The 56,079-nt window shown below is 62.4% G+C and carries 56 protein-coding genes (2 of these 56 only partly in view); 25 read left to right on the top strand and 31 right to left on the bottom strand.

Annotated elements, in window-relative coordinates; all coding sequences use genetic code 11:
• The 4 genes in view from NP503_RS22140 to NP503_RS22125 are tightly spaced (at most 20 nt apart) and all read right to left on the bottom strand, a layout consistent with a single transcriptional unit that may run on beyond the window.
• Positions 1-1,164, bottom strand: the 5' portion of a protein-coding gene (locus tag NP503_RS22140; RefSeq protein ID WP_027034771.1) for a pyridoxal phosphate-dependent aminotransferase. The gene continues 18 nt to the left of window position 1, outside the view; 1,164 of the gene's 1,182 nt are visible here — the first part of the coding sequence; its start codon is at positions 1,162-1,164; the stop codon falls past the left edge of the window.
• Positions 1,157-2,062 carry a homocysteine S-methyltransferase family protein gene (locus NP503_RS22135; protein ID WP_127269321.1) on the bottom strand — a complete coding sequence of 302 codons (906 nt, stop codon included), beginning with the start codon at positions 2,060-2,062 and terminating at the stop codon, positions 1,157-1,159. The genes NP503_RS22140 and NP503_RS22135 overlap by 8 nt, the downstream gene beginning before the upstream one ends.
• A complete protein-coding gene (locus NP503_RS22130) occupies positions 2,059-4,512 on the bottom strand; it encodes an FAD-dependent oxidoreductase (RefSeq protein WP_127269322.1) in 2,454 nt (817 codons plus the stop codon). The genes NP503_RS22135 and NP503_RS22130 overlap by 4 nt, the downstream gene beginning before the upstream one ends.
• Positions 4,513-4,532: 20 nt before the next feature.
• Positions 4,533-5,096: a helix-turn-helix domain-containing protein gene (locus tag NP503_RS22125; RefSeq protein WP_127269323.1), complete on the bottom strand. Its 564-nt coding sequence runs from the start codon at positions 5,094-5,096 to the stop codon at positions 4,533-4,535.
• A gap of 204 nt (positions 5,097-5,300) precedes the next feature.
• Here NP503_RS22125 and NP503_RS22120 point away from each other — a divergent pair, with 204 nt between their 5' ends.
• Positions 5,301-6,005 carry a nitroreductase gene (locus NP503_RS22120; protein WP_164748979.1) on the top strand — a complete coding sequence of 235 codons (705 nt, stop codon included), beginning with the start codon at positions 5,301-5,303 and terminating at the stop codon, positions 6,003-6,005.
• A gap of 11 nt (positions 6,006-6,016) precedes the next feature.
• On the opposite strand, the gene NP503_RS22115 is transcribed toward NP503_RS22120, so the two are convergent.
• From NP503_RS22115 to NP503_RS22095, 5 genes are all read right to left on the bottom strand, one after another.
• Entirely contained in the window at positions 6,017-7,459 is a 1,443-nt protein-coding gene (locus NP503_RS22115; protein WP_127270664.1) for an MFS transporter, read from the bottom strand.
• A 175-nt stretch (positions 7,460-7,634) separates the two neighbouring features.
• Positions 7,635-8,237 carry a sarcosine oxidase subunit gamma family protein gene (gene soxG, locus NP503_RS22110; RefSeq protein ID WP_127270665.1) on the bottom strand — a complete coding sequence of 201 codons (603 nt, stop codon included), beginning with the start codon at positions 8,235-8,237 and terminating at the stop codon, positions 7,635-7,637.
• Positions 8,230-11,223: a sarcosine oxidase subunit alpha gene (locus NP503_RS22105; RefSeq protein ID WP_127271770.1), complete on the bottom strand. Its 2,994-nt coding sequence runs from the start codon at positions 11,221-11,223 to the stop codon at positions 8,230-8,232. The genes soxG and NP503_RS22105 overlap by 8 nt, the downstream gene beginning before the upstream one ends.
• A complete protein-coding gene (locus NP503_RS22100; RefSeq protein WP_127269175.1) occupies positions 11,220-11,534 on the bottom strand; it encodes a sarcosine oxidase subunit delta in 315 nt (104 codons plus the stop codon). The genes NP503_RS22105 and NP503_RS22100 overlap by 4 nt, the downstream gene beginning before the upstream one ends.
• 16 nt (positions 11,535-11,550) lie before the next feature.
• The gene (locus NP503_RS22095; RefSeq protein ID WP_127269174.1) at positions 11,551-12,810 is read right to left on the bottom strand and encodes a sarcosine oxidase subunit beta; all 1,260 of its coding nucleotides are present in this window, start codon (positions 12,808-12,810) and stop codon (positions 11,551-11,553) included.
• Between the two features lie 240 nt (positions 12,811-13,050).
• On the opposite strand from NP503_RS22095, the gene NP503_RS22090 reads away from it, so the two are divergent.
• The 12 genes from NP503_RS22090 (at position 13,051) to NP503_RS22035 (ending at position 28,249) form a co-directional block, all read left to right on the top strand.
• A complete protein-coding gene (locus NP503_RS22090) occupies positions 13,051-15,537 on the top strand; it encodes a mechanosensitive ion channel family protein (protein ID WP_127271768.1) in 2,487 nt (828 codons plus the stop codon).
• Positions 15,538-15,693: 156 nt separating this feature from the next.
• The gene (locus tag NP503_RS22085) at positions 15,694-15,957 is read left to right on the top strand and encodes a hypothetical protein (RefSeq protein ID WP_164748978.1); all 264 of its coding nucleotides are present in this window, start codon (positions 15,694-15,696) and stop codon (positions 15,955-15,957) included.
• A gap of 207 nt (positions 15,958-16,164) precedes the next feature.
• Positions 16,165-17,598 (top strand): UbiA family prenyltransferase, encoded by a 1,434-nt coding sequence (locus NP503_RS22080; RefSeq protein WP_127271096.1) that lies wholly within the window; start codon positions 16,165-16,167, stop codon positions 17,596-17,598.
• A gap of 2 nt (positions 17,599-17,600) precedes the next feature.
• A complete protein-coding gene (locus NP503_RS22075; protein ID WP_127272434.1) occupies positions 17,601-18,953 on the top strand; it encodes an FAD-binding oxidoreductase in 1,353 nt (450 codons plus the stop codon).
• 124 nt (positions 18,954-19,077) lie between these two features.
• Positions 19,078-19,527, top strand: coding sequence for an EamA family transporter (locus NP503_RS22070; RefSeq protein ID WP_127269402.1), 450 nt, complete (start codon positions 19,078-19,080; stop codon positions 19,525-19,527).
• On the top strand, positions 19,524-20,531 hold the full coding sequence (locus NP503_RS22065) for an NAD(P)-dependent oxidoreductase (protein WP_127269403.1): 1,008 nt from the start codon (positions 19,524-19,526) through the stop codon (positions 20,529-20,531). Before NP503_RS22070 ends, NP503_RS22065 begins: the two co-directional genes overlap by 4 nt.
• A 105-nt stretch (positions 20,532-20,636) precedes the next feature.
• A complete protein-coding gene (locus NP503_RS22060; RefSeq protein ID WP_236383382.1) occupies positions 20,637-22,067 on the top strand; it encodes an aspartate aminotransferase family protein in 1,431 nt (476 codons plus the stop codon).
• 19 nt (positions 22,068-22,086) lie between these two features.
• A complete protein-coding gene (locus tag NP503_RS22055; RefSeq protein WP_127272435.1) occupies positions 22,087-23,319 on the top strand; it encodes a glycosyltransferase 87 family protein in 1,233 nt (410 codons plus the stop codon).
• On the top strand, positions 23,316-24,074 hold the full coding sequence (locus NP503_RS22050) for an FkbM family methyltransferase (RefSeq protein ID WP_127272436.1): 759 nt from the start codon (positions 23,316-23,318) through the stop codon (positions 24,072-24,074). Before NP503_RS22055 ends, NP503_RS22050 begins: the two co-directional genes overlap by 4 nt.
• Before the next feature lie 159 nt (positions 24,075-24,233).
• Positions 24,234-26,795: an FAD-dependent oxidoreductase gene (locus NP503_RS22045; protein WP_127270286.1), complete on the top strand. Its 2,562-nt coding sequence runs from the start codon at positions 24,234-24,236 to the stop codon at positions 26,793-26,795.
• A gap of 95 nt (positions 26,796-26,890) precedes the next feature.
• Complete coding sequence (locus NP503_RS22040; RefSeq protein WP_127272437.1) at positions 26,891-27,739, top strand: DUF1194 domain-containing protein; 849 nt, start codon at positions 26,891-26,893, stop codon at positions 27,737-27,739.
• Between the two features lie 168 nt (positions 27,740-27,907).
• Positions 27,908-28,249, top strand: a complete 342-nt coding sequence (locus NP503_RS22035) for a peptidase inhibitor family I36 protein (protein WP_023812325.1) — start codon at positions 27,908-27,910, stop codon at positions 28,247-28,249.
• Between the two features lie 38 nt (positions 28,250-28,287).
• On the opposite strand, the gene NP503_RS22030 is transcribed toward NP503_RS22035, so the two are convergent.
• From NP503_RS22030 to NP503_RS22020, 3 genes are all read right to left on the bottom strand, one after another.
• A complete protein-coding gene (locus NP503_RS22030; protein ID WP_348625597.1) occupies positions 28,288-29,226 on the bottom strand; it encodes a GlxA family transcriptional regulator in 939 nt (312 codons plus the stop codon).
• Between the two features lie 346 nt (positions 29,227-29,572).
• Positions 29,573-29,707, bottom strand: a complete 135-nt coding sequence (locus NP503_RS22025) for a hypothetical protein (RefSeq protein ID WP_013531161.1) — start codon at positions 29,705-29,707, stop codon at positions 29,573-29,575.
• A gap of 338 nt (positions 29,708-30,045) precedes the next feature.
• Entirely contained in the window at positions 30,046-30,231 is a 186-nt protein-coding gene (locus NP503_RS22020) for a hypothetical protein (RefSeq protein WP_032930657.1), read from the bottom strand.
• A gap of 218 nt (positions 30,232-30,449) precedes the next feature.
• On the opposite strand from NP503_RS22020, the gene NP503_RS22015 reads away from it, so the two are divergent.
• Positions 30,450-31,349 carry a LysR substrate-binding domain-containing protein gene (locus NP503_RS22015; protein ID WP_013531163.1) on the top strand — a complete coding sequence of 300 codons (900 nt, stop codon included), beginning with the start codon at positions 30,450-30,452 and terminating at the stop codon, positions 31,347-31,349.
• A gap of 27 nt (positions 31,350-31,376) precedes the next feature.
• On the opposite strand, the gene NP503_RS22010 is transcribed toward NP503_RS22015, so the two are convergent.
• The 10 genes from NP503_RS22010 to NP503_RS21965 form a co-directional block, all read right to left on the bottom strand.
• Positions 31,377-32,324 carry an alpha/beta hydrolase gene (locus tag NP503_RS22010; protein WP_127271302.1) on the bottom strand — a complete coding sequence of 316 codons (948 nt, stop codon included), beginning with the start codon at positions 32,322-32,324 and terminating at the stop codon, positions 31,377-31,379.
• Positions 32,325-32,556: 232 nt separating this feature from the next.
• Positions 32,557-32,742, bottom strand: coding sequence for a hypothetical protein (locus tag NP503_RS22005; RefSeq protein WP_127271300.1), 186 nt, complete (start codon positions 32,740-32,742; stop codon positions 32,557-32,559).
• A gap of 188 nt (positions 32,743-32,930) precedes the next feature.
• Complete coding sequence (locus tag NP503_RS22000; RefSeq protein ID WP_127271733.1) at positions 32,931-35,081, bottom strand: ASKHA domain-containing protein; 2,151 nt, start codon at positions 35,079-35,081, stop codon at positions 32,931-32,933.
• Complete coding sequence (locus tag NP503_RS21995) at positions 35,032-36,006, bottom strand: methyltetrahydrofolate cobalamin methyltransferase (RefSeq protein WP_127271735.1); 975 nt, start codon at positions 36,004-36,006, stop codon at positions 35,032-35,034. The genes NP503_RS22000 and NP503_RS21995 overlap by 50 nt, the downstream gene beginning before the upstream one ends.
• Positions 36,007-36,088: 82 nt before the next feature.
• Positions 36,089-37,180: a methylenetetrahydrofolate reductase gene (locus NP503_RS21990; RefSeq protein WP_127271737.1), complete on the bottom strand. Its 1,092-nt coding sequence runs from the start codon at positions 37,178-37,180 to the stop codon at positions 36,089-36,091.
• Positions 37,177-37,815 (bottom strand): methylenetetrahydrofolate reductase C-terminal domain-containing protein, encoded by a 639-nt coding sequence (locus tag NP503_RS21985; RefSeq protein ID WP_127271183.1) that lies wholly within the window; start codon positions 37,813-37,815, stop codon positions 37,177-37,179. Before NP503_RS21985 ends, NP503_RS21990 begins: the two co-directional genes overlap by 4 nt.
• Complete coding sequence (locus NP503_RS21980) at positions 37,808-38,110, bottom strand: virulence factor (RefSeq protein WP_023812316.1); 303 nt, start codon at positions 38,108-38,110, stop codon at positions 37,808-37,810. Before NP503_RS21980 ends, NP503_RS21985 begins: the two co-directional genes overlap by 8 nt.
• A 203-nt stretch (positions 38,111-38,313) precedes the next feature.
• Positions 38,314-39,093: a formyl transferase gene (locus NP503_RS21975; RefSeq protein ID WP_127271185.1), complete on the bottom strand. Its 780-nt coding sequence runs from the start codon at positions 39,091-39,093 to the stop codon at positions 38,314-38,316.
• Between the two features lie 93 nt (positions 39,094-39,186).
• Positions 39,187-39,762 carry a DUF4893 domain-containing protein gene (locus NP503_RS21970; RefSeq protein ID WP_127271739.1) on the bottom strand — a complete coding sequence of 192 codons (576 nt, stop codon included), beginning with the start codon at positions 39,760-39,762 and terminating at the stop codon, positions 39,187-39,189.
• A gap of 114 nt (positions 39,763-39,876) precedes the next feature.
• On the bottom strand, positions 39,877-40,506 hold the full coding sequence (locus NP503_RS21965) for a DUF1638 domain-containing protein (protein ID WP_127271741.1): 630 nt from the start codon (positions 40,504-40,506) through the stop codon (positions 39,877-39,879).
• Positions 40,507-40,570: 64 nt separating this feature from the next.
• Between NP503_RS21965 and NP503_RS21960 the strand changes: the two genes are divergently transcribed.
• Positions 40,571-40,711: an entericidin A/B family lipoprotein gene (locus NP503_RS21960; protein ID WP_023812312.1), complete on the top strand. Its 141-nt coding sequence runs from the start codon at positions 40,571-40,573 to the stop codon at positions 40,709-40,711.
• An 82-nt stretch (positions 40,712-40,793) separates the two neighbouring features.
• Here the strand turns inward: NP503_RS21960 and NP503_RS21955 are convergent, their stop codons facing one another.
• Entirely contained in the window at positions 40,794-41,492 is a 699-nt protein-coding gene (locus NP503_RS21955; RefSeq protein ID WP_027029468.1) for a B12-binding domain-containing protein, read from the bottom strand.
• Between the two features lie 272 nt (positions 41,493-41,764).
• On the opposite strand from NP503_RS21955, the gene NP503_RS21950 reads away from it, so the two are divergent.
• Together NP503_RS21950 and NP503_RS21945 are read left to right on the top strand one after the other, a co-directional pair.
• The gene (locus NP503_RS21950; protein ID WP_024501311.1) at positions 41,765-43,339 is read left to right on the top strand and encodes a trimethylamine methyltransferase family protein; all 1,575 of its coding nucleotides are present in this window, start codon (positions 41,765-41,767) and stop codon (positions 43,337-43,339) included.
• An 89-nt stretch (positions 43,340-43,428) separates the two neighbouring features.
• On the top strand, positions 43,429-44,124 hold the full coding sequence (locus tag NP503_RS21945) for a 4Fe-4S dicluster domain-containing protein (protein ID WP_127267733.1): 696 nt from the start codon (positions 43,429-43,431) through the stop codon (positions 44,122-44,124).
• A 54-nt stretch (positions 44,125-44,178) separates the two neighbouring features.
• On the opposite strand, the gene NP503_RS21940 is transcribed toward NP503_RS21945, so the two are convergent.
• Positions 44,179-44,451 (bottom strand): hypothetical protein, encoded by a 273-nt coding sequence (locus NP503_RS21940; RefSeq protein WP_127267734.1) that lies wholly within the window; start codon positions 44,449-44,451, stop codon positions 44,179-44,181.
• A 503-nt stretch (positions 44,452-44,954) separates the two neighbouring features.
• On the opposite strand from NP503_RS21940, the gene NP503_RS21935 reads away from it, so the two are divergent.
• The 3 genes from NP503_RS21935 (at position 44,955) to NP503_RS21925 (ending at position 47,765) form a co-directional block, all read left to right on the top strand.
• Positions 44,955-45,632, top strand: coding sequence for a FadR/GntR family transcriptional regulator (locus NP503_RS21935; protein ID WP_127267735.1), 678 nt, complete (start codon positions 44,955-44,957; stop codon positions 45,630-45,632).
• Positions 45,629-46,924 (top strand): MFS transporter, encoded by a 1,296-nt coding sequence (locus NP503_RS21930; RefSeq protein WP_127267736.1) that lies wholly within the window; start codon positions 45,629-45,631, stop codon positions 46,922-46,924. The genes NP503_RS21935 and NP503_RS21930 overlap by 4 nt, the downstream gene beginning before the upstream one ends.
• A 103-nt stretch (positions 46,925-47,027) precedes the next feature.
• Positions 47,028-47,765, top strand: a complete 738-nt coding sequence (locus NP503_RS21925) for a dienelactone hydrolase family protein (RefSeq protein WP_127267737.1) — start codon at positions 47,028-47,030, stop codon at positions 47,763-47,765.
• Positions 47,766-47,904: 139 nt separating this feature from the next.
• Here the strand turns inward: NP503_RS21925 and NP503_RS21920 are convergent, their stop codons facing one another.
• The gene (locus tag NP503_RS21920; protein WP_127267738.1) at positions 47,905-48,462 is read right to left on the bottom strand and encodes a DUF308 domain-containing protein; all 558 of its coding nucleotides are present in this window, start codon (positions 48,460-48,462) and stop codon (positions 47,905-47,907) included.
• Between the two features lie 138 nt (positions 48,463-48,600).
• Here NP503_RS21920 and NP503_RS21915 point away from each other — a divergent pair, with 138 nt between their 5' ends.
• Complete coding sequence (locus NP503_RS21915; protein WP_127267739.1) at positions 48,601-49,188, top strand: TetR/AcrR family transcriptional regulator; 588 nt, start codon at positions 48,601-48,603, stop codon at positions 49,186-49,188.
• 81 nt (positions 49,189-49,269) lie between these two features.
• Positions 49,270-50,448: an NAD(P)/FAD-dependent oxidoreductase gene (locus tag NP503_RS21910; RefSeq protein WP_127267740.1), complete on the top strand. Its 1,179-nt coding sequence runs from the start codon at positions 49,270-49,272 to the stop codon at positions 50,446-50,448.
• Here NP503_RS21910 and NP503_RS21905 read toward each other — a convergent pair.
• Genes NP503_RS21905 through NP503_RS21880 form a run of 6 tightly spaced genes read right to left on the bottom strand, consistent with a single transcriptional unit; the run spans position 50,445 to position 52,787 of the window.
• A complete protein-coding gene (locus tag NP503_RS21905; protein ID WP_127267741.1) occupies positions 50,445-50,852 on the bottom strand; it encodes a DUF1801 domain-containing protein in 408 nt (135 codons plus the stop codon). The two genes, NP503_RS21910 and NP503_RS21905, sit on opposite strands and share 4 nt — an antisense overlap.
• 40 nt (positions 50,853-50,892) lie before the next feature.
• A complete protein-coding gene (locus tag NP503_RS21900) occupies positions 50,893-51,285 on the bottom strand; it encodes a VOC family protein (protein ID WP_127267742.1) in 393 nt (130 codons plus the stop codon).
• A gap of 29 nt (positions 51,286-51,314) precedes the next feature.
• On the bottom strand, positions 51,315-51,752 hold the full coding sequence (locus tag NP503_RS21895) for a DUF1801 domain-containing protein (protein WP_127267743.1): 438 nt from the start codon (positions 51,750-51,752) through the stop codon (positions 51,315-51,317).
• A gap of 11 nt (positions 51,753-51,763) precedes the next feature.
• Entirely contained in the window at positions 51,764-51,985 is a 222-nt protein-coding gene (locus tag NP503_RS21890) for a hypothetical protein (protein ID WP_127267744.1), read from the bottom strand.
• Between the two features lie 56 nt (positions 51,986-52,041).
• On the bottom strand, positions 52,042-52,467 hold the full coding sequence (locus NP503_RS21885) for an SRPBCC domain-containing protein (RefSeq protein WP_127267745.1): 426 nt from the start codon (positions 52,465-52,467) through the stop codon (positions 52,042-52,044).
• Positions 52,464-52,787, bottom strand: a complete 324-nt coding sequence (locus NP503_RS21880) for a helix-turn-helix transcriptional regulator (RefSeq protein WP_127272723.1) — start codon at positions 52,785-52,787, stop codon at positions 52,464-52,466. Before NP503_RS21880 ends, NP503_RS21885 begins: the two co-directional genes overlap by 4 nt.
• A 153-nt stretch (positions 52,788-52,940) precedes the next feature.
• Between NP503_RS21880 and NP503_RS21875 the strand changes: the two genes are divergently transcribed.
• The 3 genes from NP503_RS21875 to NP503_RS21865 form a co-directional block, all read left to right on the top strand.
• Positions 52,941-53,501, top strand: coding sequence for an RNA polymerase sigma factor (locus NP503_RS21875; RefSeq protein ID WP_127271980.1), 561 nt, complete (start codon positions 52,941-52,943; stop codon positions 53,499-53,501).
• Between the two features lie 2 nt (positions 53,502-53,503).
• Positions 53,504-55,618 carry a VWA domain-containing protein gene (locus NP503_RS21870; RefSeq protein ID WP_127272722.1) on the top strand — a complete coding sequence of 705 codons (2,115 nt, stop codon included), beginning with the start codon at positions 53,504-53,506 and terminating at the stop codon, positions 55,616-55,618.
• 209 nt (positions 55,619-55,827) lie between these two features.
• Positions 55,828-56,079, top strand: partial view of a hypothetical protein gene (locus NP503_RS21865; protein ID WP_164748997.1) — the 5' portion only. Its footprint extends 12 nt past the window's final position; 252 of the gene's 264 nt are visible here — the first part of the coding sequence; its start codon is at positions 55,828-55,830; the stop codon falls past the right edge of the window.

Below are 56,079 nucleotides of genomic sequence, written 5' to 3'. Positions count from 1 at the left end.
GTAGCTGGAAGCAAAGCGGCGCAGACGAAGTGCAGCTTCCTGCAGCACCGGTTCGGGCTGGCAGAGACTGATGCGAATGTGGCCGGCGGCCGCCTCGCCGAAGCTGGAGCCGGGCATGACGCCGACCTTTTCCTTGTCGAGCAGGGCCCAGGCGAATTTCTCATCGTCCGGTTCGACGGCCGAGATGTCGAGCATGACATACATGCCGCCCTCCGAACCGCGCACGGTCACGTCGTTCATGCCCCGCACGGCGTCGAGCAAGACGGTGCGGCGTGCCGCGTAACGTTCGGCGATCTCCTTGACGCCGTAACGGTTCTCCAGCGCCTCGGAACAGGCGATCGAGATGAAGGCCGGCAGGCCGTAGGTCGTCACCAGATTGAGATTGATCATGAGCGTGATCATCTCCTCCGGTCCCGTCAGCCAGCCCATGCGCCAGCCGGTCATGCCGTGGCTCTTGGACATCGAATTGATGACCAGCGTGCGCTCGGCCATCCCTGGCAGCGAGCGCGGCGAGACGTGCTCGCCGCCGCCGAGCGTCCAGTAGACTTCGTCCGACAGCAGCCAGAGGTCGTGCTCCCGGCAGACTTCTGCCAGTTGCTCCAGCCGCTCGCGCGAATAGACCGCACCTGTCGGATTGTTCGGCGTGTTGATCAGGATAGCGCGCGTGTTCGGCCGGATTGCCGCGCGGATCATGTCGGCACGTGGCTGGAAGCCATCCTCGGCCGGTGTCTCGACGACGGTGAAGTCAGCGCCTGCGGCGCTGAACGTGTTGGGATAGGTGGCATAATAGGGCGCCACGACGATGGCGTGGTCGCCCTGGTCGAGCACGCCCTGCACGGCCGCATAGAGTGCGGCCTGGCCGCCCGGCGTGGCGATCACCTGATCCGGCGACGTCTCGACGCCGGTGCAGGCGCTCGAGGCCGCCGCCATCGCCTTGCGCAGGCGCGGCAGGCCGGGAAGCGGGGTGTAGTGATGATTGCTGCCGCGAACCGCGGTCACACAGGCTTCGATCGTCTGCGAAGGCGTGTCGAAATCATGGTCGCCGACCGACAGCATGATGATGTCTTCGCCGGCCTCCTTGCGCGTCCAGGCGGCGAAATGGACTTCCCAGCCGTCCTTGCCCGAAGGCACGATGCCGGAAATGCGCGATGATGGTCTAGGCATGCAAAACTCCCGAAATTTCGTAGCCGGCCTGTTCGAGCCGGTCGCGCAGAGCGGCGATGTGCGGTGGTCCGACTTCGCAGCAGCCGCCAACGATGCTTGCCCCAGCCTCGACCCAGCCGATCGCCTGGTCGGCATAGGCATCCGGGCCAAGGTCGTGACGAGCGTGCAGCACATCGACGGTGCCGCCGTGCTTGAGTGCTTCGGTTGACGTGAAGCCATTGGCGTAGGCGCCGACCGGGCCGCCGAGGCCGATCAGTTCAGGCAAAGCCGCGGCGATTGCTTCCGGCCGGCAGCAATTGACCAGCCGCGCGGCGACTGCCAGGCCGTCGAGCGCGCTTGCCGCGGTGGCTATCGCTTCGCCGCTGCGCAGCCGCGGCTTGCCGTGGTCGGCCAGCGTCCACGACACCCATACCGGCTTGCCGCTTTCCGATGCCGCGGTGACCGCCGCGCGGGCTTCGTCCGCCGACGCCATGGTTTCACACAGGAACAGGTCGACGCCATCGGCCTGCTCGGCAACGATGCGGCGGTAAATATCGAGCGTGTCCTCGAAGGAAATGGTCAGTGCCGGTGCATAGCTGCCGAAAAGCGGCGATAGGCAGCCGGCGATGGCTGCATCGCCGGCCTCGTCGCGGGCCTGTCTGGCCAATTCGATGCCGCGCTTCTGCAACGGCTTGAAGAGGTCTTCCGCGCCCTCGCGCGCCAGGCGTTCGGGTGTTGCCGAATAGGTGTTGATGGTGATGACACGGGCGCCGGCACGGATGAATTCCGCGTGCAGGTCGCGCACCAGATCCGGTTCGTCGATCAGCACCCGGGCTGACCATAGCGGCGTCGGCTCGGATTTGCTGCGGCGGACCAGTTCCTGGCCCATGCCGCCATCGGTGAGGATGATTTTCTTCATGCGCGCAGCCTTTCGTTCTTCGGATCCCACAACGGTTCATCCTTCTGCACGATCGCCTGAAAGCGGTCACCGAAGATTTCGACCTCGACTGATGTGCCTGGCTCGGCCAGATCGGCGCGCAGCATGCCGAGCGCGATCGACTTGTCGACCCGGTGGCCCCAACCGCCGGACGTCGTCTCGCCGACGATCTTGCCGTCATGCCAGAGCGTCGACACCGAAGGGGCGTCGCAGTCGCCCGGGTTCTCTATAACCAGCGTGACGAAGCGCTTCTTCACGCCTTGCTGCTTTTCGTTCTGGAGTGCAGCCTTGCCACGGAAATCGGGCTTGTCCCATTTGACGAAGCGCTCCAACCCGCCCTGCAGGATCGAATAGTCGGTCGACAGGTCGCCCTTCCAGGTGCGGTAGCCTTTTTCAAGCCTGAGTGAATCCAACGCATACATGCCGAACGGCTTCAGCCCATGTTGCTGGCCTGCCGCGCAGACGGCGTCGAAGATGGCTGATGTGTCGTCCACCCTGGTGTGGATTTCCCAGCCGAGTTCGCCGGCGAAGGAGACGCGCACGAGTTTGGCCCAGCGACCGGCGATCTTTGTCTCCTGATGCGTCAGCCATGGCAAAGTGAGGTCGGCTTCGCAGACATCGGCGAGGATTTTCCGCGAGTTGGGGCCGGCCAGGATCTGGGTCGAGAATTCCTCGGTCCGGTCGATCAGCCTGAACGGCGCATCCTTGGGCATGCGCGATTTCAGCCATTCGAAATCGTGCCACTGCGCGACCGCCGCGGTGATCAGCGTCATCAGGTTGTCGTCGTGGCGCACCACGGACATTTCGGTGACGATGCGGCCCTTGTCGTCGGCGAAATAGACGAGACCGATGCGGCCTGCCTTCGGCACCAGCCCGGTGACCTGCAGGCTCAGCCATTCGGCGGCACCGGGACCGTCGAGGTTGAAGCGCGAGAAGCCCGGCAGGTCCAAAATGCCGGCGGCATCGCGCACGGCCAGGCACTCCTCGCGCACGCGATGATGCCACGGTCCGTCGCGGCGGAAGGTCAGCGTGGCTTCCTCGGAAATGTCATCGCCGTCTTGTGCGTACCAGGTGGCACGCTCCCAGCCATTATAGGCGTCGAAGCGGCCGCCGAGCGCCTTGATGCGATCATGGATCGGCGACAGCTTGCGGTCGCGGCCTTCCGGCCAGGCATGGCGCGGGAACTGGATGGCATATTCGTTGCCGTAGATCTCCATGCCCTTGGCGACGCAGTAGTCCGGCGCCGAGGCAAAGGAAGTGAAGCGGCGCGGGTCGCACGACCACATGTCCCATTCGGTCCGGCCCTCTGTCACCCATTCGGCCAGCACCTTGCCGGCGCCGCCACCCTGGGCAATGCCGAAGGTGAAGACGCAGGCCTCGAAGGCATTGGGAACCCCGGGCATCGGGCCGATCAGCGGGTTGCCGTCCGGCGTGTAGGGGATCGGCCCGTTGATCACCTTGGACAGGCCGGCGGTGCCAAGGATCGGCACGCGGGCGACGGCATCGGCCAGATAATGTTCCAGCCGGTCGAGGTCGTCGGGGAACAATTGAAAGGAAAAATCCTCCGGCATCGGGTCGTTGTGGCTGGCCCAATGCGCGCGGCAATTGCGCTCATAGGGGCCGAGATTCATCCCGTTCTTCTCCTGGCGCAGATAGTAGGAGGTGTCGACGTCGCGCAGCAGCGGCAGTTTCTTGCCCTGTTCCTTCGACCATGCCGCCAGTTCGGGAATCTCCTCGAACAATATGTACTGATGGCTCATCACCATCATCGGCACGTCGCGGCCGAACATCCGGCCGACTTCGGCGGCGCGGTAGCCGGCGGCATTGACGACGATCTCGCAGCGGATCTCACCTTGCGCCGTCTCGACCACCCACTCGTCGTTCTCGCGGCGCACGCCTGTGACCGGGCAGAAGCGGATGATCTTCGCGCCCATGTCGCGCGCGCCCTTGGCCAGCGCCTGGGTGAGCTGCGCCGGATCGATGTCGCCGTCGCTCGGGTCGTAGAGCGCGCCTTTCAAATCATGCGTCTCGATGAAGGGATAGCGGCGCTGGATCTCGTCGACGCCGACGATGTCGATGTCCATACCCTGGTAGCGGCCCATGCCCTTGGCGCGCTGAAATTCCTGCATGCGCTCTTTCGTGTGGGCAAGGCGCAGCGAGCCGGTGACGTGATAGTTCATGGGATAGTCGACCGCGTCGGCCAGCCCGCGATAAAGCTCGGTCGAATAGCGCTGCATGTTCATCAGCGACCAGGACGAGGAGAAAGTCGGCACGTTGCCGGCGGCATGCCAGGTCGAGCCCGAAGTCAGCTCGTTCTTTTCCAAGAGCACGCAGTCGGTCCAGCCCGCCTTGGCGAGATGGTAGAGCGCGGAAGTGCCGACGGCACCGCCTCCGATGATCACCACGCGCGCCGTGCTCGGCAAACCCGCCATGTTCTTCTCCAAACTTGAACTCAATAGACGGGTGGTGAAACCACCCAGATGACAATTGCAGGCTCCGCGCCCGGATTGCGCCAGCGGTAAGGCTTGCCTTCAAAGCGAAAGGAGTCGCCTTCGCCAAGCCGATGCCAGACACCTCCGATCTCGATGTCGAACAGCCCGGAGGCGACGTATCCAGCTTCTTCGGTCGGCCGCTGCGCCTCGGCCTTCAGTTCCGCGCCCGGCGCGAAGACCGAACGCACCATCTCGAAGCTACCGCCGAGATCGGGCGACAGAAGCTCCTCCACCAGGCCGGATTCGCTTGTGCCAAGCGTGCGGCGCCTGCCAGCGCGCACGACCACGCCGCGCTCGCTTTCGACAGGTACGTCATGGCTGAAGAACAGGCTGATCGGCACGCCGAACAGTTCGGCGAAGGCTCGGAGGTCACCGAGCGACGGCGTCGACAGACCGCGCTCGACCTGGCTGACCCAGCCGACCGAACGGCCAAGCTTCGAGCCGATCTCGGCGAGTGTCAGCCCGCGCGCCTTGCGCAGGGCCCTGATATCGCCGGCCAGCACGCGTTCGTCAGGTACCTGCAATGTTCTAGCGGTAGTCGAAGGCAAAGCGCTCACTTTATGAAAAAATCTGGCCAAATTTCATGAGAAGTCAAGCTCATGAAAAAATCAAGTAGATTTTCACGGATGCACAAGATTTGCTTGCGCGATTTTGACGGTTCATGCAAAGGCTCCGCCGAGAGCGGCGAGTGGGGACGTCCGATCGAGACAAAGGGTAAGGGACGGCCCATGCTGGAAAATAACCCCCGAATTGCGGGCGATGCCGAGATTGTCGACGAGGCGATCCTGTCGCGCCGTTCGGTGCGCGCATTCCTGCCCGACATGGTCGACGACGAAACCATCCGCGCCATTCTGGCGGTTGCGGCGCGTGCCCCATCCGGCACCAACATGCAGCCATGGAAGGTCTATGTCACCAAGGGCGAGAGCAAGCAGCGGATATCAGACGCCATTCTCAATTCCGGCATTCGCGCCGAAAAAGCTGATTGGGACGAGTACCGGTATTATCCCACACAGTTCTTCGAGCCGTATCTGACCCGCCGCCGCGCCAACGGTTTCGGCCTCTATGGCGCGCTCGGGATCGGTCGTCGCGAGGTCGACAAGATGCGCGCCCAGCACGACCGCAACTTCGTCTTCTTCGACGCCCCGGTCGGCATGATCTTCACCATCGACCGCCGCCTCAACCAGGGCTCATGGATCGACTACGGCATGTTCCTGCAGAACATTATGGTCGCAGCAAGAGGCAGGGGTCTGCACACCTGTCCGCAGGCGGCCTTCGCGCCCTATCACCGGCAGATCAGGCCGGTGCTCGACATTCCGGACGAAGAGATCGTCGTCTGCGGCATGGCGCTTGGTTATGAAGATACGTCAAAACCTGAAAACGCCTTCCGCACCGACCGCGTGCCGCTGGAAGAGTGGGTGACGTTCAGCGAATAAGCCAGCCAGCCTCATTCGGTATTCATCTGTGCGCCGTGGCCGCTGACATGGGCACCGTCCTGTGGCGTCAGCTTGAGGTAGGCAAGCAGCGCGCAGAGCGTGATGATGCCCTCGATGACGAACAGGATGCGGAAATCGTCGGCGACGGCTGGACCGCCGCCGGCCAGAAATGACAATACCGCCGCAGCCAGGCCGACGCTGATCGCCACCGCCAGCTGCCATAATATGTAATAGAGCGCGCTGAAGCGGGCGAGCTGCTCGGGCGCGATGTCGGAATAGGCGAGATTGCCGGTCGAGGCCCATTGCGCGGAGCGGAAGACGCCGAAGACGAAGATGTAGGTCAGCACGATCCACACCGGCGTCGTCGCCTGCATCAAGGCGAAGCCGGCGACCATCACGGCGACGATCGGGGTGTTGTAGACCAGCACGCGGCGAAAGCCGAAACGGTTGAGGACACGCGGCATGAAGAAGCGCATGGCCACGGAGCCGACCGCGGCGACGAAGGTCAGCGATCCCGCCTGCACCGCGCTCATGCCGAAGCCGAGCTGGAACATCAAGGGCAGCAGGAACACCACCGAGCTGAGGCCGATCGTGTCCAGCCCGCCGCCGGTGAGGAACGAAATGCGGAAGGTACGGATGCGCAACAGCTCGAGATCGAGCAGCGGATTGCGCACGCGCAGGCAGTAGAACGAGGCGATGGTCAGGATGACCAGCGCCAGCGCCAGTTCTGCGGCGATGATGCCGCCCGCGGCATCCTTGGCAGCAAGCGAATCCATGCCGAAGACCAGCAGGACCATGCCGCTGCCGACCAGCAGGAAGCCCGGAAAATCGAACGGCGTGCGCACGGGCTTGGTCATCGTCGGAAACAGCGAGGCGGCAAGAATTGCCGCCGCCAGCGCGAACGGCACGTTGATGAAGAAGATCCAGCGCCAGGAAATGTAGGTGGTCAGCGCGCCCCCGACGAGCGGACCGACCAACGGTCCGGACTGGCCGGCCAGCGAGATGTACATGTTGATCTTCAGCGTTCGGCTGCGCGGAAAGGTCGACAGGATGACGACCTGGCCGAGCGTGCCCATCAAGGCACCGCCAAAGCCTTGCAGCGCGCGGGCGCCGACCAGCATCCAGATGTTGTCGGACAGCCCGCAGAGCGCCGACGAGGCGGCGAACACCAGCAAGGCAAAGCAGTAGACGTTGCGCAGGCCGAAGCGATCGGCGGCCCAGCCGCCAAGCGGCATCGAGATGATCAGGCTGGCGACATAGACGGTAATCAAGAGGCCGAGCTGGCTGGGCGGACGGCCGAGGCTTTCGCTGATGCCCGGCAGCGCGGTCACCACGACATTCTGGTCGAGGCTGGTCATGAACACGCCGCAGGCGACCGTCAGCGGCAGCAGGAGCAAGGCTCTGGCCGGCACATCGGCGCGATCCGTGGCGCCGGCGGATAGTTCTGCGGTCATGGAGATGTTCGAACCAAACGAATGTGCCGACTCTTGAAGAAGGGATTTCATATCCCTCGGGCCGGTTGGGCGGCCACGTTTTCGCACCATGGGCGCCGGCGGCCAGATTCTCTAGCGGCAGAAGCGGCTGGCGTTGATGCCAGATGTGGGCAACGCGGCCATCCGGCCGCGCCGCCTACTGCACCTCGTAGCCGACTTCCTCGCTGGCATGGCAGAGCGCCTTCCAGAACGAGCGTGCAAACGAGCGGAAGACATAGATGTCGAACTGGTCGGCGCTGGTGCGCTGGATCTGGGCGAAGATGTCGTGATGGGTGGTCGAGCGGCCGGCTCCAACAGGAAAGGCCGGCAGCGCGAAATCGATGGCGAAGAATTTCGCCAGCACCCATTCGGCCTTCGGCCCGGCAATGCGGATGGCGGTGCGGCCGTGCGAGAGGTCGGTCACAGTGCCAATGGCGGGGGTCACCACCTTGGCAAAGGCCGCAGCCAGGCCTTCGGCTTCATCGGCAACGGTGAACTTTCCCGGCGCGAAGCCGAACACCGATTTCACGCCATCGCTCAAGCCGCCGCCGGCGCCATCGGGCAGGGCAAGCCCGGTGACGGTGCGGACGGCTGCTATCAGCTTCTTCTCCTCGCCGGGCCACGCGGCGAGCTGCACGATCGAGCCCGGCCTTGTCTCGGTCAGGATGATCTCGACGCCGTGCTCGAAATTGCCGTGCGAGCCGACATGGAATTCAGGCTCAAGCGGCGACAAGGGTTCGGGTGATTGGCGCTCAACCATGCATGCGGCTCCCGTCCGGATCGAAGAAGTGGTTGGAGACGATCTCGACCGGTCCAAACCGGTTGCGCAAGGGATCGGAGACATGAGCGCGCGTGCCCTGCAGTGCCTTGCCGCCCTTGACCAGCGCCAGCGCGATATGCCTGCCGAGCGCCGGTGAATAGCAGCAGGCGGTGATGTGACCGATCGAGCCGTGCGGATTGGCCTCGTCAACCTCCTCGACGATGTGCGCGCCGCCATTGAACGGTAGGTTGTCGAGGGCGATCAGGCCGACCAGTTCCAGGCGGTCCGACGCGATCAGGCCTTCGCGGTCCATCATCGCCGAGCCGATGAACGGCTTCTTCTTCGACAGCATCCAGTCGAGATGCAGGTCGCGCGCCGTGGTGCGGCCGTCGATCTCGGCGCCGGTGACATGGCCTTTTTCGATGCGCATGGTGCCCAGCGCCTCGAGCCCGTAGGTGACCAGCCCGAACGGTTTGCCGGCCTCGACAAGCGCTTCCCAGACATGGGTGCCGTGGCCGGCGCCGGAATAGACTTCGAACGCCATTTCGCCGGAGAAGGACAGCCGGCAGATCATCACCGGCACGCCTGCTATCTCGCCGCGCACGAGGCCCATGAAGGGCAAGGTGGCATTGTCGACTGCGGTGCCGGTGACACAAGAGGCGAGGATCTGCCTGGCCTTCGGCCCGCCGATCGCGGCCCCCGCCCATTCGTCGGTCACCGAGGTGACGTGGACTTTCAGCTCCGGCCAGATCACGTCGAGGAAATATTCCAGATGCTGCATCACCTTGCCGGCATTGGCGGTGGTGGTGGTCATCAGGAAGTCCTGCTCGCCGAGCCGCCAGGTGGTGCCGTCGTCGAAGGCTAGGCCGTCCTCGCGCAGCATCAGACCGTAGCGGGCCTTGCCGACGGCCAGCGTCGAAAACATGTTGGTGTAGACGCGGTCGAGGAATGCGGCGGCGTCGGGGCCTTGCACGGCAATCTTGCCCAATGTCGAGACATCGACGATCCCGGCGCTTTCGCGTGTCGCCTTGGCTTCGCGCACATAGGCCTGCTCGACCGTTTCGCCTGCATGGCCGTAGATCATCGGGCGATACCAGAGGCCCGCTGAATACATGGTCGCGCCGTTGGCCAGATGCCAATCATGCATCGGGGTCAATCGTTCGGGCTTGAGATCGCCAAAACGTTCCGCCGCCAGCGAGCCGATCGACACCGGCGCAAAGGGCGGCCGGAAGCGCGTCGTGCCGACTTCGGGGATGGGCTTGCCCAGGGCTTCGGCCATGATGGCAAGGCCGGGCACGTTGGAGCTCTTGCCCTGGTCGGTCGCCATGCCGAGCGTGGTGTAGCGTTTCAGATGCTCGACCGAGACAAAGCCTTCCCGGTGCGCCAGCCGCACGTCCTCTGCCGTCACGTCGTGCTGGAAGTCGACAAAGCTCTTGCCCTTGGCCCTGATCTCGAACACCGGTGCCGGATCAGGATCGCCGGGCACGGCTTCCACCGCCGGCAATACAGAAGGCGCGCTGGGGCCACCGGCTGCGGCAAGGCCCGCGGCGCGGCCTTCGGCGATGGCTTCGGCGGTGGAGAAACTGCCGGTGAAGGCGCCGGCGCCGATCCAGCTCTGTGTTGGCTTCGGCGGCAGGAAGGCCTGCCGCGCGGCATTCCATTCCGCCTTGGCGCCGGCCTGGCTGGCCAGATGGATGGTCGGCGACCAGCCGCCGGACATCAGCAGGCAATCGGCGTGGATACTGCGGGCATCGCCGATGAGCGTGCCGTTGGCCATATCGAAGCGTTGCAGTTTGAGGCCGGACAGCGCCTTTCCACCTTCGGTGGCGACGACGGCATGGCCAGCGAAGATCTCGGCCTCGGCTTCCGCGGCCAGCTTGCGCATCTCCGGCGAAAGTTCCGGCCTGACATCGGCGATGGCGACGACCGCGGCACCGGCCTTCTTCAAGGCGACGGCCGCCCGATAGGCGCTGTCATTGTTGGTGAACAGCGCGATCCGCTCGCCCGGCAGCACGCCGAATTCGTTGGCATAGCGCTCGGCTGCATGCGCCAGCATCACGCCTGGCCGGTCATTGCCGGGGAACACGAGCGGCCGCTCGAACGCACCGGTGGCCAGGACCACGGATTTGGCACGGATCGCCCAATAGCGATGGCGCGGCTCGCCCTTGCCTGGCTGATCCTTGTGATCGCTGACCCGTTCCAGCGCGGCAAGCGTGTTGTTGTCGTAATAACCCCACACTGTGGTGCGCGGTAAAAGCCGGACATTGTCGCGGCCTGCGAGCTGGGCGACGGTGCGGCGCGCCCAATCGGCAGCTGGTGCGCCATCGATCGTTTCCCCGGACCAGTTGGCCGAACCGCCGAAAAGCGGCTCGAGATCGGCCAACATGACGCGCGCTCCCTGATCGGCGGCGGTCCTGGCGGCCATCAGGCCGGCCGGGCCGGAGCCGACCACCAGCACGTCGCAAAAGGCGTTCATGCGCTCGTAGCGGGCCGGGTCTTTCGCCGTTCCGGCGCTGCCGAGACCGGCTGCGCGGCGGATGAAGTGTTCGCAGAACATCCAGAAGCGCGTGCCTTTGAGCGGGCCGAACACCGGTCCCATGAAGGTCTTGTAGTAGAACCCGGCCGACAGGATGTTGCCGCCGAGCTGGTTGACGGCGTTGATGTCCCAGGCAAGCGAGGGAAAGCGGTTCTGGCTGATGGCAACCAGGCCGTCATGGATTTCGACCAGGGTCGCCGGAATGTTGGGCTCGCGAACCTCGCCCTTCAACACCGTCACCAGCGCGTTGGGTTCCTCGACGCCGGCAGTCAGCAGGCCGCGCGGGCGGTGGTATTTGAACGAACGTCCGTAAAGCGTGACGCCCTTGGCCAGCAGCGCCGACGCCAGCGTGTCGCCGGCATGGCCGGTGTAGGCCGTGCCGTCGAAGGTGAAGCGGATGGTTTTCAGCCGGTCGATGCGGCCGCCGGTATCGGCGCGGCGCGGGCTCATGCCTTGTCCTCCGCCTTGCGGCGCGCGGCGGAGCCATGATCGCCGCGCCCTTGATGATCACCGCGCACAAAGGCAACGCTGGAAATCTCATGCGTCAGCGTGTTGCGCACGACGCGCAGATGCGCGCGGCAACCGCCGGAATGCTGCCATATCTCGTTGTGGTCGCCGGCCGGGTTCAGCCGGTCATAGACATAGGCATTCCACGCCTCGAAATTCTGGGAGGCGGAGTCGGGACGCTCACGATTGCCGTCACCCTGATAGGTGAACTCGATGACGTCGCGCGGACCGCAATAGGGGCAAGTGATCAACATTGGACTCTACCTATTGCTAATGCAGCCGCGGGTTTGCACCCTGGCCCTTGTCGTCGATCACCAGGCCGCGGTGGAAGCGGTCGAGGGTGAAGGGGGCGTTGAGATCGTGCGGCTGGTCCTTGGCGATGGTCCAGGCAAAGCACCAGCCCGAGGCCGGCGTCGCCTTGAAGCCGCCATAACACCAGCCGCAGTTGAGATACATGCCGGGCAGGGGACCGGTGGTGATGATCGGCGAGCCGTCCATCGACATGTCGCAGACGCCGCCCCAGGAGCGCAGCATGCGCACACGGGCAAGGCCCGGAAACAGCGCCAGCATTTCGCTCATCACCTCGTCGACGACAGGCAAATTGCCGCGCTGGGCGTAGCTGTTGTAGCCGTCGATGTCGCCGCCATAGATGAGGCCGCCCTTGTCCGACTGCGACATGTAGAAATGGCCCATGCCGAAGGTGACGACGGTGTCGATGAAGGGTTTCAGCGATTCCGTGACGAAGGCCTGCAGCACATGGCTCTCGATCGGCATCGTCTCGATGCCGGCCAGCTGCATGACGCGTCCGGTGCTGCCGGCGACCGCCACGGCCACCTTCCTGGCGCGGATGTCGCCGCGCGAAGTGGTGACGCCTGATATGCGGTCGCCATCGCGCAGAAAGCCGGTGACCTCGCAATTCTCGATGATGTCGACGCCGCGCCGGTCGGCGCCACGCGCATAGCCCCAGGCTACCGCATCGTGGCGGGCGGTGCCGGCGCGGCGCTGCATCAAGCCGCCGACCACCGGGAAGCGCGCGCTTTCGGAGACATCGAGCGCCGGGATCAGACGTTTGATCTCAGCTTTCGTCATCAGTTCGGCGTCGACGCCGAGATGGCGCATGGCGTTGCCGCGCCTTGCATAGTCGTCGAACTGGGCCGGCGTGTGCGCCAGGTTCAGGCAGCCGCGCTGCGAGAACATGACGTTGTAGTTGAGCTCATGCGAGAGGTTCTCCCACAGCTTCATCGAGTGTTCGTAGAAGCGGGTGTTGGCCGGCAGCAGGTAGTTCGAGCGCACCGCCGTGGTGTTGCGGCCGACATTGCCGGAACCGAGCCAGCCCTTTTCCACAACGGCGACATTGGTGATGCCGTGTTCCTTGGCAAGATAATAGGCGGTCGCCAGCCCATGACCGCCGCCACCGATGATGATGACGTCATAGGACGCCTTCGGGTCAGGCTTGCGCCATGCCGGCTTCCAATCCTTGTTTCCCTTGAGCGCGTTCGCGAGCAGCGAAAAGGCCGAGTACTCTGCCATTGATGTCATCCGGTTCGGGCGATGCGGCAGACTATAGAGCAGGCCGCATCCGCAAAGCCAGTATTGCGCCATCGCCTTTCGACTGGCCGACGCTTGAGATGGATGGATGGGGGTGAGTGATCGGTGGCGCCAATGATCGGGTGGGCTCGCGATACGACGGCTTGCCCCATGATAGGGCCGTCTTTATCAAGGACAGGCTTTTTCAAATTGCCTTTGCCGCCGGTGAGTCGCCAACAAATCATGCTTTTCCGATTGCTTCGTCTCATTTTGATCCTCACGCTTGTCGTTTCGGCGCCGATGTCGTTCGACGCGGCTGCACAAGGGCTTGGCCAGGCGCCAGCCGGGCTGGTCGCCGACCAGCAGAAGATCCTGCAGGACCTGACGACCAAGACCGACAATCTGGAAAAGAAGATCCAACAGGAAGCCGATGAGGATAGCAGCCTCGTCGATATCCGCTTGCAGCTCGAGGAGTTGTCTCGGCAATCGCTGAACAGCGCACTGGCTTTCCGCACGCGTCTTGGCGAGATCAACAGCCGGCTTGAACAGATCGGGCCAGCGCCCGCCGCCGGCCAGCCGCCGGAGCCCGACATCGTCAGCGGCGAGCGCCAGGCGCTGGTGTCGGAAAAGGCGGAGATAAACGCCGTCATCTCGCAGGCCCAGTCCTTGTCGATCCGCATCAGCGGGCTGATCGACAAGATCGGCAATATGCGCAGCGAGTTGTTCCGCAACCTTTTGACCAAACGCTACGTGCTGTCGGATGCGCTGAGCCCGCAGGTTTTCTCCGACGCCAAGGACGAATACACCAATCTGTACAAGGCGGTGTCTTCCTGGCTGAGCTTCGCTTTCAAGTTCAAGTTCCAGGCGATCCTCGCAGCGACCTTCGTGGCGCTCGGGCTGGCGCTGGTGCTGCTGGTCGGCGGCAGGCGGCTGTTCGGGAGGGTGTTCGAAGCCGATCCCTCCAATGAGGACCCGTCCTATCTCAGCCGCTTATCGGTGGCTTTCTGGTCAACCTTGCTGCCAACGCTGGCGGTTGCCGCCTTTCTGGGATCGACGATTTTCTTCTTCAATTATTACAATGTGTTGCGTGGTGATATTGGCCTGTTCCTCAATGCATTGGCGACCGCCATCGGCGTGGTGTTCTGCGTCAACCGGCTGACCAATGCGGCGCTGGAGCCGCGGCTGCCGAACTGGCGCCTTATCCCGGTCGAAACGGGGCCGGCGCGCTGGCTGGTGCGCCTGACCACCGCCATGGCCGTGGTCATCAGCGTCAACACCTTCCTGTCGGTGATCAACGACAAAATGGGCTCGCCGCTGTCATTGACCATTGCCCGCAGTTTCGGCGCAACCATCATCGTCGGCGTCATCCTGATCCTGATGGCGATGCTGAGGCCATTCAAGGCGCGTGATGGAAGTTGGCGGCCGTGGCCGGCATGGCTGCGCTATACGGCGCTTGCACTCGGTCTTTTCACCATCGTCGCGGCGCTGCTTGGTTACATCGGCCTCGCTCTGTTCGTTTCGCTGCAGGTCGTCGTTACCGGCACCGCGCTGATCACCGCCTATATCGGTTTCCTGTCGGCACAGGCGATCGGCGAGGAGGGTGCTTTCGCCAACACCACCGTCGGGCGCTGGCTGTCGGCCAAATCCAGCTACGAGGATACGGCCCTCGACCAGCTCGGCCTTGTCGTCAGCGTTGCCATCAATGTGATGATCGTGCTGGTGTTCCTGCCGCTGATCCTGCTGATGTGGGGTTTCCAGCTGGGCGATATCCAGGCTTGGGCCTACAAGCTCGCAACCGGGATCAACATCGGGTCGGTGACCATTTCGGTGACCGGCATCCTCTCCGGCATCGTCGTCTTCATCATAGGCTATTTCCTGACGCGCTGGTTCCAGGGCTGGCTCGACGGTTCGGTGATGGCGCGTGGCAAGGTCGATACCGGCGTGCGCAACTCGATCAGGCTGGCGGTCGGCTATGCCGGCGTCGCGCTCGCGGCACTGGTCGGCATCTCGGCGGCGGGCATAGACCTGTCCAGCCTGGCGCTGGTCGCCGGCGCTCTTTCCCTCGGTATCGGCTTTGGCCTGCAGAACGTGGTGTCCAATTTCGTTTCCGGCCTGATCCTGTTGGCCGAGCGGCCATTCAAGGTGGGCGACTGGATCGTTGCCGGCGATGTCAGCGGCACAGTCAAGAAGATCAGCGTGCGCGCCACCGAGATCGAGACCTTCCAGCGGCAATCGGTGATCCTGCCCAATTCAAACCTGATCAACAACGCCGTCGGCAACTGGACTCACCGCAACAAGCTCGGCCGCATCGACATCAAGGTCGGCGTCGCTTACGGCAGCGACGTCAAGCAGGTTCATGCCGTCCTGCTGGAGATCGCCCGCAGCCACCCGATGGTGCTGAAGAACCCCGAACCCTTCGTGCTGTTTTCCAATTTCGGCCCTGCCGCCCTGGAATTCGAGATCCGCGTGTTCCTGGCCGATGTGATGAATGGCAACATCGCGCAGAACGACATCCGTTTTGCCGTCCTCGAAAAATTCAGCAGCGAACACATCGAGATGCCCTCGACGCCGCGCGCCGTGGTCGAGGCCCATAAGCCCAAGGCGTGGCCGACAGACGACGACAAGATCGAGGCCGACTTCGCCGAACAGGAGCAGATAAAGGCCGAAGCCGAGGCGGAGAAGAAGCGGCTGGTCAAGTCCCGCAAAACCAAGAAGCCAGATCCGGACTAAGCTGGGACTCCGTCGACCTTGATCCTGCCGGAACCGATTGCGGCATGAATGCGGCATTCAGTTGCGGTTCAGCTTCCATCTCCTATAAGCTCCCATGCAAAGGCGAAATTGCCTTGCGAAATGCAACAGAGGCGGTGGGAACACCGATATTGCACCATGTGGAAGTCTCTCGTCGCTGCCGTCGCCCTGGTCGCCGCCATCGGCTCGGTCCATGCCGCAAGCGCGGTCAACAAGGACGCCGAGACCCGCACGCTGGTCGTGACCGAGGGCGGCAGCAAGACCGACCTCGCGCTGGCTGGTGGCGAAACGGTTGAGTTCTGCCCGAATGGCTGTTTCGTCACCTTGCCGAACGGCGACCTCGAAGCTCTGACCGGTTCGGAAACCATCGAAATCTCGGGCGGCGTCGCCCGAATCAAGTAATTCCGGTTGGCATATCTTGAGAGGCCGGGCGTTTGCTCGGCCTTTTATCGTTTCCGGTAGCAGTCGCTTAACAATGACGCCGGAAATACCGTCACGGCAGCCGTCTGCAACCGGGCGTTTTAACGTTCGCTACGCCATCGCCCGCTATACCAGCCTCAAGACGCCGGAAAGCGGCGCGCAACTCTACGCGGGCAGGGCAGGACGGACATGGATGCGCGGTCGGACAGGAACGCAATACCGCTTGCGGTCGATCTCGACGGCACGCTGATCGCGACCGACCTGTTGTGGGAAGGGCTGTTCATCCTTCTCAAGATGAACCCGCTCTATATCTTCCTGGTACCGTTCTGGATCGCCGGCGGGCCGGCGCGGCTGAAGCAGGCAATCGCGCAGCGCATCGACATCGATCCGGCATCGCTGCCCTATCGCGAGGTGCTGCTTTGCCGCCTCCGGACCGAACACGCCGAGGGCCGCAAGATCGTGCTGGCGACCGGTACGCCGCGCAAGTTCGCCGACGCCATCGCGGCCCATCTCGGCATTTTCGACCAGGTGCTGGCCACCGATGGTCTCGCCAATCTCACCTCGGGCAGGAAGCGCGCTTCGCTGATCGCAGCCTATGGCGATGGCGGTTTCGACTATGCCGGCAACAGCCGTCACGATCTCCAGGTCTTCGATGCAGCGCGCAACGCGATCGTCGTCGCGCCCGACCGCCATGCCGCGCGCTGGCAGGCAGCGCATGGCGCCGAGACGATGCCGGCGCCGAAGCCGACTTTGCGGACCATCGTCAAGATGCTGCGTGTCCATCAGTGGCTGAAGAATTCGCTGATCGCAGTGCCGATGGTGCTCTCGCATGAATATTTCAACACCGACATGATCTGGCAATGCCTGCTGGCATTCGTCTCGTTCAGTTCGGTGGCATCGGCCATCTATATCCTCAACGATTTCTTCGACCTCGCGCTCGATCGCAAACACCTCACCAAGCGCAACAGGCCGTTCGCCAGCGGTGCGCTGTCGATCCCGTTCGGACTTGGCGCAATCGCGGTGCTTCTGGCGATCGGCATCGGCACCGGGCTGTTCCTGTCGCCCGAATTCATGGCTGTGCTCGGCGGCTATATGGTCGTCACGACGGCCTATTCGCTGTCGTTCAAGCGCATGCTGCTGGTCGATGTGCTGACACTCGCCGGCCTCTACACGATCCGCGTCCTGGCCGGTGCGGCGGCGACCGGCGTCGACGTCTCGTTCTGGCTGCTGGCCTTCTCTATCTTCTTCTTCCTGTCGCTGGCGCTGGTGAAGCGCTTCGTCGAACTGCGCACCACCGCCATTCCGCCTGGCGAGCGCATTGCCGGCCGCGGCTATCGCACCGAAGACCAGGAGATCGTCGCCCAGGCCGGCATGGCCTCGGCCTTCTCCTCGGCGCTGGTGCTGGCGCTCTACATGGACAGTGTCGCGGTGCGCGAGCTTTATCCGCATCCGTGGCTGATCTGGCCGCTGGCACCGATCGTGCTTTATCTCACCATGCGCGTCTGGATCCTGGCGCGCCGCAACGAGATGCATGACGATCCGGTCGTCTTCATCATCCGCGACTGGCGCAGCCAGATCGTTGTGCTGATCGGTGCAGTGATGCTGGTCATCGGGGGCTGGTAGGCATGGCCACTGAGCGGTTCCCGAGCTTTGGCCTTGCTACGCCGCCGGCGCCGCGCGCCATCGGTGCCGACGAGGCTATCTCGCTGCTGAAGGGCGGTCAGGCCAAGCCAGCGTCACTGCTTGCCTATGGCAATGGCCGCTCCTACGGCGATTCCTGCCAGAACGCGGCCGGCGCGGTCGTCGACATGCGCTCGCTGAACCGGATTCGTGCCTTCAACGCCGAAACCGGTGTTCTCGAGGCGGATGCCGGCGTGCTGTTGTCCGACATCATCGCCCACGCTGCCCCACACGGCTTCTTCCCGGCGGTTGTGCCCGGCACCCAATTCGTCACGCTGGGTGGCGCCATCGCAAACGACGTGCATGGCAAGAACCATCATCGGCGCGGGACATTCGGCTGCCATGTCGAGAGCTTCACGCTGCTCAGGTCCGACGGAAAGACCCACCGCTGCTCGGCATCGGACAATGCGCGGCTGTTTGCGGCAACGATCGGCGGCATGGGGCTGACCGGCCTCATCCTGTCGGCCTCGATCCGGCTGATGCGGGTGCATTCGCTCGACATCGTCGAAAAGGCGACCCCGTTTCGCGATCTCTGCGAATTCTTCGGCCTGGCCGAGGCGGCCGATCAGGCCAATGAATATGCGGTCGCCTGGATCGACCAATTGGCCGGCGGCCGCAACAGCGGTCGCGGCCTGCTGTTGTCGGGCAATCACGCCGAGCACGGCTCGCATGCCGCCTCGCGCGTCGGCGGCACTTTCTCGGTGCCGGTCCAGCCGCCGTTCAATGTGCTCAACCGGCCGTTCCTGACCGCCTTCAACGCTGCCTACAGGTGGAGGAAGAGCCGGGCAACCGTGCAGCGCCAGGCCGGATATCAGGGCTTCTTCTTCCCGCTCGACGGCGTGCGCGACTGGAACCGGCTTTATGGGCCGAAAGGGCTTTTCCAGCACCAGAGCGTGGTGCCGGAAGAGACGGCGCGCGAGGCCGTGCCGGCATTGCTGGCGGCTGCAAGGCAAGCCGGGCAGGGCTCGTTCCTCACGGTGCTGAAACGCTTTGGCTCCATCCGCTCGCCGGCGCTGCTGTCGTTTCCGCGTTCCGGCTACACGCTGACACTGGATTTCCCCAACAGGGGTGCCGCGACACTGACATTGCTGCGGGAACTCGACCGCATCACGGTCGAGGCCGGCGGCGCGGTCAATCCATATAAGGACGCCCGCATGGCCGCCGAGATATTCGCCTCGTCCTTTCCCGAATGGCGGCGGCTGGAAGCGCTCCGCGACCACGCCTTCATGTCTGACTTCTGGGCGCGCACCGCGAAGAGGTTGGATGCGCGACGAGGCTCGGTCGAGGCGGCCGAATAGATAAAACTCGAATAATTCCCGGTTAATCGATGCTTAATAACGCGATTTACTCAAAATATTGTTGGGACTTCACCAAATGTTTGCGGGTTTGTAGTAGGAATCGCGAGGGGGTGGCTTGGAACACATGAAATACATCGTCTTCATTCTCTTTACAGTGGTGACCAATGCCGCCGCGCAGCTGATGCTGAAGCAAGGCATGATGTCGCTCGGGCCGATCTCGTTTGAGGGCGTCAATCCGCTCGTCAAGTTGCTGCAGATCGTTTTCAGCCCCTGGGTGTTCTTTGGCCTGTGTACCTTCGTCATCTCGATGGCATCGCATCTCTATGTGCTGTCCAAGGTCGAGCTCTCCTTCGCCTATCCGTTCCTCAGCCTCGCCTATGTTGCCGTCGCCATCTTCGCTTATTTCGTCTTCCGCGAGGACCTCAATGGCTGGCGCATCGCCGGCATCGCCTTCATCTGCGTCGGCACGGTGCTGATCGCCCAAAGTGGCCGGGATTTGGGCGAGCGAGGGCATGAAGACCAGACGGCTTCCATCACGCCTGACAAGATCCAAGCAAACGAGATCGTTAGATGAGACATGTGATTTTCGGCGGCGACGGTTTCGTCGGCCGCCATCTCGCCCCGAAACTTGTGGCCGATGGTGAAGAGGTCGTCGTCGCCGATATCGTCAAGAGCGACCTGCCGCATTACCGCACTGTCCGCTTTGTCCAGTGCGACGTCATCGATCCGGCATCGGTCGCGGCGGTTGGGCTGAAGGCCGACGACATGGTCTATAATCTGTCGGCCAAGATGCTGTCGCCGATCCAGGTGCGCTCCAAGCGGCACGATTTCTTCTTCCCGGTGAATTTTCATGGGACCGAGCACATCATGCAGGCCATGGACAGAGCCGGTGCGTCAAAACTCGTCCACTACACGACCGACATGATCTACGGCCACACGGTCACGCAGCCGATGACCGAGGAGCACCCGGTGGCGCCGCTGGGCGAATATGGCTGGTCGAAGCAGAAGACAGAGGAGTTGGCGGCCGAATGGCGCAAGCGCGGCATGTCGATCTCGCTGTTTCGCCCGCGCCTGATCATCGGCCCAGGCCGGCTCGGCATCCTGGAAAAGCTGTTCAAGCTGATCGACTGGAATTTTCCGGTGCCGATGATCGGTTCGGGCAGGAACCCCTATCAGTTCATCTCGGTGTTCGACTGCGCCGAGGCCGCGCGCGCGGCCTGGAAGGCCGGCGTGCCTAATGAGGCCTATAATCTGGGTTCGCTCAACCCGCCGCCGGTCAAGAAATTGCTCGGCGATTTGATCCGGCATGCCGGCTCGAAATCGATCCTGATCCCGACACCGGGCTGGGCGGTCAAGTGCACGCTGGACCTGCTCGACCTCTTGAACATGCCGATCATGGACCCGGAACAGTATCTGATCGCCGACGAGGACTGCGTGCTCGACGTGTCCAAGGCCGGGCGCCAGCTCGGCTGGGTGCCGCAATATCGCGACGAGGACATGCTGATCGCCGCCTATAGCGAGTACCGCGCCAAGAAAGCCGGCCACGCAGTCGCCACCAAACATGTGCCCGCCGAATAGCGGCTCGCAAAAACAGCTTTCGTTGCGCTCGATCCTGGTCGTGCGTGCAGACAGGAGATTGAAATGACCGTCATGGCCAAGCCCGAACAGACCAATTTGCGCACCATGGTCAGCGCGCCGTCGCTGTCGCCCGCCACTATCGCCAAGCCCGATTTGATCAGCGTCGAGCAGGCCAAGGCGATGGACGTTGCCCGCATGACCGACCTGTTCAAGGCGCATCTCAACCCCGGCCAGCTGCACTTCATGAAGCTGCTCGGTTTCCACAAGATCAAGATCGAGCGTGCCGAAGGCATGTTCTACATCGACCAGAACGGCCGCAAGATCCTCGACTTCTTCGGCGGCTTCGGTTCGCTGGCCTTCGGCCACAATCATCCGCGCATCCTGGAAGCACGCAAGAAATTCCAGGAGGAGAAGCGCCAGGAAATCGCCATCGCCTTCATGTCGCAATATGCGGCAGCGCTTGCGCACAACATCGCCAAATGCTCGCCCGGCGATCTCGACATGGTATTTTTGGGCTCGTCCGGTTCGGAAGCGATGGAAGCGGCGGTGAAGCTCGCCGAGCGCGCGGCCGGTCCGAAGCGGCCGAAGATCGTCTATGCCGAGAATTCCTTCCACGGCAAGACCAAAGGCGTGCTGGGCATCACCGACGGGCAGCTTTACCGCGCGGACTTCAAGGTGGCCGAAAACACGGTCCGCATCCCGTTTGCCGACATCGAGGCGGTCGAGCGCCTGTTCCGCTCCGATCCGGAGGTCGGGGTCATCGTGCTTGAAACCATCCAGGGCGGTGGCGGCATCATCCAGGCGCCGGCCGAATATTGGCAGAAGCTGCGCGCACTGTGCGACCAGTATGGCGTGTTGTGGGTCGCCGACGAAGTGCAGTGCGGCTATGGCCGGTCAGGCCGCTTCTATGCTTTCGAGCATTACGGCGTCATTCCCGATGTGACGGCGCTGGCCAAATCGCTTGGCGCCGGCAAGGCCGCGGTCGGCGCGATGATCGCGCGGCGCGAGGTTTATATGAAGGCCTATGGCACGCCGAAAACGGCGATGATCCATGCCATGGCGACCTTCGGCGGCATGGGCGAGGCCTGCGTCACCTCGATCGAGGGGCTCAACGTGCTCTACGACGAGGGGCTGATCGACAATGCCGCCGTCACCGGCGACTATTTGCTGCAGCGCCTGCAGGCGCTCAGGGAAAAGTACCCGAAGATCATCAAGGAGGTGCGCGGCAAGGGTTTTATGATCGGCCTGGAGTTCCACGACTTCTCGCAGACCTTGCCGATGGTGCTGCGGCCGATCGTCAGCGTGCTCGACGACAAGCTGAAGGGTTCGCTGTCGGGCTTCATCGGGGCGCTGCTGCTGCGCGACTACGATGTGTTAGTCGCCTTCACCGAATACAACCGCAACGTCATCCGGCTCGAGCCGCCGCTGATCTGCCAGCGCGAGCATGTCGACCGCTTCGTCGATGCCTTCGACAGCCTGCTGTCGCGCGGCATCGTGGGAATCGTGAAGGATTTCGTCAAAAGCCAGGTCCGTTAAGCGCTCGCTGGATACAACGATGCTGACCAAGTCGCCCGCTCCACAAAACCCAGTCGACCGGCTCACCGAGCCCGTTCTGACGTGGGGCGAGGGGACTTATGCGCGGCTGGCAGCACCGATCGGCGCGGCGGCTTTCGCGCTTTACATTCTTTTTACAGCGTTCACCGCATGGGTGATGCCCGACGCCAACTGGGACATGCTGCCCTATCTCGCTATAGCGGAGGAAGGCACCTATCCCGATGCACAGGCGCTGCATGACTATGCCTACAGCACTGTCAAATCGGGCGTGTCCGCAGGCGACTATAAGGCGCTGACCGACGATGGCGGCGGCTTCCGCAGTCACATGGCGGAGAATGCCGCCGACTTCCATTCACTGCTCGGCATGTACCGGATCAAATTTCTCTACGCCGAGATACTGTCGACGATGAGCGCGGTGATGTCGCCGGTCGAGGCGATGCGCCTGGTCTCAGTGTTCTCGGTTCTGCTGTTCGGCGCGATCGCCCTGATGTGGCTGCGCTCCGAAGGGGCACTGGCCTTGGCGCCTGTGGTCGGCGCGGTGCTGATCATGGCTGATTTCGGCGATGCGGCGCGCGCCTCGACGCCGGATTTGTTGTGTTCGGCGCTGTTGCTCGGCGGGCTCTACGCCTATGTCCGCGGTCGCGAGATGGCAACGGCGCTCCTGCTCTTTCTCGCCTTCATGGTGCGGCCAGACAATATTGTTTTTCTTGCCATTTTTGCCGTGCTGCTGGTTGCGTTCCGGCAGAAGGCGTGGGGCGCGCTGGCCGGCTTCGCCGCTTCCTTCGTCGCCTATTTCGCCATTTCGCACTGGGCTCATCATCCAGGCTGGTGGCCGCATTTGTGGTTCTCCAGCATTGAGCAGCATTACAATATGGACGGGTTCGAACCGCCATTCTCGGTCACCGCCTATCTCAGGGCGTTTGCCGCCTCGCTGCTGCGTGCCGTCAGCCTGAACAGCTGGGTCGGCGTGTCGGTGCTGGCACTGGCCGGCTGGTTTGCCGCCGCCCGCGCCGGCTTCCGCCTCGACCGCCGCGCCGGCATCCTGTTTGCGGCACTGGTGCTCGGCGCGCTGGCGAAGTTCACCGTCTTTCCGATCCACGACACGCGCATCTATTTCCCGCATCTGATCCCGCCATTCCTGCTGCTGGCGACGCCGTTCATGGCGCTGTGGGCAGCCGCGGCTCGTGGCCAGAATCGCGCGCCCTTGCCAATCATTCCCGGAGACAAGCCATGAGTTCGCTATCCAGCCTGGCGCGCGTTGCCCTGTCGCTTGGTCTTCCAAGTAGTGTTCTCGATCGCGGGCCGTCGCTGCGCGGCACGAAGTTCCTGGCCAGGGCGGCGCTGAAGGCGCGATTTGGTGGGGCAGGGCGACCGTTCCAGATGGTCAATGTCGGTGCCTGCGACGGTGCGCTGTTCGACGATGTGACGCCGTGGCTGCACCGCATAGCTGGCGCACGCGCGATGCTGGTCGAGCCGATGCCGTACAATCAGAAACGACTGCGCGCCAACTACCCCGACACCAGCCGGTTCATCATCGAGCCGGTGGCGGTGACGAAGACAAAGGGCACGATCACCGTCCACACTTTCGATGCCGCCGCGCTCGAGGCCGGCACGTTGCCCATCGAGTTCATCGGCTGCTCGTCGGTCACCGACACCAATCTGATGTCGGGCAAGAATGCCTGGGGCGAGGCCGACACCAACTTCAACAAGTTCGCGCCGCATCTCAGGGACATCGAGGTGCCATCCGAGACCTTGCAGACGCTGCTCGACCGCAATGGCATCACCCATATCGACGCCTTTCTCGTCGATTGCGAGGGCGCCGACTGGATCGTCTTCGAACAGCTCGACCTCAAGCGCTACCGTCCCGGCATGATCAAGGTCGAGGTCGGCGCGCTGCCCGCGGCCGAGATCGGCCAGGTCGTGGTCAAGCTGAAGACAGCAGGTTATCAGGTCGGCTTCCAGGCCGAGGACATCTGGGCCTTCGCCTGAGTTATAGCCTTCACCTTGGAAGGCGAACCGCCAAGGGTCCGACGGGAAGCATTCTGCCGTCTGGTCGCTCGGCTTTTTGCCAATGTCGCAAACAGGCTTCAATCGTGCTGCTGCTCCGCCTTATAGTCCGCGCGCTTTATCACTTTGGAGTCGCGGGCAATGGCAGAGTTTCCGAAAAAGGCGAAGGTCGTCATCGTCGGCCTGGGCGGTATCGTCGGCGCATCGATCGCCCATCACCTGATCGAACGCGGCTGGGATGACATTGTCGGCATCGACAAATCGGGCATCCCGACCGACATCGGCTCGACGGCGCACGCCTCCGACTTCTGCTACACGACCAGCCACGATTTCCTGTCGTGCTGGACGACGCTCTACTCCATCGATTTCTACGAGAAGATGGGCCACTACGCGCGCATCGGCGGCCTTGAGGTCGCGCGCGTCGGCGACGACGGCCGCATGGAGGAGATCAAGCGCAAGATCGCCTCGGCCAAGGCGTTTGGCACGCGCGCCCGCCTGATCGAGCCGGCCGAGATCAAGGAGAAATTTCCACTCATCGAAGAAGCGATTGTCCAGGGTGGCCTTTGGGATCCCGATGCCGGTCTGGTCATCCCGCGCTCGCAGACGGTCGCCGGCAAGCTGGTCGATCAGGCGGAAGCGTCCGGCAAGCTCAAATCCTTCGCCAACACGTCGGCTCGGTCGCTTGTCGTCAAGGACGGCCGCATATCAGGCGTGGTGACGGACCGCGGCACCATCGAGGCCGACTATGTCATCGTCTGCGCCGGGATCTGGGGCCGGCTGATCGCGGAAATGGTCGGCGAGGACCTGCCGGTCATGCCGATCGACCATCCGCTGACCTTCTTCGGCCCCTACAACGAGTTCGCCGGCACGGGCAAGGAGATCGGCTGGCCGCTGCTGCGCGACCAGGGCAACTCGGCCTATATGCGCGACACCGGCGATCCAAAGACCGCCGAGGGCGGGCAGATCGAGTGGGGTTACTACGAAGAGACCAATCCGCGCCTGTGCCATCCGCGCGACCTGCTGGAGAAGGATCAGGCGCGGCTTTCGCCCTCACAGCGCGACCTCGACATGGAGCAGATCCTGGCACCGCTCGAACGCGCCATGGAACTGACGCCGATCCTCGGCGAACTCGGCTACAATGAGAGCCATTCCTTCAACGGGCTTCTCCAGGTGACGGCTGATGGCGGCCCGTCCATGGGCGAAAGCCAGAAGGTGCGGGGCCTTTGGTATGCCGTCGCCATCTGGGTCAAGGATGGTCCCGGCATGGGCAAGCTGATCGCCGACTGGATGACCGACGGCCGCACCGCAATCGATCACCATGCCATCGACTATGCACGGTTCTATCCGCACCAGACCAAGGAGCAATTCATCTGGGATCGCTGCACCGAGACCGCGATGAAGGTCTACAATCCGGCGGTGCATCCGCGCGAGCCGTTCTCCAAGGCCCGCAACATCAGGCGCTCGCCGTTCTGGGAGCGCGAGAAGGAACTTGGCGGTTATTTCATGGAGCTCGGCGGCTGGGAGCGCGCCCACGGCTATGCCGCCAACGAGCACCTTTTGGAGAAATACGGCAACCGCGTGCCGGTGCGCGAGAATGAGTGGGACAACCGCCATTTCTGGCGCGTCTCCAATGCCGAGCATCTCGCCATGAGCGAGGATTGCGGCATCGTCAACCTGTCGCATTTCGCCATGTATGACATCGAAGGTCCCGACCATGTCGCGCTGCTGGAATGGCTGTGCGCGGCCAAGATCGGCGGCGACAACAACATCGGCAAGGGCATCTACACCCACTTCCTCGACGAGGAAGGCATGGTGCGGGCCGACTTTACCGTCATCCGCATGGCTGACCGCTGTCGTTTGATCGACGGCGCGGACGCCGGTCCACGCGACTTCCAGTACATGCGCCGCACGGCACAGGACAAAGGCTTCGACGTCACTATCACCGACGTGACCGAGAAATACGTCACTATCGGCATCTGGGGGCCGAACGCCCGGGCGACCTTGCAGAAGGTGGTCGAAAATCCGGACGGGCTCTCTGTTGAGAACTTCCCATTCGCGGCGATCAAGCCGGTCCGGATCGGCGGCAAGGATGTCACCGCTTTCCGCATCTCCTATGTCGGCGAGCAGGGCTGGGAACTGCACATGCGCTACGAGGACGGCCTGGCCGTCTGGGACGCCCTGCGCTCGACCGGCGTGATGCCCTTCGGCGTCGAGACCTATGCCAACACGCGCCGCATGGAAAAGAGCCTGCGCCTGCAGAACGCCGACCTTTTGACCGAGTACAATCTGCTCGAAGCGGATCTCGCCCGTCCGAAGGTCAAGGAGAACGACTTTTGCGGCAAGGCCAGGCATGTAGAGTTCCGAGCCCGCGAGCACCAGCCGGCCATGCTGTGCACGCTGGTGATGACCAGTAATGTCGATTCCAAAGGTGTTGCCCGCTATCCCGTTGGCACCATGCCTGTAATGGACCCGAAGACCGGCGAGACGCTGGTCGACGACCTCGGCCGGCGGTCCTTCACCACCTCGATGGCCTACGGCCCGACCATCGGCAAGAACATAGGTCTCGCCTATCTGCCGTGGGCGTACGCCCAGGAAGGCCGTAAGCTCACCATCGAGTATTTTGGCGAGACATATCCGGTCGAAGTCGCCGCCGTCGGCTACAAGCCGCTCTACGATCCGGAGAATTTGAAGCCGCGCAGCTGAGTGCTCGCAAGCGCAAAAAGGCATGAAGGCAAAAGCCTGGCCACCGGCCGGGCTTTTCTCTTTTTAAGCCGGCGGTTTTCGCTTACCCTTGCGGAATGTCTGCTTTTGCCTGTGCTAGACATTTGCTTTCGAGCTGTGCCGCGTTCGCGCTGACGCTTTGGTTGGCGCCGGCGTCCCTTGCTGACGAGCCCGTCGATGTCGAGCTGGTGCTGGCCGTCGATGTCTCGCTGTCGATGTCACCGGACGAACTCGAGATCCAGCGTCACGGTTACGCAGCGGCGCTGACGCACGACAATGTGCTGCAAGCCATTGCCGATGGCGCTTATGGCAAGATCGCCGTTACCTATGTCGAATGGGCCGGCACCACCTGGCAGCGCGTCATCGTGCCGTGGACGGTGATCGCCAGCCGCACCGACGCCGAGCGCGTGGTCGCGCAGTTGTCGGCGCAGCCGCCCAATAGCGCGCGGCGCACCTCGATCTCCGGAGCGCTGGAGTTCGGCAACGACCTGTTTGCCGAAAGCGGCTACCGGGGCACGAAGCGGGTCATCGACATTTCGGGCGACGGCCCCAACAACCAGGGTGCGCCGGTCAATCTGACCCGCGACGGGCTGATCAAGCAAGGCATCGTCATCAATGGCCTGCCGCTGATGACGCGAGGCGGTTTTTCCGGCGCCTACGACGTCAGCAATCTCGATCGCTACTACAGCGACTGCGTCATTGGTGGTCCCGGAGCCTTCATGATCCCGGTCAATGACTGGACGCAGTTTCCCGAAGCCATTCGCCGCAAGCTGGTGCTGGAACTCGCCGGTCCGGCCTCGCCGCAATGGGCGGCGGAAGAAGCCGCGCATCCGCCGGTGATATTGGCGCAGGAGAGGTCCACCACCGACTGTCTGGTCGGTGAGAAAATGTGGCGAAACCGCAGTTGGATGTTCGACAGCCGCTAAAGCTCTTCTCCGTTGAGCGTGATCTTTGGCCGAACCGGCTCCCATTCTTGCCCCCGCTGCCTACCTGTTCGGGCTTACGCTCCAGGCTTGCCTCCGCTACCGAAGCAGTGGCAAACTGGGCGGGCCGCGTGATCCAGCCAGGAGCGCGGCCAAACCGAGGAAACACCGATGAGACGTCTTGCCATCCTGACCGCAGTCGCGTCTGTGCTTTATGCCGACGTCGCCAGCGCCCAATACAACCAGGCTGCCTGCATCATGTTCGAGAACGGGAATTTTCGCGGGCGGTCCATCGGCATGGGTGCCGAGGATTCCGTAAATTTTCGTGGCGGCCAGTTCTGGAATGACCGTGTGTCGTCGGTGATCGTCCGCCGCGGCTGCACGCTCGTGGCCTATGAGGATTCTCGGATGGGCGGCCGCTCGATCGAGATCACGCGCAGGATCCGCAATTTGGGCGGTAGTGACTGGAACGACCGTATCTCCTCGGCGGAATGCACCTGCGACGACTACTGAGGTTCAGGCGGCGGAGCGCAGACCGGTTACGGGTCGGATCAGGCTGCCAGCAGCTGCTTGCGGTCGACGCGCTCTTGTTGCGGCGAGCGGGCGTAGAGTTCTCGGTAGCATTTGGAGAAATGCGAGGCCGAGACGAAGCCGCAGGCGACCGCCACCTCGACCACCGGCATCGACGACTGGATTAGCAGATGCCTGGCGCGGTCGAGCCGGATTTCCAGATAGTAGCGGGCAGGGGAGCGCCCCATCTCGGTGCGGAACAGCCGTTCGATCTGGCGGCGCGACAGGTCGACATGGTCGGCGATCTCGATCAGTGACAGCGGCTCCGACAGATTGCCCTCCATCAGTTCGATGATGGTCAGCACTTTCGAGTTCTGGACGCCGAGGCGGGCGCGAAGTGGCAGGCGCTGGCGGTCGGTGGGGCTGCGCACGCGGTCGGTCAGCACCTGCTCGCAGACGCGGTTGACGAGGTTCTCGTCAAAGTCGTCGCCGATCAGCTTCAGCATCATGTCGAGTGCGGCGGTGCCACCGGCGCAGGTGTAGATGTTCTGGTCGATCTCGAAGAGGTCGGCAAAGACGTTGGCCTTCGGGAACGCTTCGGAAAAGCCCGGCAGGTTCTCCCAGTGGATGGCGCAGCGCTTGTTGGACAGCAGGCCGGCGGCGGCGAGGATATGCGCGCCGGTGCACAGGCCGCCGACGGCGACGCCGCGATTGTATTCCTCGCGCAGCCAGGCGAAGGCGGACTTGTTCTGGTAGCGCTCGACATTGATGCCGCTGCAGACGATGGCCATGTTCGGCCGGTCGGGGCCTGCCATCTTCTTGCGCTCGTCCTCGAGCGAGGTGTTGACCGCGCATTCGACCCCGTTCGAGGCGCGCACCGGCTTGCCGTCGATGCTGGCGAGGCGCCAGCGATAGGCCTCGTAGCCGAGCATGCGATTGGCCGAACGCAACGGGTCGAGCGCGGTCGCAAAAGCGATCATGGTGAAATCGGGAATAAGGAAGAATACAAACGATCGCTTGATCGGATGCTTTACGGCGTTCAAGGGAACCTCACACAGCCATGGCGCGAACAGGATGTCGCGAATAGCATAGCGACATCAGGAAAAACCATGTCTGTCAATCGGCTACGCCGCTACGACGAGATTAAATTTGCGACATGGGTCGCAAACGGGCAATCGGCGTGCAGCGAGCCCTGGAAGTGGCACGAACTGTTCAAGGGACGGGCAACGTACTGCCTGCGCGCAAAACAAAAACGCCGCCTTGGCTGGAGCCAGGCGGCGTTACAGTTTTAAAGCAGCGGCAGGGATGCGCTGCCCCTAAAAATCTTCAGGCGACGAAGCCGAGGCGGGCCGCATTCATGGCGCCGGTCTGGCCGGGCATGGTGTTGGCGAGACGCTGACGCTCGAGGGCGGTGGTCAGGTTCATTTCGCGGCGGGCAAAGAGGCGTGCAAAAAGCTTCATAATCATCTCCATTTGTTGCTCAGACGGGTCGCCTTCGCTTGATGGAGTGGGGCAGCTCGTTTGCTGGCGCCGATATAGGCTTGTGTAAGCAGAAACTAAATCGCAAAAGCGAAGCGCTTGATATGAAATGCGACATCGGTTGCGACAGATTTGGGCAAGGTGCCCAAAATTTACGATTATTTACAAGGGATTAATTGAAAAGAGGGCTGCTATGCGGCTTTCTCATATGCGTCATGCGCTGGAAACATGGCTCTAAAAATTCATTTGAGTGCAAATAAAATAGAGAAGGCCTGCCGGGCGGTTTGCGCGGCAGGCCTTCAGCACATGGTACACACGATCTACTTTGCTCCAGCCCAGGATCCGACGCCGTTGCGAGTACCGGTCTTGGTATCGGAAGCTTCAGGCCAGCCGATGTCCTTCTGCAGTTCGATCGGCAGGGAGCGGATAGCGCGTTCAGTCTGGTAGCGGGCGCGCGCCGCGCTGAATTCGGTCGCGATGCGACCAAGGGACGACAGGATAGACATCTCTTTCTCCTTTGGGTTGGCGAGTGCCAGACAGCGAGTTGGCTACTGCGGGTTTGTTTCAACTTCATTTCGTGTCGAATGCAGGTCTGTGTCGAGGTCGTTTCATGGCTGCTTGTGGCAGCTACTGCTTCGATGGAGTTGACTATCCTCCCAATCTGATGTTCAATCAAACGAAATGGAATGATGTTTTGTATCAGAAAAATTGAAGGTCGGTTGCCATGAACGCCCCGCTCAATCATCCGCTGCCGCTGCTCGATCTCGATGTTTTGCGCACGTTCGTGGCGATTGCCGAGACCGGCAGCTTCACCACCGCCGCCAATGCCGTGTTCCGCACGCCGTCAGCCGTTTCCATGCAGATCAAGAAGCTCGAGGACATTCTCGGCCGCTCCGTGTTCGCGCGCGACGCTCGCTCGGTGTCGCTGACGACGGATGGCGAGATGCTGCTCGGCTATGCCCGCCGACTGCTGTCCATCAATCGCGAGGTGGTGTCGAAGTTCATCATTCCCGAGATTGTCGGTGTGGTGCGGCTTGGCTCGCCGGACGATTACGGTGAGCGCGTGCTGCCGCATGTGCTGAAGCGTTTTGCGCAGTCGCATCCGTCGATCGCCGTCGACGTCACCATCGACCAGAGCAGCAATCTGCGCCGGCGCATGGACGACCGGGCGCTCGACATCACGCTGCTGACCAATTCCTACAAGACCAGCGCGCTCGGCGCCGAGGTGCTGCTGACCGAGCCGATCGTCTGGGCCGGTGCCAAGGGCGGCTGCGCGCATCTGCGCGAGCCGCTGCCGGTGTCGCTGTGGGAAGAGGGCTGCGCCTGGCGTGCCGGGGCGCTCGATGCGCTTGGCCGCGAGGGCCGCAATTACCGCATCGCCTATATGAGCGCGCACACGGCCGGCCAGCGCGCCGCGATCATGTCCGATCTCGCCGTGGCGCCATTGCCGAAGTCGTTCCTCGGCAATGACATGGTCGAACTCTGCCCGAAGGACGGCATGCCCGACATCGGGACCTACAATCTGGCGATGGTGGTGGCGCCGGATGCCAGTGCCCCGGTCAAGGCCGTTGCCGACCACATCCGCGCGACTTTCGAAGTCTTCCGGGAAACCGGCAAGTTCTGACCGGCTGGTAAGGACGATAGTATAAAGCTACTCCGCCGCTTCGGCGGGGCGCTGTTCAGGCCTTACTCTCGTATCGTGCACGATCCGGCTCTCCCCGAGAAAGGCGACGATGCGCTCGCGGGCGCGCCGGGCTTCCGGCATGTCAATCAGCGGCCAGACGTGGAACATGCCTTCCTCATAGACAAGATCGATTTCAACGCCGGCTGCGCGGGCTTTTTCGGCGAAGATCAGATTGTCGGGAGTCAAAAGATCGCGCGAGCCGGTCAAAAGCAGCGTTCTTGGCAGCACTGACAGATCTCCATAGACCGGGCTGATGTGCCAGTCGCTGGGATCGATGCCGGCACTGTACAGGCGAATCGCCTCCCTTCCGCCAGCTATGCCCAGCCAAGGGTCGGTGCGTTCCGCCTCGAACACTGCGGGGTTGGTGAGCGACACGTCGAGACCCGGCGAAATGAGCACATGCCGCGACGGCAGGGGCAGTCCTTCTTCGGCGACCATCATGGTCAGCACCACAGCCATATTGCCGCCGGCGGAATCGCCCATGAAGACGATGTCTTCGGCTTCCGTCTCGGCGAGCATCTGCCGGTAGACATCGCCAACCATTCCGAACATGGCATGGAAATCGTGTTCGGGAGCGATTGGATAGATCGGCACCGTGATCCCGTAGCCCAGCCGATCCGCCATCTCGGCGATCAGGTGCCAATGATAGGGTGTGATTTCAAAGACATAGGCACCGCCGTGCAAGTAGAGAATCCGCTTCTGCTCGCCGGTCCTGGGTGCGATTTCGTAGACGGGGAAGCCATCGACCGTATGCATCTCGATGTCGAGACGCTGATGCAACGAGGCGGGCGGGCGGTGGTTCTCGGTCTTGCGCGCGGCCGCGATCCAGCGCTGCAAATTTTCCGGACTGGCAAATGCCTGCTTGCGGCTGTGCCGCAGGACGAAAGACACGACATGGCTTTTCAAACTTGGCATGCGAATACACGAACTTCGGCAAAGCCGACTAAGAGAACCCCCACTATCTTCGAAGATCGTGCCGTGGCCGAAAATGTCAAGATTTGCGCCGTATCTACACGGTGGTGTGATCCGCGCCGCGGTGCTCAGCGACGTGGTAGAAGTGCGGCACGCAGCCGGTTGCTGGTGGTCGCCGGGGACATGCGAGATCCCCGACGCATGCCGAGCAATTTGCATTTGTCGGCGAAGGTCATCAGCGCGCGGCGCTCCAGATCGTGTTGATAAGTGCGGCCTTTTCGCTGGATCGCGGCGATACCGGCCAGCCGATATCCTTCTGGATTTCGGGCGGCAGGCTGTTCAACAGGCGTCGCGCCTTGCTGCGGTCGTGAGCATTCTTGATGGCCGTGCCATAGCGGCCGAGGTTTTCGAGCATTGACATCGTTGTCTCCTCTGGAGCGTTGCGGCGGCTGGAAAGATATCTCCAGCCTGCCATTCGATGCCGGTTGAATGCGCCTGCCATGTATCTGGCGAATTTCACGAAAACAGCTTTTTGGTTTCCGGATCAGGCGATCCGGAAACATTTGCATGCAAATGAGTTTGGAAAGGCCGTGACCTGGGCGCGGCCGCTTATTCCCGTCCACGCCTGGCGGCGTGGCCTTCGCGCGAACGCCGTCGCGGAGCGGCGTCGCCGGCAACGCCGTCCTCGCTGACCGTCTTGCGCGGCGGCAGTTTCACCGCTGCCGACAGCTTCGGGAACGGATCGACCTTGTTGGGCAGCGCCATGGCGTAGACGAAATGCTCCTGGAATTTCGGTTCCAGGGCCGTCTCGATCTTCTCGATCTTGCTGACCGTGTCCTCGATCTCGCGGCGGTAGCCGCGATTGAGCAGCGCCATGCGCGCGCCGGCACCGGCGGCGTTGCCGACGGCCGAGACCTTGTCGAGGTCGCAATCCGGGATCAGCCCGAGCACCATGGCGTATTTCGGATCGATGAAGGAGCCGAAGGCGCCGGCGAAATGGATGCGGTCGACATGCTCGGTGTTCTGCTTTTCCATCAACAGCTTGGTGCCGGCATAAAGCGCTGCCTTGGCAAGCTGAATGGCGCGCACATCGGTCTGGGTGATGGTGATCTTCGGCCCATCTTCCGTCAATGCGGCAGAGCCTTCCTTCAGCACGTAGGAGAAGGTGCGGCCGTTGGCGGTGACGCGCGGCGAACGGGCCGAAAGCCCGCCGTCGATGACGCCGTCCTCGGAAATGATGCCGGCGAGATACATCTCCGCCACCACTTCGATGATGCCGGAACCGCAGATGCCGGTGACGCCGGTTGCCTGGACGCTTTCCAGGAAGCCCGGCTCGTCGGACCACAGCTCAGAGCCGATGACGCGGTATTTTGGTTCCAGTGTATCGGGATCGATGCGCACACGCTCGATGGCGCCCGGTGCTGCGCGCTGGCCGCCGGAGATTTCGGCACCCTCGAAGGCAGGGCCTGTGGGCGAGGAGGCCGCAACCACACGCTGGCGATTGCCGAGTACGATCTCGGCATTGGTACCGACATCGACGATCAGCATCATCTCGTCCTGGCGATGCGGGCCTTCCGACAGCGTCACCGCCGCCGCGTCCGCTCCGACATGGCCGGCGATGCAAGGCAGCATGTAGAGCCTGGCGCCCTGGTTGAGCTTCAGGCCGATGTCGGATGCCTTGATGTGCACAGCGCCCGAAACGGCCAGCGCAAAGGGCGCGCCGCCAAGCTCGGTCGGATCGATGCCGAGGAACAGATGGTGCATGATCGGATTGCCGACGAAGACGCTGTCCAGGATGTCGTTGCGCTGGACATTGCCTTCGGCGCAGACCTTGTCGACCAGCCCGGAGATTGCCTCACGCACGGCGACCGTCATGCCTTCGCGGCCGTCAGGATTCATCATCACATAGGAGACGCGGCTCATCAGATCCTCGCCGAAGCGGATCTGCGGGTTCGAGGTGCCGGAGGAGGCGGCGACGCGGCCCGACAGCAGCGACACCAGATGCATGGCGATGGTGGTCGAGCCGATGTCGCAGGCGAGACCGTAGGCCTCGTTCTTGAGGCCGGGCCAAAGTGCTACGACGCGCGCGGTCTCCGAATCGGCATCCTTGTAGATGGCGGCGGTCGCGGTCCAGTTGCCCTTGCGCAGGATACCTTGCACCTGCGGCAGCAGATAAAAATCGAAATCAAGGCTTTTCAGGCCCCAATCGTGCATCAGCGCGATCTTCAGCCGGTCGAGATCGCCAAGCGGCTTGTGCATGTCGGGTTCTTCGATCTCGACATAGCACATGCGGATCGCCGCATCGCGGGCGATCACCCTGGTGTCGGCATCCTTGCGGATGGTCTGCGCGTTGATGACCGTGTCCTGCGGCACGTCGATGACGAGGTCGCCGAGAATCTGCGCCGAGCAGGAGAGGCGGCGCCGTTCGGGCAGGCCACGGACGCGCTCATAGCGCTCTTCCTTGGCGCCCTTGGGCGTGATGTGGTCGTTGGAGGAGGTGATCTTGTGCTTGGCGAAATTGCCTTCCTGCACTTCGATCTGGCAGCGTCCGCAAGTGGCGCGTCCGCCGCAGACGCTTTCGACATAGACGCCTAGCTGGCGCGCGGCATCGAGCACCGGCGTGCCGACAGGAAAACGCCCGCGCTTGCCGGACGGCATGAACAGCACGAGCGGGTCGGTGATGTTGGCAGGTGAGTTCACGATTGCGCGCTTATCCTCGGCCCATCCGGGCTTCACGGCCGCCACGGCGGCGGCCGCCATTGCCGGCGCCGTCGCCCGGCGCATTGACTTGCGTCGGGGCGGCAACGGCCTGGCCGCCTTCGGCCGGCTTGTAATCCTTATAGGTGCGGATCCAGTTGGTGCAGTTCTCGTCGGTGCCGTTCAGCACATTCGCGCCGCGCACGGCTTCCATTTCCTGCGGGCGCACCGGGTTCATGATCGCCGAGGTCATGCCGGCGCCGATAACCATCGGAATGAAGGCAGCGTTGATGCCATGGCGATGCGGCAGGCCGAACGAGATGTTGGACAGGCCACAGGTGGTGTTGACCTTGAGCTCTTCACGCAGGCGGCGCAGCAGCGCGAAGACCTGGCGGCCGGCATCGCCCAGCGCGCCGATCGGCATCACCAGCGGGTCGACGACGACGTCATGCGCCGGAATGCCGAAATCGGCGCAGCGCTCGACGATCTTCTTGGCGACGGCGAAACGCACGTCCGGATCCATTGAAATGCCCGTCTCGTCGTTGGAGATGGCGACGACCGGCACGTTGTACTTCTTGACCAGCGGCAGGATGGCTTCGAGCTTTTCTTCCTCGCCGGTGACGGAGTTGACCAGCGGACGGCCCTTGGCGACCTTGAGTGCTGCTTCGATCGCGGCGGTGACGGAACTGTCGATCGACAGCGGCAGGTCGACCAGCCCCTGCACGATCTCCAGCGTCTGCACCAAAAGGCCGGGTTCGGTCTCGTTCGGGTTAACCGAAGTGACGCCGGCGTTGACATCGAGCATGGTGGCGCCGCAGGCTGCCTGCTCGAGTGCGTCCCGGATGACGGTGTCGAAATTGCCCGCGATCATCTCGGCGGCCAGCTTCTTGCGGCCGGTCGGGTTGATGCGTTCACCGATCACGCAGAACGGCTGATCGAAGCCGATGATGATTTCTCGTGTCGCCGAGGCGACGATGGTACGGGTCATGGAATTCTCTCCGCCGTGATATAAAGATTTCTTTATATCGTTATCTGCTTTCGTTCAAGCGAATGGGTGGCCGTCCGCGCCGTCAATGCGCGGTCTTCACCATGTCCACCTGCGTTTCGGTAATGTCGTCGTGCAAGATGCTGTCGAGCCGGTCGGCGACGAGCTGATCGTCGCGGCGGATCTCACGTTTCCACGGCTGGCGGCCCTTCAGCACGCCCGATTCATCGACGATCTCGGCGACATATTCCTCCTGCCGGTAGGCCATCACATGGACGCCGGAAACGCCTGATATTTCCTTCACCTCGTTGATGATGTCGATGCAGAGTTGCTTGCCTTCCTTTTTCTGGTCCTGGGCGCCTTCCAGCCGCTTGATGACAGAATCGGGAATATGGATGCCCGGCACGTTCGAGCGGATCCACTTGGCCGTCTTGGCCGAGGCCAGCGGCCCGACGCCAACCAGGATGAAGCATTTTTCGGTGTAGCCGAGGTCGCGCACCTTTTGCATGTAGCTGCGGAACATCGGCACGTCGAAGCAATACTGGCTCTGCACGAATTGCGCGCCGGCGGCGATCTTCTTGCCCAGCCGATGCGGCCGGAAGTCGATCGGCGGCGCGAATGGGTTGATCGCGGCTCCGAGGAAAAGCTGCGGTGGCGTCGTCAGCTTGCGGCCGGACAGGAACTTGCCATTGTCGCGCATGATGCGGCAGGTCTCGAGCAGCGACATGCAGTCGAGGTCGAACACCGGCTTGGCGCCGGGCTGGTCGCCGGCCTGCACACCGTCTCCGGTCAGGCACAGCATGTTGGCGACGCCCATCGCGGCCCCGCCCAGCACGTCGCCCTGGATGGCGATGCGGTTCTTGTCGCGGCAGGCGATCTGCATGATCGGCGCATAGCCCATGCGGGTCAAAAGCGCGCAGATACCGACCGACGACATGTGGCAATTGGCGCCCGAGGCGTCGACGGCGTTGATGGCATCGACCCAGCCGTCGAAGATCTTGGCGCGGTTATAGACGTCTTCCGGATCGGCGCTGTCGGGCGGGTTGAGCTCGGTGGTGACGGCGAACTCGCCGCGCCGCAGGACGCGCTCCAGCCGGCCGCGCGAGGTGTGGCCGGGCAGGGGTTCGAGCGGCAGGTGGATGCCGGCCGGGTTCTCGTCGATCTGGCGTCCGATCATGCCGGTGCCCCGGTGTTTGCCGTCTCATTTTTGGCGGCAGCGGCCGCTTCGCGTGCGGCGGCCGCCTGCGCGGTCACCCGCAGCCAGGCCGATGTTTCGCGCAGCGACTGGTCGACCGGCTTCTGCACGGTCAGGATCCTGTCGCCGTGCACCATGTTCTGCGAGCCTTCCCAGGCTTTGACCCAGACGCAGGGCATATCGGGCTCGACCTCGCAATTGCCGTTGGCGCGGACGCCGCCGCAAGGACCGTTGCGCAATTGCTTGGGGCAGTTCATCGGGCACGACATGCCGGTCGAGGACAATATGCACTGGCCGCACATGCGGCAGTCGAACATGAAGCCCTTGACGCGCTTCTCGACGAATTTGATCGGCCCTTCGACGCGGCCGTAACCTATGCCCTTCCACAAGGGATGGAGGAGCAGGAACATGTCGGCGAATTTGGCGTAGAACCATTCGAGTAATCGCGAGTGCCGCACAGACCATAATCTGACCGCAAAGGAACGCTGCACGCGCCGCTGCGGCGATACGTCGGCCGGCTTGTAGTCGGATTTCGGCGCTGCCTTTTTGACCAGAGTGGCCTGGGTAACCGGCTGGACAACCCTTTGGCCATCCTTGGCAGGAATGGTTTCAGACATTTTCTTTGCCGCCTGCCTTGACCAGGGCGACCAGCCGCTCGCGGTCGTATTTCGTGTCGATATCGTTGAATGCCTTCTCGACCTCGGCTTCGAGGTCATCGCCGACCGGGACGGGATCGGCCTTGCGCCATTCGGCCAGATAATCGTCGGTGCCGCCGGCGCCAGTGCGCATCGCGCACATGTCGATCGCCTCGGTGAAGCGCAGCGGCAGCTCGCGCTTGGCGTTCTGCCGGCCCTTTTTGACGATGATTTGGGCTGGGATGTCGCGCCAGTAGACGACGATCAGATCGGCCATGAATTCTCACTCCTCGTTCTGCGAGCATTGCCGGAAGCGCAGTGGGGCCGCTTGTTATGGGACGACGCGCGCGCATTCAAAAGCGACGCATTTGGATGTCGTAAAATGAAAGGTGTGATTATTCGTTTCCGGCGTCTGCCGGCGCCCGGTTCGAGGCGTCGGAAAAGCCGGCTCACGGCGTGCGGATCCTGACGAGGAATGCGCTACCAGATGCCGGTTCTCAGGCCAGTCCAGAGATAGAACCAGATCGTCGGATGATACCATTGCTGTGATGGCAGACCGGGGTCGACGGTGGTGATTTTTCCGGCCAGAACATCGCTGACCGCCTCGACGCAGATGTCGCGCGAGAACGCGGCCTGGCGCAACGCGTAGCTGGAGATGGTGTCGCCGCGTTTCGGTTGACCGCGCACCTGTTTCAGCACGGCGCCCGTATCGACGCCGGCATCGACCAGATGCACGGTGGTGCCGAAATTCTGCGGGTCGCCTGACGTCAACGCCCAGTAGCCACCGTTCATGCCGCGGTATTTCGGCGTGATGCCGGCGTGATAGTTGAGCACCGGGCAAGGCATCCGGGCAAGCATGTCCTTCGACAACAGCCTGCAGCCATTAAGCAGGACAACGCCAGGCTGGATCTTCTTGATCGCTTCGAGGCATTCCGGCCCGTTGGCTGAGGCGACATGGATGATTTCCTGATCCCGCCGCGGCTCGACCTCGAGCTTTTCCTCGGCAATCAGCCGGGCGGCATGGCTGGCGAGAAGCCGTTTGCCCAGTCTGCTGAGCACCATCGTGCCAAGTTGGCCGATGGCGGAGATCCAGCCCTGGCGGCGAGCCCGGCCGCGAAGCAATTGCTTTTTGGATTCAGGCGTTTCGAGGATGACGCTGACAGGGCCGACGCGGTCGGTGATCGCGTTGACGATAGCCCAGACATGCTGGCCGCCTCCGGTGACGACCACGATCCGCGTACTGGATTCTGATGCTGCCATGGATCTTGCCCCCTCCAAGCAACCCGTTCTTGATAATGGTCGGGATGCTAGGGCGTCCGGGTTAATCCTTGGTGATCAGCCTTCGATACACAGTCAGCGCTTGAATTCGATGATATCGAGATTCGATTCGTAATAGGGCGCCGGAAATTCGATGCGCCATTCCTTGGCGCTGTTGCGGAAGGCATAGCCGACCTGGTCGGTTTGCGGGCCGCTGCCATAGGGCTTTGCCGGATCATCGTTGACATAGAAGGAACCGAGATAGATCGCGCGTTTCTCGCCATCGTCGAAGAAACGGCCCTTGGTGCGCTGCGAGCCGCTGATCTTTTCCAGCCGCCAGCCGGAACCGTCGTCGGTGACCTTGCACTTGAACCAGCCATAGATGACGAGCGGCAAAGACCCGCCGGCCTTGATGGTGCGGCACCGCCAACTGCCGGTCAGGTCCTTGTCGGAAAAGGCCACCAGCGGTTTTGCCAGCAAGGCGTCGAGTTGCTTGACCTCGGCCGCATCTCCAGCTTTCGCCTCGGCAAGCGCCGCCTTGCGCGTCTCGCCATAATTGTCGAGCCGCTTCTTGTCGGCCGGGGTGATGAGTTTCTGTACCTCGCCATCGGCATGAGCGGGCAGGGCGAAACAGAGGAGACCGAGTGCGGCTATCAAGAGGCGAGGGGTCATCAGTGTGTTTCCACGTTCGAATGGCTGGAGGGCCTGTTGCCTTGTGGCGCACAACTTACCCGTTCTCGGCGGCCTGTCACCCAGGGTTAGAGCATGGCGGGGTCAGGAATTGCTTCAGGCGTGTGCTGCCGCCTGCGCCATTCCGGCCGTCAGGTCGCCATAGCCGGTTGCGCGGCGTTCATAGACGAGACCAAGCATTCTGGCTGCCTTTTCGGCGACCTTGTCGAGTTCCGGATCATTGGTCTGGGCCAGATAGATCAGCTTCTCGTAGTTGCCGAAATAGTCCTTGATCAACTCCGGGTGCTTGTCGAGGCCGAGCGGTTTCATGAAGAAGGCGTCGAACTGCCGGCAGAGGAAGTCGGTCATGTAGAAGGACATCATGTCGTCGTCGGCGACTTTCGCATAGGCCTCCATGCCTTGATAGAAGGCAAAGCAGTGCGGGCCCGCCATGCGCTCGACGCCGTGCTTCTCGCAGATGCGGTCGAGCAGGCCGCCGGTGCCGCAGTCGGCATAGCCGACGAAGATGTTGCTGTAGCCTTCGGCCTTGGCCTTTTCGATTGCCTTGTCCATGGCCGGGGCGATGCGGTCCGGATAGAAATGGAATTCTGCCGGCAGGCAGGTCAGGTCGAGGTGATCCAGTCCGAGCTGTTCCTTGACGGCCAGAATTTCGCGCGCAATCATCCCACAGGCGATAACGAGCAGCTTGTCGTCTTGATTCGGTTTCGTTTTTTGCGTCTTGGCCATGGAACCCGTCGAGCCGGCCTTCGTTGCTGTAGCGCTAATTTATCTATTGAGGGAGACACCGTCCATGAAACTGCTACGCATCACGCCAATTGCCATCTTGACCTGCGCCCTGGCCCTCACGGCTTGTGCGAACACCGTCCGAGGCGTCGGCAAGGACGTCAAATCAACCGCCAATGCGGTCGAGGACACCGTCAACAATCCCTGATCCGCGCCCGTACTTCTTCATCTGGGAACAAAAAAGCCGCGCTGCAAGGCGCGGCTTCCTGTTGTCCGGCCGAAATGACCAATCAGGCCGAAGCGCGCACATTGTGCTTGCGCTTCATGAAGTCCTTGGCGGTCTCGACCGCCACTGCCGCGTCGCGGCAATAGGCATCGGCGCCGACGGCCTTGCCGAATTCCTCGTTCAGCGGCGCGCCGCCGACCAGCACGACATAATCGTCGCGGATGCCCTTTTCCTTCATCGTGTCGATGACGACCTTCATATAGGGCATGGTCGTGGTCAGCAGTGCCGACATGCCGATGATGTCGGGCTGGTGCTGTTCGATCGCATCGAGATATTTCTCGACCGCATTGTTGATGCCGAGATCGATGACGTCGAAACCAGCACCTTCCATCATCATGCCGACGAGGTTCTTGCCGATGTCGTGGATGTCGCCCTTGACGGTGCCGATGACCATCTTGCCCTGCTTCGGCGCGCCGGTGGCGGCGAGCAGCGGACGCAGGATGAACATGCCGGCCTTCATCGCATTGGCCGACAGCAGCACTTCGGGAACGAACAGGATGCCGTCGCGAAAATCCTCGCCGACGATGCGCATGCCTTCGACCAGCGCTTCCGTCAGCACCTTGTAGGGCACCCAGCCGCGCTCGAGCAGGATGTTGGTGCCTTCCTCGATCTCTTCCTTCAGCCCGTCATAGAGATCGTCGTGCATCTGCTGCACCAACTCGTCGTCGGAAAGTTCGGAAAGGATGATCTCGTCGTCGGACATTTGTATCGAGCTCCTGCCGGCATCGCGACCATGTCGCAAGGCACACATCTTCGCGTTCATACCTAACCCGCTGAGGGCATGTATCCATAGCTGATTTGCGACTTCCCGCAAAAGGAAAGCGACCGTAACTCTCTTGGAATTCTTGTCGATTTTGCGACAGGCGTTGGCGCTGGCGGGCCGTTTCGAATAGGGTGCATGGCTACGATCTGGCAAGAAGCGGCGAGGCAGCCGCTATGGATTCCAGACAAGAACAGTTTCAGGGAAGAACCACCATGAGCGAACACGCGGCAGTCGATCAGGAAGCGTCAAACGCGCGACGTGGGCGTGGCGCCAGTGGCGGGGCAGCAGCCCGGCGGGCAGCACGTTCAGGCGGTGGCCCGGGCACGCAGCTCACCTACATCAAGCGCAAGATCAACGTTTATGAGGTGCTGGACGAGGAAGGCCTGGCGCTGATCGAGAAGAACACCGATACGGTGCTCGAGGAGATCGGCATCATCTTCCGCGACGACGCGGAGGCGTTGCAACTGTGGAAAGAGGCCGGCGCCGACGTCAAGGGCGAGCGCGTGCACTTTCCGAAGGGGCTGTGCCGTTCGCTGCTCAAGACCGCGCCGTCCGTCTACACCCAGCACGCCCGCAATTCCGAGCGTTCGGTGCAGATCGGCGGCAATGCCACCGTTTTCGCGCCGGTCTACGGTCCGCCCTTCGTGCGTGACCTCGATGGCGTCAGGCGTTACGCGACGATCGAGGATTTCCAGAATTTCGTGAAGCTCGCCTATATGGCGCCGTCGATCCACCATTCGGGCGGCACGGTGTGCGAGCCGGTCGATGTGCCGGTCAACAAGCGCCACCTCGACATGATCTACAGCCACATCAAATATTCCGACAAGCCGTTCATGGGCTCGGTGACCGCGCCGGAACGCGCCGAAGACACCGTCGCCATGGCCAAGATCGTGTTCGGCGACGATTTCGTCGAGAACAACACGGTGCTGACCAGTCTGATCAACGCCAACTCGCCGATGGTGTTCGACGAGACCATGCTCGGCGCTTTGAAAGTCTATGCGCGCCACAACCAGGCTTGCATCGTCACGCCGTTCATCCTTGCCGGCGCGATGAGCCCGGTGACGGTGGCCGGCACGCTGACGCAGGTCCTGGCCGAAGTGCTGGCCGGCGCCTCGTTCACGCAGCTGATCCGGCCGGGCGCGCCGGTGCTGTTCGGCACCTTCGCTTCGTCGATCTCGATGCAGTCGGGCGCGCCGACCTTCGGCACGCCGGAGCCGTCGCTGGTGTCTTATGGCGCCGCACAGCTGGCGCGCCGTCTCGGCCTGCCGTTCCGTACCGGCGGTTCGCTCTGCGCGTCGAAGGTTCCGGATGCTCAGGCGGCCTATGAAAGCGCCAACACGCTGAACTCGACCATCCTGGCCGGCACTAATTTCGTGCTGCATTCGGCTGGCTGGCTCGAGGGCGGGCTGGCGTCCTGCTATGAAAAATTCATGATGGACATCGACCAGCTCGGCATGACGCAGAAGTTTTCCGAGGGTGTCGACCTGTCGGAAAACGGCCAGGCGATGGACGCCATCCGCCAGGTCGGCCCCGGCAGCCACTATCTCGGCTGCGACCACACCCAGGCCAATTTCCAGACCGCCTTCTACCGCTCCAACATCGCCGACAACAATTCCTACGAGCAGTGGCTGGCCGAAGGCGAGAAGACAGCGCCGCAGCGCGCCAACGAGCTTGCCCGCCGCTGGCTGGAAAGCTACGAGGCGCCGCATCTCGATCCGAGCATCGACGAAGCGTTGAAGGACTTCATCGCCAAGAAGAAGGGGTCGATGCCCGACGCCTTCACTTGAAAGGAGCCCGAATCAGGCGGGGCTAAAGTCGCCAACATCATCCACAAGGAAGTCTGGCGGAGCGCGTTCTCCGATCCGGTCAAGAAGGAATGATTGCGCGTCGCGGCATGATCGAGGAGATCACGGCCGCGCTTGGCGCCAACGGCCTCATCCTGCGCGGCGGCTTTGTGTTCCCTGGCGACGAGGATGCTCCACATGGCACCTCGGGCGCGCCAGCAAGGTCCGTGCTGCTGGTGGGGCAGGCGGGGGCGGCACCTTGGCCGCATTTCCTGCGCTGGCGCGAAAACCAGCCACGGACAATCGCCGATCCGCTCGACAACTGGTCGCGGCAGGTCATTGGCGCCGTGGCCAATGAATTCCAAGCCCGTGCGGTTTCGCCTTCCGACAAACCCTATCTTCCGTTCCAGCAATGGGCGATGCGGGCCGAGGGTTTAAAACCGTCGCCGCTCGGCATCCTCATGCATCCGCAATACGGGCTTTGGCATGCCTATCGCGGTGCGCTGCTGTTCGAGGACGAGATCGCGCTTCCGGAGCAGGGCAAGGCGATCCACCTTTGCGACACCTGTGTCGAGAAACCTTGCCTGAGATACTGTCCGGTCGATGCCTATTCCACGGAAGGATTCGCCTACCAGTCCTGTCTGGCGCATGTGCGAGGAGCGAAGGGCGAGCCGTGCCGCAGCGGCGGCTGCCTTGACCGCAATGCCTGCCCCTATGGCATCGCCTATCGCTATCCGGCTGAGATCCAGGCGTTTCACATGGCAAGCTTTGCGTCAGCCGCCGACTGATCGGCGCCATAGCTTGGTGAGTTTCTATCTCATGGTAGTGAGTCAGTTTGAAATCTAAGCTTTGAATATCTCAGCTAGGAGTTCGATAGCCCGCTCCTGAGTCAACTCTGGATCCCAAGGATCGGATACAGAGATTGCCTCACGCTGGCGATCATCAATCTTAGGTCCCAACACCTGATAATATACATCGCGAATAATCGGGAGGAATTTGGCCTGGAATTGATTGAGTTCGGCCTTGCTCCGCTCTTGATGGAGAAAACTGACGGCGTGAGCCAATAGGAACTCTAACTTGGCGAATTCGGTAGGATCGAAATCATAGCTCTTCATGGCGGCGGCATAGCATATTGAAGTCAAGCTGTCCGCTTCTTGTAAGGGCCGCGCAGCACCGGCTTCTCAATTTCCTTCACTTCGATCAGCGCAACAATGTCACCAATCTCGCAAAGCTTTCATGATAGGGCGTCTGGGTGCATTGATTTAGTACCGGAAAATGTTCGCGGCTTTAGCGAGCATCCATCATGCCCTTCGATGTGTTCGAAATGAGCGCGCATCCCATTGTTACTTTCGCGGTGAGCGCGAACAGCACCATGACACTCGGGGCAGCGCTTTGGCAGGTCCGGGTTAAGACCAAGAGCTTGCTCAACGTGCAAGGGCGCCCAACCGTTTCGTGTCTTAGTTTCGGATGTGTCATCCATGCCTGAATTATCGCATTCAACGCCGGCCATTCAAAGGCTGAATTTCAGACTGACCCACTACCATCTCGATCAGTAGCTTGACGGCAGCCAGGAGTAGGCCTATTCATCAAGTCATCTGATGACTTGATGAATAGGTCGATGCAACCTGCTATCCGAACCAATCTCACCGACAGCGCCACCGAGAGCCTGCGCGCTGAAATCGTCAGCGGCCGCTGGGGCGTCGGCGAGCGTATCCCCAACGAGGCAGCTCTGACCAACCTTCTGTCGGTCAGCCGCGGCACGGTGCGCGAGGCGGTGCGGGTGCTGGTCTCGCAGGGATTGCTGGATACGCGCCAGGGCTCGGGCACCTATGTGCGCTCCGCCGTCGATACCTCTGCCGCGCTCGACCGGGTCAAGCGCAGCGGCCTGCGCGATCAGTGGGAGGCGCGGGCAGCGCTGGACCTCGAAGCCGCGAGGCTCGCCGCCTTGCGCCACACGCCAGCCGACCTCGATCGGATGCGGCAATTGCTTGCCGCGCGCGGCACTGTCGCCGAAGGCGGAAGCGAAGCCTTCATCCGGCGCGATCTCGCCTTCCACAAATCGGTTGTCGCGGCGTCCGGCAACAGGGCGATGATGGAGCTCTACGACTTCTTCACCGCTGCCATCACCGAGACCATCCATGCCACCATCGACGGCGATCTGCCCGAGCCGGACCACCAGGCGCATGCGGCAATCGTCGACGCCATTGCCGCGAGCGATCCCGAGCGCGCCGTTGCCGCCGTCCGAGCCTTCATGGCGCCGGTGCTTGCCCAACTTGAAAGACTGCTTTCGCAATGAACCAGAGTTTTCGTCAGCCTGATCCGAAGGCCGAGGTCGAGGGTCTGGAACTCATCGGTGCCGAGGCCGACAGCCTGCCCATGCCGCAGCCGCCTGAACTGCGCAGCCGTGCGGCGCGCATCGTGCTTGGCGCGAGCCTTGTGCTGATCGCCTTCAGTCTGCGGCCGCTGTTTTCGAGCCTGTCGGTGCTGTTGCCCGAGGTGATGCAGGCAACCGGGCTGTCGACAACGGGCGCCAGCCTGCTGACGACGCTGCCCGTCCTGTGCCTCGGCCTGTTCGCGCCCTTCGCGCCAAGGCTTGCGCAGCGCTATGGAGCCGAGCGCACTTTGCTCGGGGCGCTCGCCTTGCTGGTGCTGGGAACCGGCCTGCGCTGGTTCGGTACGGTTCCTCTGCTGTTTGTCGCGACTTTCCTGGCCGGCGGCGCCATTGCCATCGGCAATGTGCTGCTGCCGGGCCTGGTGAAGCGCGATTTCGCCGACAGGGCCGCCGTCATGACCGGGCTCTACACCATGGCGCTCTGCGCCGGCTCGGCCGCCGCCGCCGGCTTCACGCTGCCGATCGAGCATTTTGTCACCGGTTCATGGTCCGGAGCACTTGCTGCCTGGGCGGTGCCGACCCTGATTGTGTTGCTGATCTGGATTCCGCAGGCGCTGGGCAGCCGGCGGCAAGTGAGCCATCAAGGCTTTCGCGTCGTCGGGCTTTGGCGCGATCGCCTGGCCTGGCAGGTGACGCTGTTCATGGGGCTGCAGTCGGCGCTCGCCTATTGCATCTTCGGCTGGCTGGCGCCGATCCTGCGCGAGCGTGGCTTCGATGCGGCCACCGCTGGCGCCATGGTTTCGGTGTCAGTGATGGCGCAGGTCATCACCTGCCTCGCCGTGCCATCCTTTGCGATGCGGCTGAAGGACCAGCGCGGCATCAATGTGGCGCTCGTTGCCACGGCGGTGGTCGCGCTGCTCGGCATTCTCTTTGCGCCGACCTCGACGATGCTGTTCTGGGCGGTCCTGCAAGGCATCGGGCAAGGTGGCCTTATCGCGGCTGCCATGAGCTTGATCGTGCTGCGTTCGCCGGATTCGCATGTCGCCGCGCATCTTTCAGGCATGGCGCAAGGCGTCGGCTATGTGCTGGCGGCATTCGGTCCGCTGCTGGTGGGCCTGATCCGCGACTGGACCGGCAGTTTCTCGGGAACGGCGTTCCTGTTCGTCGCGCTCGGGCTTGGCGTAGCCATCATGGGGCTCGGTGCCGGCCGTGCGCTGCATGTCGGCGCGCGGACCGTGCGCGAGGGCGAGCAATAGCGTCCGCAATCCTGCACGAAATGTTGACTGCCACGCCCCGGGAATGCCTTGCCGTATGGCCTTGCGCGGATATGTATCGCGCATCAGTCGAACGGAGCGGGCGATGACGAAACACGACATTCAGATCAAGACCAGGGATGGTGTTGCCAATGCCGGGCTTTTCCACTCGGCAAACGCATCTCCTGCCAAGGCCGGCGTCATTCTCTATCAGGACGCCTTCGGTCCGCGGCCGGCGCTCGACGGTATGGCCGAGCGGCTCGCGAATGAAGGCTATGCGGTGCTGGTGCCCGACCTATTCTACCGCAATGCGCCCTACGGGCCGTTCGACGCCAAGACCGCCTTCGCCGAGGAAAAGACCAAAATCCCGCTGATGGCGCTGGTCACCGGCACGACACAGGAGATGACCATCAGCGACAGCGGTGCGTTCCTCGACGCGCTTGCTGCCGAGGGCATCACCGGGCCGATCGGCACCGTCGGCTATTGCATGGGTGGCGGCCGGGCGTTGAACGCCGCCGCTAACTATCCCGACAGGATAAGGGCGGCCGCAAGCTTCCATGGCGGCAATCTGGCCAGCGACGCCGCCGACAGCCCGCATCGCAAGGCAGCCTCCATCAAGGCGCGCGTCTATGTCGGCATGTCGGGTGTCGACAGAAGTTTCCCGCCGGAACAATCGATGCGATTGGAGGAAGCGTTGCGGGTTGCGGAAGTCGACCATGTCATCGAGAACTATGCCGGGATGGCGCATGGCTGGTGCGTGCCCGATCATAGCGTTTTCAACGCCGCGGGTGCCGAACGCCATTGGAAGCGGCTGACGACGTTGTTCGCCGAGACGCTGATCTAAGGCAGCGGTCGCGCCCCTGAGCAGGACGCTACGCGTCTTTGAACCAGAACGGCAGCCGATGCGGCAAAGAGTGAGCGATGCTTGCCCTTTCGACGGCGGCAGATGACTTTCACCTTGCCGCCGCCGGATCGGGCAGCACCTAGGCGTTTGCCTTGCGATAGGCTGCTACGACAAGCCAAATTGCGGAAAGCAGAAAGTAAAACGCGCCGAACCCGGCATAAGGGGCGATGTCCAGAATCGTCGGCGCAGCCGTGCCGAGGGATCGGCTGATCATGAAGCCGCCGGCGAGGGCCGACTGCTCACCACTGAGGATCATCGGCCATTGTGCGCCTTGGTAGCGCCAACGCTTTAGTCCCGTGTTCAGCTGCAGCAGGCCTGAGAGGATCGCCCAAACCCCAAACACGGCCAGAACGGCATACATGCTGTTGTTAACCGCCACGATGACGGCGAGCGCCGTTATCGTGCTGACCACGACATTCAAAGCCTGGGACGAGTTGGCCTTCAGGCCGCCATTTACCCTGGCGTCAACCAGATTGGCGAGAGCGTCCCATGCCGGGTAGATCACGAGCAGAAACGCGGTGGGACCGGGTTGCCCGTTGAACAGGATGGCGGCAGCAACCCAGGCGATAGAAAATATGGCGCGTGCGAAATAATAGGATCGTAGCCATCCGGACCGGGTGAAAGATTGGTTTTGCATTGGCAGATTCCTTGTTGCTGTCTACCTATTAGTAGGTAGACAAAACCCCTAAGTCAACCCAATGTCCGGAACACCTCCCTGTGAGAATCGGGAACGATGCAACCTTGACAGTTCGCCTACCAGAAGGTAGGCGGCGATATGAAATCAATGGCTTCGACTTCAGAAAAGATTCTCGATGTCGCGCAGTCTCTCATCGTCGCGGGAGGCTACAACGGGTTCAGCTATGCCGATATCTCGGCTGACATCGGCATCAGGAAGGCGAGTATCCACCATCATTTTCCGACGAAGGCCGAGCTGGTTTCGGTGCTGGTGGATCGTTACAGGCGGCAGGCCGAAGTGGGTTTGGAGTCTCTCCGGGGAGAACTCTCAAGCCCTGCTGAACAACTGCAGTCCTATCTGAACTATTGGCGGACATGCATTCGCGATGCCTCGCCGTCGTTCTGCGTCTGCGCGATGCTCGCCGGCGAGATGCAGATGCTGCCGGAAGAGGTGGCGTCACGCGTTCGTGCCCATTTCCAAAATCTCGCGGGATGGCTTACGTCGGTGCTGCGGGCTGGAATGGAACAGGACTTGTTCCGCTTGAACAACCGGCCGGAGGAGGAGGCCCAGATGCTGATGGCATCGGTTCACGGGGCAATGCTGTCCGCGAGGGCTTTCAGCGATCCCGGGCTGTTCACCATAATCGTCACCCCCCAGATCACCAGGCTGCTGGGACGGGATTGCTAGAAAACTATCGGGCCAAAGTGGTATCAGGCAGCGCAAGTGGCGCGCCCCAAATGAGTTGGTCGAGCGGGAACGAATAGCCTGATGCAATCCTATGATGTAGTGATCATCGGCGCGGGTGCCGCCGGAATGATGTGCGCCGTGGAGACGGCCAAGCGCGGCCGTTCGGTGCTGATCCTCGATCATGCGACGGCGCCTGGCGAGAAGATCCGCATCTCCGGCGGCGGCCGGTGCAATTTCACCAACATCCATGCCAGCCCGCAGAATTTTCTGTCGGGCAATCCGCATTTCTGCATTTCGGCGCTCAGTCGCTACACGCAGCGCGATTTCATCGCCCTCGTCGAACGCCAACGCATTGCCTATCACGAGAAGACGCTTGGGCAGCTGTTTTGCGACGGCTCGGCGCGCCAGATCATCGACATGCTGGTCTCGGAAATGCAGGGCAGGGGCGTGGAGCTGGCGCTCTCGGCCAGCGTTGAGGATGTCCGCAAAACCGTGGAGGGGTTTGCGCTCACCCTCTCCACAGGCTTGGTTACTTGCCAGTCGCTGGTGGTGGCCTGCGGCGGCAAGTCGATCCCCAAGATGGGGGCGACCGGTTTCGGCTATGAGCTTGCCGAACGGTTCGGCCTTGCCATTGTCGAAACGCGACCGGCGCTGGTGCCGCTGACCTTCGACGTAAACACGCTCGAACGGCTGGCGCCCCTGGCCGGCAACGTCGTCGACGCGGAAGTCGCCTGCGGCAAGACGCGGTTCTCCGAAGCGATGCTGTTCACGCATCGTGGCGTCAGCGGGCCATCTATCCTGCAGATCTCTTCCTATTGGCGCGAGGGCGATGAAATCCGCATCGCCATGCTGCCGGCAGTTGACGTGGCGGACCTCATTCGGGTGGCCAAGCGAAGCAATGGGCGGCAAGCGGCACAAACGGTGCTGGCAAATCATCTGCCGAAGCGGCTTGCGCAGTCGATCGCCGAGCGCACCGGGATCGACGGCAACCTTGCTGATCTTTCCGACGCCCAGATGAAAACCATAGCTGCCGCAGTCAATGACTGGCGCATCAAGCCTGCCGGCTCAGAGGGCTACCGCACCGCCGAAGTGACGCTGGGTGGGGTCGACACCAACGGGCTGGACCAGAAGACGATGCAGGCGAAATCCGTGCCGGGCCTGTTCTTCATCGGCGAAGTCGTCGATGTCACGGGTTGGCTGGGTGGCTATAATTTCCAGTGGGCATGGTCGTCGGGCTGGGTGGCAGGCCAGGCGGCCTAGACTTGCGTCTGTGGCTTCGCCCCGGCAGCCGCTTTCTTCTTCTTTTTGGCCTGATTGTAATCGATCGCTGCGCGGACGAGCTCTTTTAAAGCGCCCTCATTGAGCCTGTCGCCCTCGAACATGTCGATTGCCCGCCACACCTTGCCGCCAAAACCATTGTTGAACAGATTGTCGGGGTCCGGCAGGCTGGCGCCATGGGAAAAGGTCAGCTTCACCTTGTCCTTGTGGGCGTTGCCGACCACGATGTTGCCATCGAGGCACCATACCGGGCTGCCCATCCACTTCCACTCCTCGACGATGTCCGGGTCGGCTGCAAGGATGGTCTTGCGGATGCCGGCGAGCGTATCGCCGCGCCAATCGATGAGGCCGGCGATCATTTGGTCGATATGTTGCGAGGGGGTCATTGGGTGTCTCCTGTGTCTCGACCCGTTTCAACCGCCGCCGTTACCAGCGCGCCAGCTGGGTGATCTGAACGAGGTTGCCGCAGCTGTCGTTCAACTGGGCGATGGTCGAACCGGTCGCCTCGGTCGGCGGCTGGATAAACGCACCGCCCTTCGCCTTGATGCGCTCGTAGTCGCCCTTGACGTCGTCGGTGAAGAACATGACCGCGGGCTGGCCCTGCTTGAAGATGGCTTCCTGATAGGCCTTGGCGGCCGGGTTGTCGTTGAGCGCGAGTTGCAGCTCGGTTCCATCAGGCTCTTCAGCCGAGGCCACGGTCAGCCAGCGATAAGGCCCGTTGCTGAAATCGGCCTTTTTGGTGAAGCCCAGCACGTCGGTGTAGAAGCGCAGTGCGTTTTCCTGGTTGTCCACATACACGCTGGTCAGCTTGATCTTCATGGCTCTTTTTCCTCTGTCATAGTCGGTCATTACGGGATCCAGCCGGGCAGGGCCGCGGCCTGCTTGATCCATTCCACCATCCTCGCCTCATCGAACGGATCGTCTTCGCGGATGTCGATCCAGCGCACATCCTTGCTCTTGGCCGTGCCGCCAGGCGGAATCGGCCGCAACGACGTGCCGCTGAAGAAGGTCACTTTCAAATAGTGGGTGAAGACATGGAAACTCACGAACCAGCCTTGGCCCTCGACGCCGTAGAAGGGCGAGTTCCAGCGCACGGCCTTGCGCACGTCGGGCACGTTGTGTTCGATGAGCGCGTCGAGCCGCTCGCCGAGGCCACGCTTCCAGCCCGGCATTGCAGCGATGTAGGCCTGCACCGGAGCGTCGCCGTCGCCCTTGGCGATTTGCGGGTTGCCACCCGAGAGCAGGACCGGTGCCGCTTTGGTCGACTGACCCTGCGTCTTGGTCATTCTACCCACTCCTATCCGCCGGCACGCTGCGCGCCGCGGCCCCTGGCGGCATAGGGCAGCACGAACATGTACAGGCCGCTGAACAGCAGCAGGAAGAGCGGCAGGAGCGGCGAATAGACTACCCAGGCGGGAGGCTGGCCGAATGCCATGGTGGCGAAGTTGGCGACAACGGTCAGCGTAAACATAATCGACAGCCAGCGATGAATTTGCCGAACCCACTTGTTCCTGTCCAATAGCTCCTCCTGTCAAAACAGACCGAAGCGGACCCGTGATCCGCATGTCGGCGGGTTCAATCCATCCGCGCCAGGACCTGACCCAGATTTGTAAAGTACTGCCGCCACCCACTCGTCGCGCCCCGATACGCCTGCTCCTGATCCGGCCGGAAGCCGGACTGTTCCATACGCAACCGGGTGCCCGTGCTGGTCGGCATGAGGGTCCAGGTGACGACACTCTCGAGGCCATAGGCCTGCCACGTGTAGGACAGTGTCTTGTTCAGCTCGACGGCTGTTACCTGACAGTCGACAACAATGCTCACGTCGGTTTGCGTTTCCTTTCGCAGATTGAAACGGTGGTCCACAACTGGCTTGAAGTCGTTCTTCATCAGCCATTCCTCGATCAGATGCGGTTGGGTCAGCGCGCGCCAGATTTTTTCCGGCGGATAGGGGATCTCACGTTCGACGACGACGGAGCGCGTTTCGGTCGCAATGTTGGTCATTGGTCCATTCTTTTGAGCAAATTTTCGAGGTCGTCGAACCGGCTCTGCCAGAACGCATTCATCTGGTTCGTCCAGTCGGTCAGCGGGGAAAGTGCTGCGATCTGGGCGCTATAATGGGTCTGCCGTCCTTGATGGCGGTCGCGCACCAGCCCGGCCTGCCTGAGTACGCCGAGATGCTTCGACACCGCAGGTTGGGAGACCCCCGACTGAGCCGTCAGGGCGCCGACCGTCTGCTCGCCTTGTCGGCACAGGCGCTCGAAGATCGCACGACGCGTCGGATCGGAGAGCGTTCTGAAGAGGATATCGTGAGCGTTCGTCATTGGGATCGATAACCCGGTGGCTATTGATTGACGTATAACCGCCGAGATATGGATGTGTCAAGCGGGGTGCCGGCGGTCACGATCCGGCGGTTTCCAAAAAAATCTTTCCATTGCCCAAGGATTAGCCATTAGCCTTCGTCCAACAGGCAAATGATGGCGATGATGCTGGATGAAAGCGAAGCCTCCGACGCCGAACTGATCGGGCGGGCGAAGGGCGGAGACAGGGGGGCCTTCAGCACATTGCTGGAAAGGCACTATGACTTCGTCTATCGCGCTGCCTATCGCTGGTGCGGCAGGAAGGCCGATGCCGAAGACATCGCCCAGGAAGTCTGCGTCAGGCTCGGCAAGGCGATCCGCGACTATCGCGGCGGCGGCGCTTTCACCACATGGCTCTATTCCGTGACCCTGAACGCCGCGCGCGACATGATGCGAAAGTCCGCCCGCGAGACCGTGAAGACCGAGGCCTATGGCGTCCATGCACTGATCTCAGGCGAGGCGTCGGTCGAACCGGAGGATCCGGCCGAAGCGCTGTGGACCGCGGTGCGGCAACTGCCGGACAAGCAGCGCGACGCCGTGCTTTTGGTCTATGGCGAAGGATTGAGCCACGCGGCCGCCGCCGAGGCGATGGCGATCTCGGAGACGACGGTTTCCTGGCACATCCATGAAGCGAAGAAACGGCTGAAGACGCTGATGCGCGCGGCCGGGGAAGTGTGACCATGGTCGACGACAACGAACTCAACAGACTGCGCGATATCGCAGCACCGGCGCCCGCCAAGGATGCCAAGGCACGTGCCTTCGAGGCCGCCCTGCGCGCCTATGATCAGGAAAATATTTCTGCTGTCACCCAAGGATCGATTGGCGGGCTTCGTCTCACAGAGCGAGCACAAAAGCTCTGGAGCGAGATCATGCAAAAGAAACTCATTGCCACGCCGGCCCTTGCCGGGCTCGTCGCCCTGCCGATCGCCGGATACGCCACCTTCCATTTGCTGAGGGAACAGCCGCCCAAATTCGGCGGCGACGAGAAGATCACCGAGACGCTGGCCGACAAGCCGGCGACGGTGAAGCCGACGACCGCCGAGCCGAAGCCGGCTCGCGGCGAGTTGGAGAAGGACAAGAAGGCAGACGCGGATGTGGAAAGCCGCGGCGCGACCGATGCGCTTGTGGCGCCGGCCTCGCCGCAGAAATCCGAATCGACCGTTGCTGGCGGCGCGGCACAACAAAATGCGCTGGAGCGCGGTGTGCTGGCCGAGCCTGCGCCACCGGCACCGACAGGTGAATTCGCGCTGGATGGCGCTGCAAGTGTACCCAGCACCTCGCGAGCCCGCATGCCGGCCGAATCCAAGCTGATGGCGCCGCAGCAGCCGTCGATCTTGCCGGCCGACCAGATGCAGCCGCAACCGGAAAACCGCGACCGCATCGAGGATTTCAAGACCAACCCGGTGCATGCGGCACTCGAGGATCCGGTCTCGACCTTCTCGATCGACGTCGACACAGCCTCCTATTCCTTCGTGCGCGGCTCGCTGAAGCAGGGCACCCTGCCGCAGGCCGATACTGTTCGCGTCGAGGAGATGATCAACTACTTCCCCTATGACTGGAAGGGTCCGGAGTCGGCCTCGACACCATTCAACTCGACCGTCAGCGTCATGCCGACGCCGTGGAACACGCAGACCAGGCTGATGCATGTCGCCATCAAGGGTTTTGACGTCAAGCCGACCGAGCAGCCGAAGGCCAATCTGGTCTTCCTGATCGATGTCTCGGGCTCGATGGACGAGCCGGACAAGCTGCCGCTGCTCAAATCGGCATTTCGCCTGCTGGTCAGCCAGCTGAAGGCCGACGACACTATCTCGATCGTGACCTATGCCGGTGACGCCGGCACAGTGCTGGAGCCGACCAAGGCGTCCGAAAAGGACAAGATCCTCAGCGCCATCGACAATCTGACGCCCGGTGGCAGCACGGCCGGCGAGGCGGGCATCAAGGAAGCCTACAGGCTGGCGCAAAAATCCTTCGTCAAGGACGGCGTCAACCGCGTGATGCTTGCTACCGACGGCGACTTCAATGTCGGCCAGACCGATGACGACGACCTCAAGCGGCTGATCGAAAGCGAGCGCAAGACCGGCGTTTTCCTGTCGGTGTTCGGCTTCGGCCGCGGCAATCTGAACGACCAGATGATGCAAACCATTGCCCAGAACGGCAACGGCACCGCCGCCTATATTGATACGCTGGCCGAGGCTGAAAAGGTGCTGGTCGAGGATGCCTCGTCGACGCTGTTCACCATCGCAAAGGACGTGAAGATCCAGGTCGAGTTCAACCCGAACAAGGTCTCGGAATATCGCCTGATCGGCTACGAGACCCGCGCCTTGAACCGCGAGGATTTCAACAATGACCGCGTCGATGCCGGCGATATCGGTTCGGGCCACTCGGTCACCGCGATCTACGAGATCACGCCCAAGGGCAGTGGTGGCGAGCAGATCGACCAACTGCGTTATGGCCAGGCGTCGGTGGACAATGGCGGCGTCGCCAATGCGGACGAATATGCCTTCGTCAAGATCCGCTACAAGCTGCCGAATGAAGACGTCTCGAAGCTGATCACCACGCCGGTGACCTCGGCCAACGAGATCTCGTCCTTCGACCAGGCCAGCACCGACCAGCGCTTCTCCGTCGCGGTCGCCGCCTTCGGCCAGAAGCTGCGCGACGAGGATGCGACCGCGAAGTTCGGTTACGACAAGATCATGGAGATCGCCACTGCCGCTCGAGGGGCCGACCCGTTTGGGTACAGGGCCGAGTTCCTCTCGCTTGTGCGCCTTGCCTCTGCGCTGGGCGGTAACCGGTAAGTGGTGATGACGGCCGGTTTCTTTCAGATGGGATCGTTCTGATACGGGGGAACCGACCGCGGGCGGGTGAGGCAGGCCGGCGAGGGAAACCTTGCCGGCCTTTTTTCGCGGATTTTATGGGTCGTTAAATTGCGCGGCAATTCCGGTACCGGATGGCAACCCCCTCCTTGTTACGCAGGACAGGTGTACTGGGCTTGAGGGAGCCGAAATTGCAGATCAGGACTATCGCCAACTCGATACCCCCGGCGCCAGACGCCTCGGCGGTTTCATCGGCCCCATCATCGGAATCCAGGCGTGACAATGTCGCACAGGCGCGCCACACCGCCCTGTCGGCGCTGACCAACGACCGCTTCCGCATCATGCTGGAACAGATCACCGACCCCAGCGCTTCGGGCGCGCTGATGACGATGCGCGGCGACAATGTGGTCGACTTCAAGTCGGCGCAGTCGAGCTACGCCGAC

It is taken from the genome of Mesorhizobium sp. SEMIA396 (genome assembly GCF_024518615.1).
Lineage (GTDB): Bacteria > Pseudomonadota > Alphaproteobacteria > Rhizobiales > Rhizobiaceae > Mesorhizobium.
This window is presented reverse-complemented; position numbering and strand designations above follow the sequence as displayed.

Coding starts and splice junctions, on each gene's coding strand:
- NP503_RS22135 (WP_127269321.1), bottom strand. CDS start 2,062: ATGAAGAAAATCATCCTCACCGATGGCGGCATGGGCCAGGAACTGGTC.
- NP503_RS22130 (WP_127269322.1), bottom strand. CDS start 4,512: ATGGCGGGTTTGCCGAGCACGGCGCGCGTGGTGATCATCGGAGGCGGT.
- NP503_RS22120 (WP_164748979.1), top strand. CDS start 5,301: ATGCTGGAAAATAACCCCCGAATTGCGGGCGATGCCGAGATTGTCGAC.
- NP503_RS22115 (WP_127270664.1), bottom strand. CDS start 7,459: ATGACCGCAGAACTATCCGCCGGCGCCACGGATCGCGCCGATGTGCCG.
- soxG (WP_127270665.1), bottom strand. CDS start 8,237: ATGGTTGAGCGCCAATCACCCGAACCCTTGTCGCCGCTTGAGCCTGAA.
- NP503_RS22105 (WP_127271770.1), bottom strand. CDS start 11,223: ATGAGCCCGCGCCGCGCCGATACCGGCGGCCGCATCGACCGGCTGAAA.
- NP503_RS22100 (WP_127269175.1), bottom strand. CDS start 11,534: ATGTTGATCACTTGCCCCTATTGCGGTCCGCGCGACGTCATCGAGTTC.
- NP503_RS22095 (WP_127269174.1), bottom strand. CDS start 12,810: ATGGCAGAGTACTCGGCCTTTTCGCTGCTCGCGAACGCGCTCAAGGGA.
- NP503_RS22090 (WP_127271768.1), top strand. CDS start 13,051: ATGCTTTTCCGATTGCTTCGTCTCATTTTGATCCTCACGCTTGTCGTT.
- NP503_RS22085 (WP_164748978.1), top strand. CDS start 15,694: ATGTGGAAGTCTCTCGTCGCTGCCGTCGCCCTGGTCGCCGCCATCGGC.
- NP503_RS22080 (WP_127271096.1), top strand. CDS start 16,165: ATGGATGCGCGGTCGGACAGGAACGCAATACCGCTTGCGGTCGATCTC.
- NP503_RS22075 (WP_127272434.1), top strand. CDS start 17,601: ATGGCCACTGAGCGGTTCCCGAGCTTTGGCCTTGCTACGCCGCCGGCG.
- NP503_RS22070 (WP_127269402.1), top strand. CDS start 19,078: ATGAAATACATCGTCTTCATTCTCTTTACAGTGGTGACCAATGCCGCC.
- NP503_RS22065 (WP_127269403.1), top strand. CDS start 19,524: ATGAGACATGTGATTTTCGGCGGCGACGGTTTCGTCGGCCGCCATCTC.
- NP503_RS22060 (WP_236383382.1), top strand. CDS start 20,637: ATGGTCAGCGCGCCGTCGCTGTCGCCCGCCACTATCGCCAAGCCCGAT.
- NP503_RS22055 (WP_127272435.1), top strand. CDS start 22,087: ATGCTGACCAAGTCGCCCGCTCCACAAAACCCAGTCGACCGGCTCACC.
- NP503_RS22050 (WP_127272436.1), top strand. CDS start 23,316: ATGAGTTCGCTATCCAGCCTGGCGCGCGTTGCCCTGTCGCTTGGTCTT.
- NP503_RS22045 (WP_127270286.1), top strand. CDS start 24,234: ATGGCAGAGTTTCCGAAAAAGGCGAAGGTCGTCATCGTCGGCCTGGGC.
- NP503_RS22040 (WP_127272437.1), top strand. CDS start 26,891: ATGTCTGCTTTTGCCTGTGCTAGACATTTGCTTTCGAGCTGTGCCGCG.
- NP503_RS22035 (WP_023812325.1), top strand. CDS start 27,908: ATGAGACGTCTTGCCATCCTGACCGCAGTCGCGTCTGTGCTTTATGCC.
- NP503_RS22030 (WP_348625597.1), bottom strand. CDS start 29,226: ATGATCGCTTTTGCGACCGCGCTCGACCCGTTGCGTTCGGCCAATCGC.
- NP503_RS22025 (WP_013531161.1), bottom strand. CDS start 29,707: ATGAAGCTTTTTGCACGCCTCTTTGCCCGCCGCGAAATGAACCTGACC.
- NP503_RS22020 (WP_032930657.1), bottom strand. CDS start 30,231: ATGTCTATCCTGTCGTCCCTTGGTCGCATCGCGACCGAATTCAGCGCG.
- NP503_RS22015 (WP_013531163.1), top strand. CDS start 30,450: ATGAACGCCCCGCTCAATCATCCGCTGCCGCTGCTCGATCTCGATGTT.
- NP503_RS22010 (WP_127271302.1), bottom strand. CDS start 32,324: ATGCCAAGTTTGAAAAGCCATGTCGTGTCTTTCGTCCTGCGGCACAGC.
- NP503_RS22005 (WP_127271300.1), bottom strand. CDS start 32,742: ATGTCAATGCTCGAAAACCTCGGCCGCTATGGCACGGCCATCAAGAAT.
- NP503_RS22000 (WP_127271733.1), bottom strand. CDS start 35,081: ATGGCGGCCGCCGCCGTGGCGGCCGTGAAGCCCGGATGGGCCGAGGAT.
- NP503_RS21995 (WP_127271735.1), bottom strand. CDS start 36,006: ATGACCCGTACCATCGTCGCCTCGGCGACACGAGAAATCATCATCGGC.
- NP503_RS21990 (WP_127271737.1), bottom strand. CDS start 37,180: ATGATCGGACGCCAGATCGACGAGAACCCGGCCGGCATCCACCTGCCG.
- NP503_RS21985 (WP_127271183.1), bottom strand. CDS start 37,815: ATGTCTGAAACCATTCCTGCCAAGGATGGCCAAAGGGTTGTCCAGCCG.
- NP503_RS21980 (WP_023812316.1), bottom strand. CDS start 38,110: ATGGCCGATCTGATCGTCGTCTACTGGCGCGACATCCCAGCCCAAATC.
- NP503_RS21975 (WP_127271185.1), bottom strand. CDS start 39,093: ATGGCAGCATCAGAATCCAGTACGCGGATCGTGGTCGTCACCGGAGGC.
- NP503_RS21970 (WP_127271739.1), bottom strand. CDS start 39,762: ATGACCCCTCGCCTCTTGATAGCCGCACTCGGTCTCCTCTGTTTCGCC.
- NP503_RS21965 (WP_127271741.1), bottom strand. CDS start 40,506: ATGGCCAAGACGCAAAAAACGAAACCGAATCAAGACGACAAGCTGCTC.
- NP503_RS21960 (WP_023812312.1), top strand. CDS start 40,571: ATGAAACTGCTACGCATCACGCCAATTGCCATCTTGACCTGCGCCCTG.
- NP503_RS21955 (WP_027029468.1), bottom strand. CDS start 41,492: ATGTCCGACGACGAGATCATCCTTTCCGAACTTTCCGACGACGAGTTG.
- NP503_RS21950 (WP_024501311.1), top strand. CDS start 41,765: ATGAGCGAACACGCGGCAGTCGATCAGGAAGCGTCAAACGCGCGACGT.
- NP503_RS21945 (WP_127267733.1), top strand. CDS start 43,429: ATGATTGCGCGTCGCGGCATGATCGAGGAGATCACGGCCGCGCTTGGC.
- NP503_RS21940 (WP_127267734.1), bottom strand. CDS start 44,451: ATGAAGAGCTATGATTTCGATCCTACCGAATTCGCCAAGTTAGAGTTC.
- NP503_RS21935 (WP_127267735.1), top strand. CDS start 44,955: ATGCAACCTGCTATCCGAACCAATCTCACCGACAGCGCCACCGAGAGC.
- NP503_RS21930 (WP_127267736.1), top strand. CDS start 45,629: ATGAACCAGAGTTTTCGTCAGCCTGATCCGAAGGCCGAGGTCGAGGGT.
- NP503_RS21925 (WP_127267737.1), top strand. CDS start 47,028: ATGACGAAACACGACATTCAGATCAAGACCAGGGATGGTGTTGCCAAT.
- NP503_RS21920 (WP_127267738.1), bottom strand. CDS start 48,462: ATGCAAAACCAATCTTTCACCCGGTCCGGATGGCTACGATCCTATTAT.
- NP503_RS21915 (WP_127267739.1), top strand. CDS start 48,601: ATGAAATCAATGGCTTCGACTTCAGAAAAGATTCTCGATGTCGCGCAG.
- NP503_RS21910 (WP_127267740.1), top strand. CDS start 49,270: ATGCAATCCTATGATGTAGTGATCATCGGCGCGGGTGCCGCCGGAATG.
- NP503_RS21905 (WP_127267741.1), bottom strand. CDS start 50,852: ATGACCCCCTCGCAACATATCGACCAAATGATCGCCGGCCTCATCGAT.
- NP503_RS21900 (WP_127267742.1), bottom strand. CDS start 51,285: ATGAAGATCAAGCTGACCAGCGTGTATGTGGACAACCAGGAAAACGCA.
- NP503_RS21895 (WP_127267743.1), bottom strand. CDS start 51,752: ATGACCAAGACGCAGGGTCAGTCGACCAAAGCGGCACCGGTCCTGCTC.
- NP503_RS21885 (WP_127267745.1), bottom strand. CDS start 52,467: ATGACCAACATTGCGACCGAAACGCGCTCCGTCGTCGTCGAACGTGAG.
- NP503_RS21880 (WP_127272723.1), bottom strand. CDS start 52,787: ATGACGAACGCTCACGATATCCTCTTCAGAACGCTCTCCGATCCGACG.
- NP503_RS21875 (WP_127271980.1), top strand. CDS start 52,941: ATGGCGATGATGCTGGATGAAAGCGAAGCCTCCGACGCCGAACTGATC.
- NP503_RS21870 (WP_127272722.1), top strand. CDS start 53,504: ATGGTCGACGACAACGAACTCAACAGACTGCGCGATATCGCAGCACCG.